This is a genomic window from Dickeya dadantii NCPPB 898, from assembly GCF_000406145.1.
Taxonomy (GTDB): Bacteria; Pseudomonadota; Gammaproteobacteria; order Enterobacterales; family Enterobacteriaceae; genus Dickeya; species Dickeya dadantii.
The window spans coordinates 3,389,263-3,446,933 of sequence record NZ_CM001976.1 but is presented as its reverse complement, the minus strand read 5'-3'; the positions used below and the strand labels follow the sequence as shown (position 1 = coordinate 3,446,933).

Genomic DNA, 57,671 nt, shown 5'->3' with positions numbered 1-57,671 from the left:
AGGTGCTGAGTTCGTCCAGCGACATGGTTTGCAGGGTGAACTGATACTGGGTGCGGCTGACCTGGGTATCAATGGTCAGATCCTGCACCGGTTGCAGATAAAGCTGCACGCCGGGCAGGGCGGACGTCCGTTGTTGCAGTCGTTCAATCACGCCCTGAATACGGTCGCTGCGCTCATCCAACGGTTTCAGGTTGATCTGCAATCTGCCGCTGTTGAGCGACGGGTTGGTGCCGTCGACGCCGATAAACGACGAGACGCTTTCCACCGCCGGGTCCTGCATGATAAGCGAAGTGACCTGCTGCTGTTTGTCCACCATGCCGGTGAAGGAGATGGTTTGCGACGCCTGCACGGTGCCCTGAATGATGCCGTTGTCCTGAATCGGGAAAAAGCCTTTGGGGATCACGATATACAGCAGGATGGTCAGCACCAGCGTGCTCAGCGCGACGCTGAGGGTAATCCACGGATGGCTGAGTACCCGCGTCAGACCACGGCCGTACCACGCGATGACCCAATCAAAGAATTTTTCGCTGGCGCGGGTAAAACGGTTCTGCTGGCTCAGCGAGTGATGGCTGAGCAGGCGTGCGCACATCATCGGCGTCAGCGTCAGCGACACTACGGCGGAGATCAGGATCGACACCGCCAGCGTCACGGCGAACTCGCGGAACAGGCGACCGATGATATCGCCCATGAACAGCAGCGGGATCAGCACCGCGATCAGCGAAAAGGTCAGCGAGATAATGGTAAAGCCGATTTCCCCCGCGCCTTTCAGTGCCGCCTGCAGCGGTTTTTCACCCTTCTCGATATAGCGGGCGATGTTTTCGATCACCACGATGGCGTCATCCACCACGAAGCCGGTGGCGATGGTCAGCGCCATCAGCGTCAGGTTGTTGATCGAAAAACCGAGAAAATACATGGCGGCGAAGGTGCCCACCAGCGACAACGGCACCGCGATGCTGGGGATCAGCGTCGCCACCGCGTTGCGCAGGAACAGGTAAATCACCATCACTACCAATGCGATAGCCAAAATCAGCTCAAACTGTACATCGTCCACCGACGCGCGGATGGTGGTGGTACGGTCGGTGAGCAGGGCGACGTCCACCGACTTGGGTAAACTGGCTTTCAGCGTCGGCAGCAAGCTGCGGATGTGGTCGGCGGTAGCAATCACGTTGGCTCCCGGCTGACGCTGAATGTTGAGGACAATCGCCTGATTCTGGTTAGCCCACGCTGCCAGATAGGTGTTTTCCGCCGCCTGCTCCACCGTGGCGACATCCTGCAGCCGCACCGGGGCGTTGTTTTTCCAGGTAATGATCAACTGGCGATAGTCATCGAGCGAACGCATCTGGTCGTTGGCGGAGAGCGTGACCGAACGCGCCGGGCCGTCAAAGCTGCCTTTGGGGGTGTTGACGTTGGCGGCGGTGATGGCGGTGCGCACCGTTTCGCTGCTCAGGCCGTAGGCAGCCAGCGCGCCCGGATTGAGCTTAACCCGCACCGATGGCCGTTGTCCGCCGGCCAGGGTAACCAGCCCGACGCCCTCCACCTGGGCGATTTTCTGCGCGATGCGCGTTTCGATCATATCCTGCACCTGCGTCAGCGGCAGGGCGGTGGAGGTGACCGCCAGCGTCATGATCGGCGGATCCGCCGGGTTTACCTTGCTGTAGGTGGGCGGAAACGGCAGATCGCTAGGCAGCAGATTGGTGGCGGCGTTAATGGCCGCCTGCACATCCTGTTCCGCCACATCCAGCGGCAGCGTAAGCTGGAACTGCAGCGTGATCACCGACGAGCCGCCGGAGCTTTGGCTCGACATCTGCTTGAGGCCGGACATACTGCCGAACTGGTGTTCCAGCGGCGCGGTGACCGCCGAGGTCATGACGTCCGGACTGGCGCCGGGGTACAGCGTAACAACCTGAATCGTCGGGTAGTCCACCTCCGGCAGCGCGGAGACCGGCAACGCGCGATAGCCTACGATCCCGGCCAGCAGGATGGCGATCATCAGCAGCGTGGTGGCAATCGGCCTGAGAATAAACAGGCGCGACGGCCCACCGCCGTCGAGCGGCGTGGCGTCCTGTAACGGCGTCGGCTCCTGCATCAGGATTTCTCCGCTTTATGCTGACGTTTTTCCGTGCCGGCGGTGGATTTGGTATCCGCCGTTGCGGGCGCCAGCACTTCAACGCGCGCGCCTTCGGTCAGGCGATCGATCCCGTCGGTAACCACCCGTTCGCCGGCGTTCAACCCGGTCGAGACTACGGTTTGCTGGCCGTACTGAATACCGGTGGTGACTATGTGTTTGCTGACCTGATCCTGGTCGTTCAATACCCAGACAAAGCGCCCTTCGTTACCCATCTGGATCGCGGCCGACGGCGCCACCACCACATTTTGCAGGGTATCCACTTTCATCTTGATATTGACGAACTGATTGGGGAACAGCGCATCGTCGGCGTTGTCGAAGCGGGCTTTCAGTTTGAGCGTACCGGTGGTGGCATCGATCTGGTTATCCATACTCAGCAGCCGGCCCTGGGAGAGAATGTGTTGATTGGCGCGATCCCAGGCTTCCACCAGTACCGGCTGACCGGATTTCTGCGCTTTCAGCACGGTGGCGATATCGCTTTCCGGCACGGTGAAAACGGCGTCGATAGGGTGGGTTTGCGTTAACACCAGCAGGTTGTCGGTGCTGGTGACGTAGTTGCCGATGTCAATCTGACGCAGGCCGACGCGGCCGCTAAACGGCGCGGTGATGCGGCTGTAATCCAGCTGCAACTGCGCGCTGGCGACCGAACCCTGATCCGATTTCACCGTCGCTTCATACTGGCGCACCAGCGATTGCTGGGTATCCAGTTGCTGGCCGGAAACCAGACTGGTTTTGGACAGTTGCTGATAGCGGGCCAGATCCTGACGGGCGTTGACCAGCAGCGCCTGATCTTTAGCCAGTTGCCCCTGTGCCTGCGTCAGCGCCACCACGAACGGCCGCGGATCGATTTCCGCCAGCAATTCGCCTTCTTTGACCTGTTGTCCTTCCTGGAAGTGGAGTGCCATCAACTGACCACTGACTCGGCTGTGCACCGTGACGGTGTTGGCGGCGGTAACCGTCCCCAGACCCGACAGGTAATAAGGCACCGAGGAGGAAGAAGAGAGCGCGGCCTGTACCGGCGGCGGCGCCGAAGAACCGCGGCGCCCGCCGCCGCTCCGGCCTTGTCCCTGACGGGTGGATTGCTGTGTGCTGGTTGCCCCGTTGGCGGGTTCTGGTTGTGATGGATGAAAATAACGCCAGGCGAAAAACGCCGCGGCAATAACGACAGCCAGTATCAGAAAACGAAATAAGCGTGCGGCGTTCATAGCTATGGAAGGAACCTCCAATCAGCACAGGCCAAGATAAGCCCATGAAACACTGAATATTATGATACTAGTTTAAACAGTGAACCGAGGACAAAAATGGAGGAAATATGGAAGATATGTCAGGGTTTGTAGAAAAAGAATCCCCGGCGCGGTGAACGCCGGGGATCGTATGCCGGGTGTGTCAGCGAGATGTCATTCTCAAGACGGCAGGGTTACAGCACCAGCCCGGCAACGGCAGCGGACAGCAGGCTGACCAGCGTAGAGCCGTACACCAGTTTCAGGCCGAAACGGGAAACGGTGTTGCCCTGCATTTCGTTTAGGCCTTTGATAGCGCCGGCCACGATGCCGATCGACGAGAAGTTGGCGAAAGACACCAGGAAGACCGACAGAATGCCGACGCTGCGCGGCGACAGCTGACCGGCCACTTTCTGCAGCTCCATCATGGCGACGAATTCGTTGGAAACCAGTTTGGTCGCCATAATACTGCCGACCTGCAGCGCTTCGGCTTTCGGAATGCCCATCACCCAGGCGAGCGGATAGAACGCGTAGCCCAACACTTCCTGGAAACTCAGACCGAACACGGCGCTGAACAGGGCGTTGATGCCGGCGATCAGCGCGATGAAACCGATCAGCATCGCGGCGACGATTACCGCGACCTTGAAACCCGCCAGAATGTATTCGCCCAGCATTTCGAAGAAGCTCTGACCTTCGTGCAGATTGCTCAGGTGCAGTTCTTTCTCTTCGTTGGTGTCGTAGGGGTTGATGAGCGACAGCACGATGAAGGTGCTGAACATGTTGAGTACCAGCGCCGCCACGACGTATTTGGCGTCCAGCATCGACATGTAGGCTCCGACGATCGACATCGATACCGTGGACATGGCGGTGGCGGCCATGGTGTACATCCGCTTCTCGGACATTTGCCCCAGAATGTCTTTATAAGCGATGAAGTTTTCAGACTGGCCCAGAATCAGCGAGCTGACGGCGTTGAAGGACTCCAGTTTGCCCATGCCGTTGACCTTGGACAGAATGGTACCGATCAGGCGGATGATGAACGGCAGGACTTTGATGTGCTGCAAAATACCGATCAGCGCGGAAATGAATACGATCGGGCACAGTACTTTCAGGAAGAACACGAAACTATTGTTACCGATGTTGCCGAAGACGAAGGTGGTGCCTTCGCCAGCGAAACTGAGCAGCTTGTCAAACAGACCCGCGAAGCCTTTAACGAAACCCAACCCTGCGCTGGAATAAAGGAAGAAGTAGGCAAGCAGAATTTCAATGACTAAAAGTTGAACAATATACCTGACGCGAATGCTTTTGCGATCGCGGCACACCAGCAGTGACAGGCCGGCGACAACGAGCAGCGCCAGAATAAATTGCAGAATGTTGGACATGTTTGCTCCAAATTATGATAGGGGCCGATTTTTGGTCGTCATTTTATGTAACGATTGCGCTTAAAATGAGACGTAAGGCGCAAAAGCGAGATTATATCGCGGAAAATAACCTAAACTAAAGCGTGGGTCTCATAGCATTCACTTCTGTCTGGGTGATGTCAGGGCGATTTCATCATGTCTGACTGGAAAATGCTGTGATGAAGATTCCCCGCCGGCAACCTCGTCGGGCTGGGAAACAACACAAGGAGATGACAATGCCTGCGTCTGACGCATTACGTGAACTAGGACATTCAGGAATTCGGGTGCCGTTGCTGACTTTCGGCGGCAACGTGTTTGGCTGGACCATTGACGAGTCAGCCTCGTTTCGGGTGCTGGACGCCCTGCTGGATCAGGGGCTGCACTTTATTGATACCGCCGATGTGTATTCGACCTGGGCGCCGGGCAATAAAGGCGGTGAGTCGGAAAGCATTATTGGCAACTGGCTGAAACAGCGTGGAAACCGCGATCGGGTGATTATCGCCACCAAAGTGGGCAAGGACATGGGCGGCGAACGGCACGGGTTGTCTGCCGCTTACATTCGTCGGGCGGTGGAAGATTCGCTGCGTCGCCTGCAGACCGACTATATCGACCTGTATCAATCCCATGATGATGATAAAAGTACCCCGCTGGAAGAGACGCTGTCGGCGTTCGACGCGCTGATTCGCGAAGGCAAGGTACGCGCCATCGGTGCATCCAATTACGAAGGCGAACGTCTGGCGCAGGCGTTGCAGGTCAGCAAGGATAACCACCTGGCGCGTTATGAAACCCTGCAACCGGAATACAATCTGTACGATCGTCAGCACTATGAAGCCACGCTGGAACCGGTGGTGAAGGCCAACGGGCTGGGAGTGATCGGGTATTATTCGCTGGCGAGCGGCTTTTTGTCCGGCAAATACCGCACGGCTGCCGATGCCGCCAAAAGTGCGCGCGGTCAGGGGGTGGTGGAGCGTTATCTCAACCCGCGCGGTCTGGCGATCCTAAACGCACTGGATCAGGTGGCCGAGGCACATCGCACGACGCCGGGTCAGGTCGCTCTGGCGTGGCTGATTGCCCGGCCCGGCGTGACGTCGCCGATAGTTAGCGCCACCTCGGTCGAACAGGTGGCGGAACTGGCCAGCGCGACCCGGCTGACGCTGACGTCTCAGGAGATTGAGCAACTGAATGCCGCCAGCGCCTGATAGAGGGGCGTAAGCCGTTGCGGCGGCGCGGCATAACAGGGCGGGGGCCGGCGTTGGATTCCCGCCCACATCTTATGTGCTCATGTGCGCGCCGATGCTATTTTTTTGAACAGCGTGGCGAGGTGTTATCAATCAGTAGCGGATACGGGTTGCCAGCAAGGTGAAGACGTACGGCTTATTTTCCCAACTGCATATTCTCCACGACATATTACCTATTCTCGACTACATAGTTTTCCAGTCAGCACCTTACCCAGAACACCTTAGGCGATCGAGTTCGCTGCGAACGCCGGCCTGCTTTTAAACAACGTATTATTCAAACAGGCATGAACTTTAGCTCGTATCTGTAATTCTTTATCCTGCCACGGTTTATTTCCAGCCAGACAACAGAACTTTGCTGGTTTGCTTCAATGGCATGATAAATCGGCCAGACCAGAACGGCCGGTCTGGTTGATATGAGAAATAAATATCAAAATAGTCGGTAATATTATGAACGCCCGTTCGCTTTTTCTCATAATTCATAGAAAATAGTATCCTTAACCAATCCGGTCAGGTGCCTGCGACAGACTATCTGGATTGCTAAAATAGCCCGGTATAGCCAGCTGCGGTGTCGTTTTCGTGAATGAATTCACTTGTACACTAATCATCACTACTATTTTGACTGTAATCACGTGTGATAGCGTCTGTGGATGCCGAATTGGCTTTACCTGAATGATAGTCCGTATGCTGCAGCGCGCTTTTAGTCTGCAAAAATTAACAGGAATTTCGTTTTTATGCTGGTTCTATGGCCTATTATGTACTCACCTCTAAACAGAGGGGAGTAATCATGTGATTTTTTATCTGCTGTATATTTTCTCTATTTTCTTATCTTTTAACCACTAATCTAATCATTATTTTACCGGGGCCATTTTAAAGTCGGTAATTCATGAAGCTATCCGATGTGTTTTTATATATCTGTGCTACCTCAAGTTGCAGGTGCGCTGGCTTTATTACCCGGAACATCCCTGTGCCTCGCCCCTTTGGGGCCGCAGCGCGTTGCGTTTAAATCTGCTTCCGGCAGATTTGTCGCATATCCCAGTCACTTACTTATGTAATCCCCTGGATATTCACTTGGTTGCTGCGTTACAAGGCTCAAAATGAGTCTTGCCCTAAAGGGACAACGTGTGGCGTTGCTTAATACATCAGCGTGTTGTCCTGTAACTCGAATTATTTAGGGTATAACGCTGATTTATTTTTCGGTAGGAAAGTACATCTGTACCACGTCGTTATTATGACTGACATGTCGGCGTTTCTATAACCGCGAGTTCTGTCGTGACATCGATTTATGTTATGAAGGTAAAGAGAAATTCCCAGGCAGGATGAGGTTATTGTTGGGAGATTTTCGGAAATAAAAAAAGCAGCTTCTGTAAAAACAGAGACTGCTTTTTGTGGAAGTAACCGCAACCTATTAGATTACCGTACCTCTTGTAAACGTAATTTCAGCGGCGATTAAGCCTGAGGCTGAGTAACTACGTCTTTGATGCCTTTCACTTCGATCTCTACACGACGATCCGGTGCCAGGCAATCGATCAGTGCAGCGCGAGCTTTCACGTTAGTGCAGGTAGAACCGCTAACCGGGTTAGCTTTACCCATACCGCGAGCAGAGATCTTGTTAGCCGGGATACCTTTGTGAACCAGGTAGTCAACAACAGTCTGTGCACGTTTGGTGGACAGAGTCTGGTTGTACTGGTCGGAACCCAGATGGTCGGTGAAGCCCAGAACGACTACGGAACCGTCTTTCGGATCCAGAGTGCTCAGCTGAGAGTACAGCTGGTCCAGAGAACGCTGACCTTCCGGTTTCAGAGTTGCTTTGTTGAAGTTGAACAGTACGTCAGACTTCAGGGTGAAACGTTTGGTCTGAACAACCGGAGCCGGAGCCGGAGTCGGGGCCGGAGCAGCAATAACCGGAGCCGGAGCAGCAGTTTCCTGACCGAAACGGTAAGAAACGCCCACGCTCAGCAGGCCATTGTCCGGACGACCGCCAACGGTGGACGCGTCGCCGATGTTGTTCACCCACTGGTAGTCCAGACGGGTTGCCCAGTTTTTGGTGATAGCGTATTCAACACCCACAGCTGCCAGCGGAGAAACGCCGGTGTCGTGGTCGTTCAGGCCGGAGTTGTCGTGGCTGTCTGCACGCCATACAAAACCACCCAGACGGGTGTAGATGTCCAGATCGTCAACGATCGGGTAGCTCAGCTTAGCTGCCAGCTGAACGCCCTGAGCTTTGAAGCTGCCCTGGTTGCCGCCGTTATACTTCATACGGCCCAGCCAGTCGTAGCCCATTTCAAAACCCAGATACGGGTTAGCCTGATAACCACCGAATGCGCCGGCACCCAGTTGGTTCTGCGCAGCGTTGGTCACGTTGTAACCATTGCCGGTCAGGCCGGTGTCGTGGTACTGGGACCAACCCAGTTTAGCACCCGCATACCAGGTGTTATCGTTCGGTGCGGCTTGTGCTACGGTAGCAAAGCCAGCCAGTGCCACTGCAATCGCGATAGCTGTTTTTTTCATTTTACGCCTCATTATCATCCAAATCGGCAATTAACTCTGAAAGCTAATCAGCCTTTGGTTAAAATCCTTTCTCGGAGACATTGCCCTTGGTCTAATTACTTGCTGCCAGTGAACTGACGTTATGGAAGGGCAACTCCAGCGAGCTAAAGTCTACAACGTGGTGAGAAAGTTACAAGTATGATGTGACAGACGCCATGAAAAAATCAGTCGTTCATACATAATTACTAACAAATAATGGACGATTTTGTCAGATTAACCCGATGTCTCTTGATATTAATACTTCGCAATAACATCCTGGGCACTGTATTTCCGGGGGCTGCGAGGGGCCTGCTACATCCCTGTAAGAAAAATCCTAATATTCATTTAGTGATACAATCTTGAGTGAATTTTTAGTGTGGAAAATGGTCTTATGATTGTTTTTTCCTCTGGACGCATAATAAATCCATAGGTATTTCCATGCTGTGCCGCTCTTTGCAACCGCATTTTTTGTTCATTATCCAGCTCATTTGGCAACCAGCACAACACGGCGCTGTAATTACCCGTCAGTAATGCTTTCTCCATTGCATCAACGGTCGATACCGGATTGATGCGGTGCAGTTCAATCATTTTCTCCAGTGGCAACCCTGCCTGCTGCAGCCACAGGCGGCTGAGTTTCTGCTGTGGGGAAAGCCAGAGCAACCAGCGCGACTGCGATCCCAGTTGTTGTAACAGGGGAAGCAACAACGGCGTCAGCATGGGATGATCATCACCATAGACGATTTCGCTGATGAACCCGCTGGAGGCGGTTTTCGGCATCGCGTTATGGCCCAGGTGTGACGAGTGGCAGACATGGCGGGAACGGATGGTTTGAGTACGCATGATTTCTTTACCTCACAGCATTACTGTATGGGTGTACAGTATCTTTTGTGTGAGCAAAGATCAACCGGAATTTCTGAAAGCGCTTCGCATAATCGTTATGTCGTTGCCTGCATAACATTTTTTGTATTTGAAGACGCAGTTTTGCTGTGTTTAATTAATTGTTCCAGTTACGGATGTCTCTGGTAAACAGGAAAAAACGTTCAATACAAGGAAAAAGTAATGAAAGGGCTATGTGAAAAAAGGATTTTGCAGGCAAAAATCGTGTTTGCCCCGCTGGGGAATATTCTCTCTCGATCTCAGTTCGGCGGCTACAGCATTGCCGCGGACGGGGTGATTTTTGCGCTGGTCTCCAGCGGAGAACTCTATTTGCGCGCGGCGCAGCATAACGAGGACTTTTTCCTTGACCAGCAGACGCCCAAACTGATTTATACCAAACGCGGCCTGCCGGTGCCGCTCAATTATTATCTGGTGGGTGAGGCGCTCTGGCGGGATGAGTCGGGACTGCTGGAACTGGCGTCACAATCTCTTCAGGGGGCCCGGCAGGATAAAGCCGCCAAAAAACGCTGCATCAGGCTGAAGGACCTGCCGAACATCAATCACGACCTGGAGCGACTGCTCTGGAAAGTGGGAATTAGAAATATCGATGAATTGCATCGGCTCGGGGCAAAAACCAGCTATCTTAAACTGCGTTCCGTCAGCCAGAATCTGAGCGTTAATGTGCTGCTGGCGCTGGCCGGCGCCATCTGCGGCGTCCATCAGGCGGCGCTGCCGCAAGGCATGCGCAGCGAGCTGATTGAATGGTTCGAGAACACCAGCCCGCGGGCTTTCAGGCCTCCCCGGCTCAATTAGCGCGCCGAGGTCTGCTGTCGATGGCGATGCATCGGTTCCTGTGGTCGATTCTCTTCGGCAATCATCTTGGTTTTTTAGCTGCGTCAGCTCCGGCAGCAGGCCAATGATGAGATTAACCTGTTGCAATACCAACTGCTCTTTACTGTCCTGCTCTGGCGACTGGGCATGGATGCGGTTTTTCAGCGCGTCCAGTTCTCTGTCCAGCGCGGCCTGGTCGCCATTGTCCTGATGCAGGGCGTCGTCGACATAGCAGACGGCATCATTCAGCAACTGTAGCGTTTCGGCCGAACGAATGTGTTCGCGGTGCGCGCCCAGGGTGGAGATATACCCCAGCAGGGTGTGATTGAGGCACATCAATCTGAAGGCATTTTCCATCGTGTTCGGTCGGGCATGCGGTTCGGCGGACATGTTGGACACCACCGAAGCCAGTTCCGCATCGCTGTTGTGGGCGTCGCGGCGGGCAATCCGATAAGGAAGTCCGTTGTCCTTGCCCTGATGATACTGAACCATGATAGCGTCGAGATAACGGCAATTATTGTTCATAGCCTTGTTGATCACCGCAGGCAAGCCGCGAAATTTCCAGTCCGGCCAGATAAAGCTGACCGCCGCCCAGGCGATGCCACAGCCCAGCAAGGTATCGACCACTCTGGGAATGGCTACCTCCAGTCCCTCGCCCAGCAGATTAAAACACATCAACACCAGCAGGGTGATAAACAGCGTGGCCTGTGCGTATTGCACGGTGCGGAACGCGAAAAACAGTACACCACTGATGACAATCAGCGCCAGTTGTCCTTCCAGCGACGGAACGATATACAGCAGCGGCACGCCGATAAGCACGCCGCCCAGCGTACCGACAATACGCAGTGCTAAACGTCGGCGGGTGGCGTTGTAGTTAGGCTGGCAGACAAACAGACTGGTCAGCAGAATCCAGTAGCCGTGTTGCAAACCGGTCAACTGGATAATGGCGTACCCGATGCACAGTACCAACGACATGCGCACCGCGTGGCGGAACAACGACGACTGCGGCGTAAGATGGCGGTTGAGGCGCAGCCTGATATCGCTCCAGCCGGCGATTTTATCGTCCGATAGTCGGTTTTCTGCCGGGAGATGGTGATTATGGCGTTCGAGCGTCTGCTCGGACTGGATATTGATTAACTGGGCGTCAATCGCGCGCAGATTGTTGAGCAAATGGCGTAACGCTTTGATGGATAACGTTTCCGCACCTTGAACCGCCAGTCTGTCGATTGCAGCGTCCAGATGAGAGAAGGCACGCTCGATACGGTAGTCGTGCTGGTATTTTTGCTGCAGTAAAATGGACTGCGAGACCTGCAGGCAGGCGCGGGACAGCATGAACAATAGGCGCTGGAACCGAAAAGGCACATCGCTGTAGCGCAGGGTATGGCGCAACTGCTCATACTGGATATGCGCCGAGCTGGCACGCTCGTGGATGTCCTGCGCGACAAAATAATAGTGCAGTGTGCGTCGGGTGCCGCGCTGACCGCGATCGCCTCGCAGCCTTGTCAGCAGCGATGCTTTGGCCTGATTGAGCGTATCCACCAGTTGACCGTTGGCCATCGCCACGTCGATCAGCGGTTGATCGGTGTCGTCGATATCGGGGTCGAACAGGTTGGATTTGGTTTCCAGATAGTGAGCCAGTTGCTGGTAGCAGCGCGCCAGATTGTCCTGCAGCGGCCGGATAGGAAACAGCAGGTGGCCGAGCAGGGTCAGCAAGTTGTACCACAACGCGCCCAGCAACAGCAGAAACGGTTGCTGATACCAGTCGCTGTAAAGCGAAATGCCCAGCATGGTGTAGATGGCGATCAGCAGCGCGCCGAAAGCGATGGTGGCGTAGCGTTGCCCCAGCGAGCCCAGCAGAATAAAGCTCCAGGTCGAGATCGCCAGGCCGACGACAAATAACCAGGGGTGCGGGTAGAGCAGTTCGATCGACACCGATGCGACCAGAAAGCAGGCGAGTGTAATCAGCAGATTAAACAGGCGGCCGGACAGCCGGTCATCAAGATCGGTCAGGGCGGCGGCCACCACGCCCAGCGCCAGGGGAATGGTGCTGGTGGGAACACCCAGCCACCAGGGCAGGAACGCCACGCCGCTGAGCGCGATCAGGATCCGCAGGTTATACAGCCAACCGCTGTTGTAGATGACTCGCCGCAGGCTGGTCGAAACGCTCAGTTGCACGATGATGGTCCGTTTCGGTTACTGATAACGCCGACGGGCGTTGGCTTCTCTGGCGGCTTGCGCCTCTTCCACCGACACCACGCGACGCCCCACCGGCCAGAGGGCGATGGCGGCAATTTTGAAGTTGGCGATCCCGACCGGAATGCCGATGATCGTCAGGCACTGGGCGATTCCGCTGACGATATGCGACAGGCACAGCCACCAGCCGAAAACAACCAGCCAGAAGACATTCAGCAACGTGCCGCCGGCGTTGAGCAGCGAACTTTTCTGCTCCGGACGCAGCTCATCGATATGGATGGCTTCATTGCCGTATGGCAGCAAAGACAGTTTGGTGATTTCCCAGCATGAGCGCGTCAGCGGCAGGGTAAATACCAGCACAATGCTGACGGCGGTGGCCAGCAGCCAGGCGAGCGTGGTGAAAAAACCGCCCAGCACGAAATTCAGGATATTAAGTACGGCTCGCATGATATGACTACCCTCGGTCAAACCCTATGACGGGAAACGAATTATCACATTATTAGCCGGGTTATTCTAACGTGTTTTTCTGGCTAGAGCGCGAAGTCGGATAGCGGTTACACTACAACTTTGAACATTTCTTCTGAAAATGGCACAGGGCTCATGGAACTGAAATCGACCTCGTTGGGTAAGCATCTGGCACAGCATCCCTACAACCGTGTGCAATTGCTGAATGCCGGCGTCAATGTTAGCGGTGAGCGACATGAATATCTCATTCCTTTTAATCAATTGCTGGCGATTCGCTGCAAGAAAGGGTTGATCTGGGGCGAGCTGGAGTTCGAGTTGCCGGAAAACAAGGTGGTGCGCCTGCACGGTACGGAGTGGCAGGAGACCCAGCAGTTTTTCCGCCATCTGTTCAAGTCCTGGCAGTGCTGGAGCCAGGAGATGAGCGATGTCTGCAAAGACGTATTGCAACAGCTGGTGGACACGATTGCGAATCAGGAAACGGCGGATGGCTGGTTCAGCCGTCAGGCGCTGGCGCGTGTGCAGCAGGATATTCGGGCGGGATTCGCCGCGTTACCGCTGCCGCTGACGCGTCTGGACGAGTTTGAGCATTGCCGGGACAACTATCAGCGTTGTCTGCGCTGGCTGGAACAGGGGGAGGCATTACGTCTGCAAGCCAACCAGCGCTGGATGGAAACGATTCTGATAGAGCAGAAAGCGTTTTTCGATTCGGTAGAAAGTTCGCCGTTGAATCCCAGCCAGTGTCAGGCTGTGGTGAATGGCGAAAACGCCGTGCTGGTGCTGGCCGGCGCCGGCAGCGGCAAAACGTCGGTGTTGGTGGCGCGTGCCGCCTGGTTGCTGCATCGGGCCGAAGCGTCGGCGCAACAGATCCTGTTGCTGGCGTTTGGCCGGCAGGCGGCGGATGAAATGAACGGCCGTATTCGTGAACGGCTGCACACCGACGATATTCAGGCCAAGACCTTTCATGCGCTGGCGCTGCACATCATTCAGCAGTGCAGCCGCAAGGCACCGGTGATCAGCCAACTGGAAACCGACGGCGCGCATCGGCGCGCATTTTTGATCCAGCACTGGCAGCAGCAGTGCGACGAAAAGAAAACCCAGGCGAAAGGATGGCGACAGTGGCTGACCGAAGAACTGGAGTGGACGCTGCCTGAGGGAAATTTCTGGCAGGATGCGGCTATCGCGTCGCGGCTGGCCGGCCGGCTGGAGCGGTGGCTGGGGCTGATGCGGATGCAGGGCGGCACCCAGAGCGAGATGCTGGCGCTGGCCGATGACGAAACGCGTCCGCTGTTTCAGCAACGGTTGCGGTTAATGGCGCCCTTGCTGAAAGCCTGGAAAAAAGCGTTGAAAGATGAAGGCGCGGTGGATTTTTCCGGCTTGATCCATCAGGCGATCAACTTCCTGGACAAAGGACGTTTTGTCAGTCCGTGGCGACATATTCTGGTGGACGAATTTCAGGATATTTCTCCCCAGCGCGCCCGCTTGCTGGATGCGCTGCGACGGCAGGATCCCGACAGCAGTTTGTTTGCGGTTGGCGATGACTGGCAGGCGATCTACCGTTTCAGCGGCGCTGAGCTGACGCTCACCACGGCATTTGAACAGCACTTTGGCGAAGGCGCGCAGTGCGTGCTGGATACCACTTATCGCTTTAATCACCGTATTGGCGATATCGCCGGCCGCTTCATTCAACAAAACCCAGCCCAGCTGAAAAAAACACTCAACAGCCTGCGAGACGGCAATAAAAAATCGGTGGTGTTGCTGCCGCAGGAGCAGCTTGAGGCCTTGCTGGACAAGATGAGTGGGTATGTGACTACGGAAGCGCGCATTCTGGTGCTGGCGCGTTATCACCATTTACGGCCTGATGCGCTGGAAAAGGCGCCGACCCGCTGGCCGCATTTGCAGCTTGATTTCATGACTATTCATGCCAGCAAGGGGCAGCAGGCGGACTATGTGATTGTGCTGGGGCTGCATGAAGGGCGTGACGGTTTTCCTGCGCCACCGCGTGAATCGGTGCTGGAAGCGGTATTGTTGCCACGACCGGAGCCTTTCCCGGATGCGGAAGAGCGCCGCTTGTTATATGTGGCGTTGACCAGGGCGAAACATCAGGTGTGGCTGCTGTACGATCGTGACGAACCCTCGGTGTTTGTGGACGACTTGCATCAACTGGGCGTGCCGATGCAGCGCAAGCCGGGCTAACGGTAACGCTATTGGTTTATTTTCTGAAGGGAAAACTGGCCGGGTAGCCGGCCAGCAGCTCTGGCGGAAAAACGGCGGTTACTTCAGGCGCCCCTGAAGGTAGCGCTGATAATCCGGGATCGTGATGGAAACCGGCTGACGGAACAGTGTGGAGTTAATCAGGAAGTCTGCTGTGGAACGGTTGGTGGCGACCGGGATATTCCACACCGTTGCCAGGCGCAACAGCGCTTTGACATCGGGGTCATGCGGCACGGCGTTCAACGGATCCCAGAAAAAAATCAGCATGTCGATTTTCTCCTCGGAGATCAGGGCGCCCACCTGCTGATCACCACCCATCGGCCCACTTAGCATGCTTCTGACCGGCAGGCCGGTGTGTAGCTGAATCAGGTTGCCTGTGGTGCCGGTCGCATACAAATGGTGTTCCGCCAGTTGGGTCTTGTTGGCGCTAACCCATTCCAGCAGCGATTCTTTACAGTGATCATGCGCAACCAGTGCAATGTGCTTGTGCACCTCGATTGTGCGGGTGGTGTACTCCATGGCGACATCCTTCGAACAGTATAGTTTTCACAGATTACGGAAACAGAGTTTCAGTGGAAAGCGGCAGACTGAAAAAATGCGAGCATCTTTCCAAAAACAGCGTTTTTTGTCTGTAAAATCAGCATACTTATTGGGCTTCCCTTTCTCTCGCCCATTCCAGAAATCGCTGGCGCGTGCCTTTGTCGGATTGCTGAAACCAGTATTGCATGATGCCGAGCGGATCCAGCGGATTGGCCGGCGTGCTGGTAGTGACGGTAGCCTTTGCGGGGGAGTGCTGCGCGAAGGTAATAACGGCCGCGGGTTGACTCGAACGATTGTAGTCGGCCATACGTTTTTCGATTTCACCGGACAGTTCTACTTCGCCAGCGCGCAACACATCGGTGCGGATCGGGATAGACTGGCTTTTGCTGTCTACCAGTTGATAATCGGGGGACTGGCTGAAATCCCGCTGCGCATTCGGGCTTTCCAGGTCCGAAAGGCGGATAGAAACTTCATTAAGGTTGTGTGCGTCGAAGACGGCAATCAAACCGGGTGAGCGATAAGTCTGTTTTGTCCCACCGGATGACCCAACCGTTCGCAGCGCCTGGAAAACGATTTGATGATAACCCTTTTCCAGTTCGAGGCTATCTGCGCCGTTGAGCAGCGAACCGGAAACCTTTTTCCCATCGACCATCATCAGTTCAATATCAGGCCTGAGTTTCAGCGTCGTCGCCATCGCCAGAGAGCTGAGCGTGAGCAACCACAGCGTGGCGGCGATAGCGGGAATCGTTTTCATACATGCCTCATTACGGATCTTATCGCCGTATTGTTCAGTAATGAACAGAATGTGTCAAAATTTTAAAAATGAAATATTTGGTTATTAATAAGTCCTCGGGCAGATAGGCCGTCAGGCAGCACGATGCGCTTGTAATGCGCCTGCCGATGGATTTTGCCGGCACGACGTATCGGCGCTGGTATTCTGCGTTACACTGATAGCAGGCAGTGCCCTGGCGCCTTCGGTTTTTCCGGCATCATGCCTGAGAGCGGGCGCTTATAGGGTCAACGGTCGCGGAGGCAACCATGCAAGACAACGCTATTAAAGCGATACTGAATCAGGTGAAAACCATTGCGCTGGTCGGGGCCAGCGAGAATCCTGCTCGCCCGAGTTACGGGGTGATGGCCTATCTGCTTGGGCAGGGATACCGGGTGATTCCGGTTAGCCCTCGTCTGGCGGGGCAAACCCTGCTGGGGCAAACCGCCTATGCGTCACTGGGCGATATTCCGGAACCGGTTGATATGGTCGATGTCTTTCGCCAGCCGGACGCGGCGTTTGAAGTCGCTCAGGAGGCGATAGCTATCGGTGCGCGGGTACTGTGGCTGCAAATTGGCGTCATCAACGAAGCCGCAGCGGTACTGGCGCATGACGCGGGGTTGACGGTGGTGATGGATCGTTGCCCGAAAATCGAAATTCCCCGGTTAGGGCTGGAAAAATAGGCCGGCATGCCACTTTTCCGCTAAAGAAAATACGGTTTTCCGGTAAAAAACAATATTGGCGTTAAACGCAGGGCTGACGGCAAACACACGCCGCAATCATGACATATTAGTGCAGCAGGCGCGGGGCGCGGCGCCGGATAGTGGCGGCCAGTTCATCCAGCGATGGATGTTCGGAAGGGTTGGGGTCTTCATTGACCAGTTGCTCTTCCGCCAGATAGGTGTGAATAGGGCGGCCCTGTTCATCTTCCATCACCACGTGATACCAGGGCGCCGTTCGCAGGGTGTCATTGACCGCTAGCTCCTCCCACTTCGGCTGCTCAAGGGAGTATTCAGGATCAATGTCGATGACGACGCCGGGGTATCCCAGTAGCTTATGACGAATCTGCTGTCCGATGGTGAATTTACAGTTAATCATACAACCTCCCGAGAAACGTATTACGTACCTTAAATGGGGGATGACGCGTGGTTTTCAAGTCATCAGGTGCGGTGGCGATCTTCATCAGGACGGCTTAGCCAGTCGATCTTTTTATTGTATTAATAATAGGCCGAACGCTGGCAAAAATGCGTTAACTCTGATGCATTTTTACACTGTATACGGTGGCGATTGAGGAGGGAAAGATGTCGACGGTATCCGTGATTGCCTGGGTTTACGGAATGGTGCAGGGAGTAGGATTTCGCTATCACACCCAAATGCAGGCTCGCCAGTTGGGTGTGCGCGGCTACGTCAGAAACTGCGATGACGGCAGTGTGGAAGTCGTCGCCAGTGGCGAAGCGGATGCCGTAGAGCAACTGGCGGCTTGGCTGAAGCAGGGTGGGCCGCGTCATGCCCGGGTGGACAAGGTGTTGATGGAGCCGCACCCCGCCACCGATGCGCGCGATTTTACCATTCGCTATTGAAGGCGCGCGCCTGAATATTCAAATGCATTTCACCGGCTTCGGCAGCCCGGCAATTTTGGTCGCCTGTTTGGCCGGGCCTTTGGGAAACAGACGGTAGAGATAACGGCTGTTGCCTTTCTCCTCGCCGTATTTCTGAGCCATCGCTTTAACCAGCATACGGATGGCGGGCGAGGTATTGAATTCGAGGTAAAACGCCCTGACAAAGCGCACGACTTCCCAGTGCGCATCCGTGAGCGTGATGCCTTCCTGTTCCGCCAGCATGGGGGCCATGCCTTCCTGCCAGTCGCTGCTGTCTTTCAGATATCCCTGGGCATCGGTATCGATGACCCGGTCTTCAAACACTAACATATTGCCTCGGTATGACGTGAAAACGCGCCTAGTCTAGCAAACTTTGTGGCGAACACAGAAGATGACGCATGACGCGCTTTGAAACGTGCCGTTTTAACATGCCGCGGAAAAACAACAAGGCGCCCGAAGGCGCCTTGTCTGGCTGCGTCTGTTACAGGCGCTCGGTTACTCGCTGCGTGACATTCCCAACAGGCTCAACAGGCTGACAAACAGGTTGTAGATGGAGACATACAGGCTGACTGTCGCACGAATGTAATTGGTTTCGCCGCCGTGGACGATGTTGCTGGTCTCCCACAGAATCGCACCGGCGGAGAACAGGATAAACATCGCACTGATCGCCAGATGCAGCCCCGGCAGATTCAGGAACAGGTTGGCAATCGTCGCCACCAGCAGCACCACGAAGCCAGCCATCAGCATGCCGGACAGGAAAGACATGTCCTTACGGGTGGTCAGCACGTAGGCGGAGCAGCAGAAGAACACCAGTGCCGTGCCGCCCAATGCCAGCATGATAATGTCGCTGGCGCCGGCGGCGATCAGCGAGCTCAGCAATGGGCCGAGGGTATAACCCATAAAGCCGGTCAGCGCGAACACAGCCAGAATACCGGCCGGGCGGTCCGCCAGACGATAGGTCAGGAACATCAGACCGTAAAAACCGACCAGCATCAGGATCAGACCCGGCGACGGCAGGTTCAGCACGGTACTAAGGGTGGCGGTGACGGCGGAGAAACCCAGCGTCAGCGACAGCAGGAAATAGGTATTACGAAGTACCTTGTGGGTACTGAGCAGCGATTGCTCGCGTGTGGAGGAAGCAATAATGCGGTCCATATAACGACTCTCTCTATTAAGGGGGCCATTGTTGTCTTTAAAGAGAGTAAGTAGTTGCATTATGTTATTAAAGCCGTTTTACCCTTCTTTACGCTGTTGACGATAAAAGTTTGAGCCTGATGGCGATTTTGTACGCTTTCAATTAGTTGTTGCCTGTTTTTCAGTCGATTGAGCGATGTGTCGCTTTACAATATTCGGCACACTGTTTATAGTTCGCGTCGTTGCGGAGGAGTGGCCGAGTGGTTGAAGGCACCGGTCTTGAAAACCGGCGACGCGAAAGCGTTCTAGAGTTCGAATCTCTACTCCTCCGCCAAAATTCTTAACGGGTCAGCATTATGCTGGCCCGTTTTCGTTTGCGCTGATTTCCCCGTTTTCAACCTCGCTTTTAATTTCCATTCATGTGGTTACACCGGCCATCCGGCGAAGCAGTATGCCCTGCAAAGCAGTATGATAGTGCTTTGAACCATCGGTTCTGGAGAAAAGCATGCGGGTGTTAATCGTTGTTGATATGCAGAACGGGGTGTTTGCCACGCCGCGTTATCAGCAGGATATCGTCGTTGAGCGCATCAATCGGTTGATTGACGCGGCGGATCAGACCATTTTTATTCAGCATGCGGACGCGGATATGCCGCCCGGCAGCGAGGCATGGCAGTTGTTGCCCTCGCTGCATCGTCCTGCGAACGCGATATCCGTTACTAAAACCGCCTGTGACGCGTTTTACCGCACCGAACTGGCAGACGTGCTGAATCGTCTTGATATCCGGCATTTCACCGTAGGTGGCTGTGCTACCGATTATTGTGTCGATGCCACCATCAAAAATGCCGCCAGCCGCGGTTATGCCCAGACGATAGCGGGCGATGCCCATACCACGGCGGACCGCCGGGCGGTGAGTGCGGCGCAGTTGATTGCCCAGCATAACGATGTCTGGCGCGATTTCATCATTCCCGGCAATACGCTGCGGGTGGAAGACACCGAGGTTATTCTGCGGGAGTGGCAGGCTCAGGTCTGATGCGTGCGCTGAACGCGTTTTAAGGTGATTTGAGCAGGTCGTTTTCGAGCCAGCGCAGAATCACCTCGACGATGTAACGCTGTTCGTCATCGCTCAGCAGGCGGTGCTGGCCGATGTGATGCCATTTCTCCAGACAGCCACGACAGCAAGTCGCGGTGGCGTGCTGAGCGATGAACACCGGATGACCGCGCATCGGGGTTTGTTTACCGTCGTTGGCGGGTTCCGCCGGCGCCAGCCGTTGGGAGATAAAATCGGCGGCGTGAGACGCAATCAGCATTTTGCCTTTGCTGAAACAATAGTCGCGCTCTTTGGCGCCCAGATGAAAACGCTGGCGGAAACGGGAGCGTGACAGCCGGAAAAACAGCTCATCAAGTGTTGTCATGCCCGGAATCCGTGGGTAATGGTCTGAGTGAGGCAAGACTACTCCCGACGCCGGAGGAGGGCAAGAACCGTCGGATAACCATTTGTATTGTATTGGTAATGTTATGGCGTAAATCCGGCGTCGCTTCACAAATAGCTTAAAAACGACATCGCACGGCGGCAAACGGGACTACGCTTTCAATACAACGGCGGCTAACTCAAGGGGGCAATGATGTATAAGACTATTTTAGTACCCGTGGATATTGATGAAGAAGCGTTGACCCAAAAGGCGTTGTCACATGCCGTGGCGCTGGCCAGGCAATCCGGCGCTACCATTCACCTGTTTCATGCGCTGCCTGACGCGTCGGCATTCATGTCGGCGTACTCGTTTGGCATCAAGGAGTTTGAGAATGAGGCGGTGATCAAAGCGGATGAGAAACTGCATACCTTGATGAAAACCATTGATTTGCCGGCGGACAAGCTGTCTCACAGTATCAGTTTCGGCATTCCGCGCGATGAAGTGCTGGAACTGGCTCAGGAAATTGAAGCCGATCTGATTGTGATTGGCTCGCGTCGCCCGAATGTGAAGACCTACTTGCTGGGGTCGAACGCAGCGGCGATTGTCCGCCATGCCCAGACATCGGTGCTGGTGGTGAGGTAACCCGGCGGGCGGGGCCCGGTGTCACGCTGACATTGTCGGCCTCGTCTTTCAACGTAACTGGCTGTCTTTGCTGCCGCGTCGGTTATAACCGCTATTGACGGCCTGCTTCTTATCCAGCTTTTCCTGACACTGTACGCAAAAGCGAACCCCCGGTAGCGCCAGACGGCGCGCCTGCGGGATGGTTTCGCCGCATTCTTCGCAATATTCTGCGCTATCGCCCTGATGCAGCAGGCTGCGGGCGCGGGCGATGGCATCGTCCACCGTCGCGTCGATTTGCTCTTGTACTGCACCGTCATTCGACCAGCCACTGGCCATGACGTACCTCTGTTTTCAATATGAAACCGAATTTTGAGTATGGCATGAAATGCGCGGATGGAACGTGCGGGGGCGTAAAAAGCATAACGTCACCCGGCTACGGCTCTGGGGCAATAGCTTTCGTTAATATGTCACGACATCAACAGCATCACCGAGGGCGGATGCTATTCGCGTTGGGGAGTCACACTCGTTGAGGCGACAGGTTGTTCGACACGTGGTTGCTGTGTGTTCTGGTGATGGAGAAAAGCGCCGATGGCGGAATAGGCAAAACGACCAAGCAGAATAATAAAACTAATCATCAGTACAGTACGGGCTATGCGCGTACCGGATCGTCGTCGCTGACGCAGGGCTATGCGCCGTTTATGAGTAATAGTGGCCATGATTCTTCGTTTTCCTGTTTATCGCGGACATTCGCTGTATTTTATTTAGGCACAAGCCTACGGGATGGTCAACGTGAGTGGGACAAAAAGCGCGGAGGAGGGTAGCCAGACGTGCTGTTGAGGATAATTCCGTGATGGATATCACGGAAAAAAGCAAAGACACCGTAATAACAGGCCGGACAGCAAACCCAAAGGCGCCGCCGGCCTGGAAAACAGTCAGACCAGCTCTTCTTCGATGTGCAATTTCCAGCCGCTAACGTCTTCCCAGTACTGCTGTTCCCGTTCCAGATCAAGCTGCACCAGCATGTTCTGGTTGAAGAACCCTTGCGGGAAGATCAGCGTCCACGCGGTTTCGCTGGCGATAAGGCGCAGCGTTTTCGGCGTGGTGGTGGCCTGGCGTTGGTTGTTCAGCAGGGTAGCGAGGCGCAACAGCTGCACCATCGGCAGGTACTGCTTCTTCTTGAACAGGTTAAAGCGCGGCAACTCCTCCAGCTTGACGGCTTTGCGATGCAGCCGCACCGTCAGGGCCAGCAACTGCTGCTGCTCCTGATTGAAACCCGGCAGGTTGGTGTTTTGCAGAATGTAGGCCGAATGACGATGCATACCGCTATGGTTAATGCCCAGCCCTACCTCATGCAGCATGGACGCCCATTTCAGCAGCGCTCCCAACTGCGGGTGCACCAGCGACGGATTCTGCTGCGCCCATTGGGCATAAAGCTGTTCAGCGGTTTCCCGCACGCGTTTCGCCTGTTCCCGGTCGATATTGTAGTGGCTGGCCAGACTTTGCGCGGTACGGATGCGGATATCCTGATGGCGGAAGCGGCCCTCCATTTCGTACAGCACCCCCTCGCGCAGGGCGCCGTCCGACAGGCGTAGCTCCTTGATTGCGAGCGCGTCGAACACGCCGCACAGGATGGCGAAGCCCGGCACCAGCACGCTCTGACGATCTTCGGTCAGACCGGGCAGGCTAACCGCGCGGAAGTTTTTGAATTGCAGGATGCGTTCGCGCAGCATTTCCAGCCGTTCCGGGGTGATCAGCCCGTCCTTTTCCCCCATCGCCACCAAAATTTCGCAGGTGGCCTTGATGGTGCCGGAGGCGCCCAAAGCATAGTCCCAGCCGTAGATACGGTATTCCCACGCCAGCGTTTCCAGCTTCTGAGCCGCCGCCAGCCGGGCGCGCCGGAAGTTGGCCTCGCTGATTTCGCCGTTGGGGAAAAACTGCTGGGCGAAGCTGACGCAACCCATGCGACGGCTTTCCACCAGTATCGGTTCGAAGTCCTCGCCGATCACCAGTTCAGTGGAACCGCCGCCGATGTCGATCACCAGCTTGCGGCCTTTTTCCGGCTGGGTGTGTTCCACCCCCATGAAGATCAGACGGGCTTCTTCATGACCGGAGATGATCTCGATCGGGTAAGGGATAATCCTGGCGGCGCGGCGCAGAAAATCCTGCGCGTTGACCGCCTGCCGCAGTGCATGAGTACCAACAATCGACACGTTAGTGGCGGGAAAGCCCTGCAATCGCTCGGCAAACAGCGCCAGACAGCTCAGCCCGCGCTGGATGGATTCCTCGCTCAGCCGGTTCTGGCTGTCCAGCCCGTCGGCCAGGTGCACGCGTTGTTTCAGGCGGCTCAGCACCTGCAGTGCGCCATTGACGACGCGGGCGACCACCATATGGAAACTGTTGGACCCCAGGTCGATAGCCGCGAATTCCTGGGGTTGTTCGGTATTGTGATTCGTTAAAGGCATTGGGTCAGGCCTGTTCTCCGGGTTGCTCAAGCGCCTTGATATAGTCATAGATGGCATTCTGGGCGCGTATCTTGCGCCTGTTGCCGCGGGTGACGTAGCGATTGCTCTGTTCCCTGTCTACCACACGGGTTTTTACCGTATCGCTGAACAAAATATCCAGAATGTCCAGCACCCGGCCCTTCAGCCTGTGATCAAGCACTTCCACCGCGACTTCGATACGGTAATCAATATTGCGTGTCATCCAGTCGGCGGACGACAGGAAGACCTTGTGGTCGCCGCCATTGTGGAACACATAGACGCGATCGTGCTCCAGATAGCGGTCCAGAATACTGATGACGCGGATATTATCGCTGATCCCGGGGAGTTCTGGAATCAGCGAGCACATGCCGCGAACCAGTAGGTTGATTTTCACCCCGGCGCTGGACGCGGCGTACAGGCGATCTACCAGTCCTTTATCCACCAAATTATTAATTTTAAGGGTGATTTTTGCTTCCTGACCCGCCTGGGCGTTAGCCATTTCCCGGTCGATCATCTGATAGAGACGATCGCGGGAATTTTGCGGCGACACCAACAGATGGTCGAAGCTGACCGGCCGGTACGGGTTTTCAATGAAGTTGAACACCCGGCGCACTTCGTTGGTGATGCGTTCGTCGGCGGTGAGCAGCGAGTAATCGGTATACAGACGCGCGGTTTTCTCGTTGAAGTTGCCGGTGCCGATATGAGCATAACGCACGATGTTGTCCCCTTCCTTGCGGGAAATCAGGAACAGCTTGGCGTGGATCTTCAACCCCGGCACCGAGAAGATAACGTGAACGCCCGCTTCCGTCAGCCGTTTGGCCCAGTGGATGTTGGCTTCTTCGTCAAAGCGCGCCTGCAGTTCCACCACCACGGTGACCTTTTTGCCGTTGTGGGCGGCGTGGATCATCGAGTTGATGATGCGGGAATCTTTCGCCACACGGTAGATATTGATTCTGATCGACAACACGCTCGGGTCGAAAGATGCCTGACGCAGCAGTTCCAACACATGCTCGAAAGTATGGTACGGGTAGTAGAGCAGCACGTCGCGGTGGCGAATCGCGTCAAAACCGTTGCGGAACTGGCTGAACCAGCTATGGCGCAGGCGCGGCAGCGGCTTGTTGACCAGATTGGCGCGGCCGATATTCGGGAAGCCGATGAAGTCTCTGAAGTTGTGATAGCGTCCGCCGGGGATCACCGAGTCGTAGGAGGAGATATCCAGCTTATTCAGCAGGCACTCCACCATCGCGTCCGGCATGTCGCGTTGGTAGACAAAGCGCACCGGCTTGGCGGTCAGACGCTGTTTCAGGCTGGAGGACATCAGTTCCAGCAGGCTCGATTCCATTTCGGTGACCAGATCGTATTCGGCGTCGCGGGTCATTTTCATCGAGTAGGCGTTGAGCGCGTCGAAATCGAAAAAGCCGCGGAAAATATCGTCCAGACAATAGCGCAAGATGTTATCGATCAGAATCATGGTCTTGCGGCGATGCGGCGCTTCCGGCGGCAGGTCGACGAAACGGGGCACCTTGTCGGACGGAATTTCCAGCAGTGCGTAATCGGTCTTCTCGCCCCGAATGATTTCCACCGCCAGGTAGGTGTAATCGTCTTTCAGAAACTCCACCAGATTGGTTTCCGGCAGAATCAGAATCGGCGTGATATGCGGGCGCAGGTTTTGCCGGAAGTATTCGCGCAGCCAGATTTGCTGGTTGGGGGAAACCTGACGCTCGTTCACCAGAAAGATCTGGTTACGGGCCATTTCCAGCAGCAGTTCGTTGTACAGGTTGTCGAACAGTTGGTCGGTTTTCAGCACTCGGGTCTGAATTTTGCCGAGTAGATGGCGCAGTTCGCCAGCGGAGCCTTGTTCTTCGTTGATCAGGATGCGGCGTTTCAGGTCGGCAAAGCGAACTTTGTAGAACTCGTCCAGGTTGCTGGAATAGATGCCGAGAAACCGCATCCGTTCGATCAATGGATTGGTTTTGTCCGCGGCTTCCTGCAACACACGTTCATTAAAGGATAACCAACTCAACTCTTTTTCTATGTAGAGTTTGTCCTGACTCATTGTCGCTCCGTTACACTATTTTGACTTAAGTGTAGCTAATATCCACGTTCATTATGGCGCGCAAATGACGATAAAAGCGAATGCGCGTATCGACTTACCATTGTCATATTACAGGCGTAAAGGCAACATATGTTACCCCGTCGGCGACGGGAAATTTCACTTCCCCTTGATTAACGCAAGAGGACGGACAGATTCACGAACGGCAGGAACAACGGCGACGCATGGCAGACACAGGCAATTTACCTTACCGGGACAGGCAGCGGGCGTTGATCGACCGGCTGACGCGCCGGATTGTGGTGGGGAGCGGGTGGCTGGTGTTGCTGGCGCTGCTGCTGATCTTTTTCTATCTGCTGTATGTGGTGATTCCGTTATTTTTCTCTGCGTCGATTCGGCCGCTGGCGCCGGTGGCGGTCGATACCCGCGAACCGGCGCTGGCGCTCGGCATCAGCGACAACGGGCGCTGGGCGTTCCGGGTGGATGCGACTGGTTACGGCGAATTCATCGCCCTTGAACGCGGGCAGTCGATAGCTCGCGTGCCGTTAACCCCGGCGGTAACGCGGGTGGCGATGAGCGTAGGTGAGCGCCCGCTACTGGTCCTGGGGCAGGCTGACGGCGCGCTGAGCGTGGTGCGCCCGGACATGCCGCTGTCCGGCGCTGGCGCGCCGCAATGGCGATACCCGCTGGGTGAGCGGCCGCTTCTGCCGGTCGGCGCGGTGCCGCCGCTACGGCAACTGGCGGTGGCTGAGTCAGTCGATGTGCTGCGGGTGGCGATGGTTGACGGCGATAACCGATTGCAACTCTATACGCTGACGTCCGCCGGTGCGCAGCCAGCCGGGCAGACCGCGTTGGCCGAACCGGCGGAGCAACTGCTGCTGACGCCGGACGGGCAGCAACTGTATACCCTGAACGGCAACCGCCTGACGGTGTGGCAACACGGTGAGCAAGCGCTTACCGCTCGCGAAACGGTGACGTTGCCGGGAACCGCACCGTTATCGTTAGCGCTGCTGGCTGGAGGTCATTCGTTGCTGGTGAAATCCGCCGATGGGCGCGTCAGCCAGTGGTTCGATACCCCGGCGGCGGAAGGGCCGCGTCTGAGCGAGATTCGAGCTTTCCCCACGGTCGGGCGTGAGCTGCAACTGGTAATTGAGCCGCGTCGTCGCGTGTTCGCCACCCTCGATCCTCAAGGACATTTCTCGCTGTTCGCCAGCAAACAATCCGGCGAGCTGATGAGCGCTTTACTGGCGCCACAGGCCCGGCTGGCGACGTTTTCTCCGCGCGGGCGGGCGCTGCTGGTGGAAACGGACGCCGGCTGGCAACCCTATCAGTTGGATAACGCTTACCCGGATATCGGCTGGCGCGGGTTATGGCAGAAACTCTGGTATGAAAACTATCCCGAGCCTGATTATGTCTGGCAGCCTACCGCCGCTGACGACAGTTATCAGGCTAAATTCAGTCTGGTCCCGTTGTTGACCGGCACCTTCAAAGCCGCGCTTTACGCCATGCTGTTCGCCGCGCCGCTGGCGCTGGCCGCCGCGATTTACACCGCCTGCTTTATGGCGCCGGCGCTGCGGCGCTGGGTCAAACCCACAATGGAAATCATGGGCGCGTTGCCGACGGTGGTGATCGGGTTGATTGCCGCGCTGTGGCTGGCGCCGCACATGGCCGCCTATCTGGCCGCTATTCTGCTGCTGCCGCCGATGTGGGCGGTGGCCGTGCTGGGATGCGGTTGGTTACTGGAACAACTGCCCGACCGCTGGCGGCGCGGCGTGTCGGCGGGCTGGGACGCATTACTGCTGATACCGGCGATGTTGCTGATGCTGGCGTTGGCCTGCTGGCTGGCGCCGTGGCTGGAAATGCATTTGCTGGGGCAGCCGCTCTGGCAGTGGATGGGCGATCATTTCAGCCAGCGTAATACGCTGGTGGCCGGGGTTGCGCTGGGGTTTGCATTGATCCCGCTGATTTTTTCGCTGGCGGAGGATGCGCTGTTCAGCGTGCCGGCGCGGCTGAGCCAGGGCTCGCTGGCGCTGGGCGCGACGGCGTGGCAAACGCTGTGGCGGGTGGTGCTGCCGTCGGCCAGCTCCGGTATTTTCGCCGCCCTGATGCTCAGTTTTGGCCGCGCGGTGGGCGAAACCATGATTGTGCTGATGGCGACCGGCAACACGCCGGTTACGAACAATAGCCTGTTTCAGGGGTTACGATCGCTGGCGGCCAATATCGCCATTGAAATGCCGGAAGCGGCGATGTCCAGCGGGCATTATCGGGTGTTGTTTTTGGCCGCGCTGGTGCTGTTTATCTTTACTTTTGTGGTCAATTCGCTGGCGGAGGTGATTCGCCAGCGTCTGCGTCGCCGCTACCGCGATGAAGGAGAATTGTCATGAGGCGCTGGTTCGGCACCGGAACGCCCTGGGTATGGCTGACGGCGTCCGCCATTACCTTCAGCCTGATCGCCATGATCGCGGTATTTGCGCTGCTGGTCGGGCAGAGCACGCGCTATCTGTGGCCGCAGCCGGTGTGGCTGTTTAGCCTGCAGGATTCGCAGGGCAGCGCGCGGCAACTGATCGGCGAGCGCTACGACGAGCAGCCTCTGACCCGGCAACAACTGACGGACGCCGGCATCGTGAGTGCGCCCGCCGACGGCGCTAGCCGTTATCTGCTTAAAACCGGGTGGCGGGAGTTTTACGGCCAAAGCTTTCAGACGCTGCTGTCCACGTCGGTGACGGAGGCTAGTCAGCCGGCGGATGTGCTGGCGGTGCGCCGCAACACCAACGGTATGGCCTATGGTTATCTTGACGGTATGACCGAGGACGGGCAGCCGCTGGTGTCCGACAACCTGTCGTCGACGCTGCAACAACGTATTTTGCTGGTGCGGCAGTTGATGGCGCGCGCCCAGACTCTGCGCCTGGGGGAGATGAACCGGGTTAACCAGCAGTTCGACGCGCTGCGGCTGCAGGAAGAGAAACTGCGCCGGGAAAACCGGTTGGACGATCGAGCGCAGGCGCGCCTCAAAGCCGAACGCACTGAGCTGGAGCGTCATTTCAACGAGCTTAACCAGCAACTGATGGCGCTCAATACCGACATCAACCGGAGCGCCGTTCTGCTGCGGGATGCGCAAGGGCAGCGGCATACCATTCCGGTCAGGATGATCGACCGGGCGTGGTACCCGAATGCGATGACGTTCGCCGAAAAAGCACGGCAGACGCTGCAGGTGCTGGGCACCATGCTGACCCGGTTCGAGCCGGACGACAGCAGCCCCGGCCAGCTGTTTCCGGCGATTTTCGGCACCGTGCTGCTGGTTATTTTGATGTCGATTATCGTGATGCCGTTGGGGGTGGTGGCGGCGGTCTATCTGCACGAGTACGCCGACAACAACAGCCTGACGCGCTGGGTGCGGATCGCCGTGGCGAATCTGGCCGGGGTGCCGTCGATCGTTTATGGCGTGTTCGGGCTGGGATTTTTTGTTTATCTGGTCGGTGGCACGCTGGATCAGTTGTTTTACGCCGAATCGTTGCCTAACCCGACCTTCGGCACGCCGGGGTTGCTATGGGCGTCGCTCACGCTGGCGCTGTTAACGCTACCGGTGGTGATAGTCTCCACCGAAGAGGGATTATCGCGTATTCCGGTATCGGTTCGTCATGGCTCGCTGGCGCTGGGGGCGACACGGGCGGAAACCCTGTGGCGCGTGGTGTTGCCGATGGCGGTGCCGGCGATGATGACCGGGCTGATTCTGGCGGTGGCGCGGGCGGCGGGGGAAACCGCGCCGCTGATGCTGGTGGGTGTGGTGAAGTCGGTGCCGGCGCTGCCGGTGGATGATATCTTTCCCTACCTGCATCTGGAGCGGAAATTCATGCACCTGGGATTCCAGATTTATGATCTGGCGTTTCAGAGTCCGGATGTGGAAGCTGCCCGTCCGCTGGTGTACACCACCGCGCTGTTGCTGGTGCTGATTGTGGTGGCGTTGAATCTGGCAGCGATTGGCATTCGCCATGTGCTGCGTGAAAAATACCGAGCGATGTCACTCTGAGTGGCGGGAGAATAGTGATGGGCATGGCTAAACAGCTGGAACGACTCCCCGTGATGGACGTCCACCGGTTGCCGGATGATCAAACCGCCTTGTCGGTAGACGGGCTGAATTTGTACTACGGCGATAAGCAGGCGCTGAGCGATATATCCCTGCGTATTCCGAAGCACCGCGTGACCGCGTTGATTGGGCCGTCCGGGTGCGGCAAATCCACCTTGCTGCGTTGTTTTAACCGCATGAACGACCTGATGGATACCTGTCGCATTGAAGGTGATATCCGTCTGCAAGGCATGTGCATCAACGATCCGTCGGTGGATGTGTCGACGCTGCGTCGCCGGGTCGGCATGGTGTTCCAGCGCCCTAATCCATTCCCCAAATCCATCTACGAAAACGTGATTTACGGCCTGCGCCTGCAGGGTGTGAAAGACCGGCGTACCCTGGATGAGGCGGTGGAAAACGCGCTGCGGGCCGCGGCCTTGTGGCATGAGGTAAAAGACCGGCTCGGCGACAACGCGCTGACGCTCTCCAGCGGCCAGCAGCAGCGGCTGGTGATTGCGCGCGCCATCGCCATCGAACCAGAGGTGCTGCTGCTGGATGAACCCACCTCGGCGCTCGACCCGATCTCGACGCTGGTGATCGAAGAGCTAATCGGCGCGCTGAAACGCCGCTTCACGCTGGTGCTGGTGACCCACAATATGCAGCAGGCGGCGCGGGTGTCCGATTATACGGCGTTTATCCATCACGGCCGACTGATCGAATATAACGAAACCGACGCACTGTTTACCGCTCCGGCCGAACGTCGTACCGAAGACTATATTACCGGCCGTTTCGGTTAACCCGGCGCCTCACGAGAACGGCAGTTTTCGTGAGGCGTTCTGTTTACTATTCTGTGCGGTGACAAGTTCATTTTCTCGCAACCGTATACTTCAATTAAATAAAGATAGCGCTGAAAAATAAAGATAAATAAAATTTTTCTTCTGCGGTGGCCATGTCGCCAATTTCACTGATTTCCTTTATTTGATCTGTGTCAGCTTTATTTTATTTATCACATAACCAAAATTAATTATGCCTACTTTTGACTAGATGGAATTGATTAGGTGAATTACTATTTCTTCCGCAGTATTGGCTGTATATTTAAATGGAATCGCCAGGGATAAAAACGTCTATAAATATGGGGCTGGCTTTGGAATTGCTTCTGGCTACAACGTCTTCCGCGTTCAGTGCGCCTGCTCTGAGTGGGTTACGTATTAAGGTGTTCTCCGGGTTATATGGCGGAAAGCTGGCAACATGCTGCCGTTAACGCCGTTACGATAGGCCCGGACTACGCGGGGTGCACACTGCAGATTGCTGTTGTGGAAACCGGGTAGGGCGGCAACCGTATTGGCTGGATCAACGGTGAACAAAAGAAACCTGATTCGGTGAAACTGGCGTGTCTGGTGAAGGGCGAGATGACGGATAATTGCCCCTGAGGTGCGACGAGCGCGGGATGGATTGCGTATTTTACTATTTTTCCGCAGGCAGTATTCGAAATCCCCATGTGTATCGTGTCCGCCGCACGTTATTATGCCATCGCCTCCTGAGATTAGAGAGAGTAAATTCAAGAAATGAACCGACGGTAATATTTTCTGGTCAATAGATCTGGATCTTTATTTTTCGTCTGGTATTTATTTTTTCTTTTATTTTTATTTGTTTCTTAAATGGTGTTCTTTATCTGAATTTTTTACTGGAGGCAATTTTTTATGCTGATTAGTATTTCATTGCAGCAATGGGCTGCATATTTTAATGGAACCACTCAGGATGAGAATGTCTATAAAAATAGGTTTTACGCTGGGTATGGTCGTGGCGGCAATATCGCCAGTTTATGCTCAAACCTCTGATGAGCCGGTACAAACCGTGATTACCGCGCTCGATTCTCCGTTTGTCGATTATCCGCTGTCGGCCGGTTCAGAACAGGATGTGTCCTCTTCTGAACATAAAGCGCTGCGTGCGCCGGCTCCGGCGTTGAGTTCAGTGCAGGTGTACGCGGTGTATTCCTCACTGAAAGGCGGCTGGCAGGCTGTTCCGACAAATACCCTCTCGTTGTCAGGTTATGCCGGTGGAACACTGCGCATTGCCGTGCTGGAAGTGGGGTATGGCGGTAACCGCATTGGCTGGCTGAACGGCGGGCAAACCAGCCCGTATCAGGTTAACCCCGTTTGTGTTGTCAGTGGCCGTTATACCGAAAGCTGCCCGGCTGGCTCCATCGTTTCGGGCTGGATGGCGTATTTCAATGCAGACAATATGTCGTCGGTGACATTCCGTTATCAATCCACGTCGACCAATTTCCCGAATCGTACTTTGAGCACGTCGCTCAATATTCAGTAAGTGCCATATAACAGGCAGCGCATGCGCTGCCTGTTGTTTTAAGCTGCGTGATTCATCAGGCGGAAATAACGTACCTGAGTCCGATAAATGGGCGTATTGAGTGGTATTTTATGTGTTGGATCAAAATAATTGATACGCGTCATTAATTATCCGTGTGATTGATCCCGGCGGTGATAAAATAACGTCGGTTTTCATTCACGCGTATTAACGGTAGGCATTATGAGATTCAGCACCATGAGCGAAGGTGAAATCATCACCGAGCTTTGTCGGCGGATAAAAGACGCGCGTATCCAGCAGCGGTTATCGCAGGTGGATCTGGCCGAGCGGGCTGGGCTGGGCATCGCCACCATCAAGCGGGCGGAAATGGGCGAGTCGATTACCCTGAGCAGCCTGCTGGCGATTTTGCGCGGGTTGAATCGTCTGCATCAGCTGGAAGGCGTGCTGTTTGATACCGAAGTCGAAAATTTCAATGCGCGGCTGAATGGCGGGCAAGCGCGTACGCCGTTGCGCATACGCAAGAAAAACACCGGCGCGTCCACGCCGGTCGTTGCATCGGAGTCGATGCCCAAACCGGTCGCCAGCGCGCTTGACTGGTATGTTTCCGCCGCGGAAAACAACCTGATCTGGTCCTGGCCGGACAACGAGAAAAAACCTTCCTGAAAAAAACGCCGGGCATTAGCCCGGCGCGTGAGTCTGTTTTCACTGCCTGCGACTGTCGATTTACTCGCACTGCACCACTTTGATCGCCAGCCCGCCGCGGGAGGTTTCGCGGTATTTGGCGTTCATGTCCTTGCCGGTTTCGTACATGGTTTCAATCACTTTATCCAGCGAGACACGAGGTTCGCTGGCGCGGCGAATCGCCATGCGGGCGGCGTTGATCGACTTGACGGAAGCAATAGCGTTGCGTTCGATGCACGGCACCTGAACCTGACCGGCCACCGGGTCGCAGGTCAACCCAAGATTGTGTTCCATACCGATCTCCGCGGCGATGCACACCTGTTCCGGGTTGGCGCCCAGCAGTTCCGCCAGACCGGCCGCCGCCATTGAGCAGGCTACGCCCACTTCGCCCTGACAGCCCACTTCCGCCCCGGAAATGGAGGCGTTCATCTTGAACAGGATGCCGATGGCGCCGGCCGCCAGAAAATAACGCAGACAGGTGTCCGGCGTCACCGGTTGAATAAACCGGTCGTAATACGCCAGGACGGCGGGAATGATGCCGCAGGCACCGTTGGTCGGCGCCGTCACCACCCGGCCGCCGGCGGCATTTTCTTCCGATACCGCCATGGCGAACATGTTGACCCAATCCATCGCGTCCATCGGGTCGTTGGAAAAACGGCCGTTGGTGAACAGCAGGCGGTGCAGCGCCGAGGCGCGACGCGGAACCCGCAGCGGGCCGGGCAACACGCCTTCGGTGTTCATGCCGCGATGAATGGCGTTTTGCATGGTCTGCCAGACGCTGGCGAAATAGGCTTCCAGCGCGTCACGGCCGTGCATGGCGATCTCGTTTTTCATCACCACCGCCGACAGCGACAGGCAGTTGTCGTGGCAGTGCTGCAGTAATTGCCGGGCGGAATAGAACGGCCAGGGCGCACGCTCTTCCTGCGCCATCGGCTGGCCGAAGTGTTCCTGATCGACCACGAAACCGCCGCCGATGGAGTAATAGGTTTTGCTGTACAGCACCTTCTGGCTGGCGTCGAGCGCGCGGATCGTCATGCCGTTTTCATGCAGTGGCAGGTTCTCCGGCTGAAAACGCAGCGCGCTGTCCAGCGGGAAGCTGACGTCGTACCGTCCGTTAAGCAGCGGCAGGCGACGGGTATGCTGTACCTGCTGAATAAATGCCGGGATGGCGTCGATATCCACGCTGTCCGGCAGGTTACCCGCCAGCCCCATAATGATGGCGATGTCGGTGTGGTGGCCCTTGCCGGTCAGGGCCAGCGAACCATAAACATCGACGATAATGGCGTCAACCGATGAAATTAGAGACAGGTTGACCAGATCGTCGGTGAACATGTTGCCAGCTTTCATCGGGCCAACGGTATGCGAACTGGAAGGGCCGATACCAATTTTGAAAATATCAAATACGCTGACCATAGGGGGTTCCTTTCAGCTGACGCAGGCAGCCGGGCCGCCTGCGTCGGGAGGGGACGGAGGAATTACTCGAACAGGGTGTAGACGATGGCGGTGATGGCGATCAGACCCAGCAGGGTGACGAACACATTGCTCAGCGCGCCGCTGTACTGGCGCATAGCCGGCACTTTACGGATGGCGTACATCGGCATCAGGAACAGCAGACAGGCGATCACCGGGCCGCCCAGGGTTTCAATCATGCCCAGAATGCTGGGGTTGAGAGTGGCGACCAGCCAGGTGGTGACCAGCATGAACAGCGCGGTGATGCGGTTCAGTTTAGCGGTCGAGACGGTTTTGCCGCGGCTGCGCAGCATTTTCACCATCATACCGTTAAGGCCTTCGCCGGCGCCCAGATAGTGGCCGAGGAACGACTTGGAAATAGCGATGGTGGCGATGACCGGCGCCAGATAGCCCATTACCGGGTTGTTAAAGTGGTTAGCCAGATAGGACAAAATCGAGATGTTCTGCGTTTTGGCTTCCATCAGGTCCGACGGCGAGAGCGCCAGTACGCAACTGAATACGAAGAACATCACGGTCAGCACCATCATGATGTGGCTGCAGGCCAGAATGCGGGAGCATTTTTTCTCGGCGTTGTCGCCATATTCACGGCGTTTGGCCACCGCGAAAGACGAAATAATCGGCGAATGGTTGAAGGAGAACACCATCACCGGAATCGCCAGCCACAGCGTCGCCAGCAGTCCGTTGCCGGTGGTGCTGTTGGTCAGGGAAATATTGTGGAAAACCGTGGTGTTCCAGTGAGGAATTAAATACAGCGCCAACATCATTAATACCGCCACGAACGGATAAACCAGCACGCTCATGGCTTTCACAATCATGGTTTCGCCGAAACGGACAATAAACATCAGCCCCAGAATCAATATCAGCGACAGAATCGCCCGCGGCGGCGACGGTAAATGCAACTGGTGAGTAATAAAGCTGTCAACGGTATTGGTAATGGCGACGCTGTAAACCAGAAGAATCGGATAAATAGCGAAAAAATAGAGCAGGGTGATTAATTTTCCTGCGCCAACGCCAAATGCTTCTTCCACCACTTCGGTAATATCTTCACCGCCTTTTTTGCCGGATAAGACAAAACGACATAATGCGCGGTGAGAAAAGTAAGTCATCGGGAAAGCAATAATTGCCATGATAATCAACGGAATCAGACCGCCAATGCCGGCATTGATGGGCAAAAACAGCACGCCCGCCCCAATTGCCGTGCCATACAGGCCCAGCATCCAGACGGTATCGCTTTTACGCCAGCCTGAAGCTTGCTCCAGTACCTGACTGCTGTCTTGAATTGTGCTCATGCGTGTTTCTCCTTGGTGAACACAGAGTATAAAAAATACCGTACCGGCTGCAGGCCAATACAGAGATAATTCGCAGGTGTCACACGAGACATCATGTGAATCGGGGTAATCTTTTTTGTGGCTGCATTCTATATCCTGACCGTTGGAGAATAATAGTGAGGCGATCACACAAATGAATTAAGGTCAATTATTTTAACCCCAATCAATTAAAAATAAAATATCAGGATTGATGCGTTAAATAATTTATTTCCGGCGGTATCTTTTTTGATGCGTTAATGCGGTTAATTGAGGGGGTAATAAATCGAGTAATAAAGCGGAAATATATTTCATGGTGAATAACAACAGGTAGAATAAATAACCAATGAAACATATTTATTTTGGAAACTGCGAAAATAATAAACCCAATCATCATAATGTCACGTAAAAATCTTGTTCCAGATACCGGCGAGCCGACGTTGGCCCGCCAGTGTCATTAAATGACTCAGCAACTCAGTTGCTGCTGGGCCCATGCCAGCCCGGACTGATAGGCGTCCGGCAGCAACGGCGTCAGCGCGCGCAGCGTCTGGCTCAGTTGCACGGTGTCCGGGTGACTGAGGTTCAGGTGACCGACCTTGCGGCCTGGGCGTACCTCTTTCTCATACCAGTGCAGATGCACCAGCGGCAACGTCAGCCAGTCGATATTCACATCGGTGCCGATCAGGTTGACCATCACCGACGGGCTGGCGACCACCGGGGCCGGCAACGGCAGGTCGAGAATCGCGCGCAGGTGCAGTTCGAACTGACTGATGGAAGCACCGTTTTGTGTCCAGTGGCCGCTATTGTGCACGCGCGGCGCCAGCTCGTTGATCAGCAGGCGATCGCCCACCACGAAGCATTCCATCGCCATCACGCCGACGTAGCCGAGGCGATGCATGATTGCCGACAGCATCTGTTCCGCCTGCTGTTGCAGGTGCGGCTGCGGTTTCGGCAATGCCACGCTGGTGCGCAGGATGCCGTCTTCATGCAGGTTGTGTGTCAACGGGTAGAATACGCAGTCGCCTTTTGCGCTGCGTGCGCCGACCAGCGACACTTCGCCGGAAAAGGCGATGCCCTGTTCGACGATGCACTCGCCGTAGCAGTCGGCCGGCAGGCTGTGTTCCTCGCCGGGACGGATACGCCACTGACCGCGGCCGTCATAACCGCCGACGCGGCGTTTAACGATCGCCAGTTCGCCCAGCGAGGCGAATACTGCCGGCCATTCCTGTGCCGAGGCCAGTAGCTGCCAGGGCGCGGTAGCCAGATTCAGTTCGTCCAGCAGCTGTTTTTGGGTGTAGCGATCGGCCAGGCGCGGAAAAATATCACGGTTGACGAACGCGGGGTGCTGCGCCAACTGGCGAGTCAGCGCCGTTTCCGGCCAGCGTTCGATTTCAGCGGTGATGACGCTGTGTTGCACCGGCACCGATTCCGGCTCCGCATCCAGCCCGACCGGATAAACGGCGATACCCAGCGGCTCGCCGGCCTGGCGCAACATACGGCCCAGTTGGCCGTTACCCAGTACGCAAACCGGCTTCATGCATCCTCCCGCGGATCCGGATGGTTCAGCACCTCGTCGGTCTGCGCCTGACGCCAGGCGGCCAGACGAACAGCCAGCTCGCTGTCGTGACGCGCCAGAATCTGCGCGGCCAGCAGGGCGGCGTTAGCGGCGCCGGCTTTGCCGATGGCCAGCGTGCCGACCGGAATGCCGCGCGGCATCTGCACAATTGAATAGAGACTGTCGACACCGCTTAACGCGGCGCTCTGCACCGGAACGCCCAGCACCGGCACCAGGGTTTTGGCCGCCAGCATACCCGGCAGATGAGCGGCGCCGCCCGCGCCGGCGATAATGACGTCAAAGCCATTCTGGTCCGCTTGTTCGGCGAAGCTGAACAGTTTGTCCGGCGTGCGGTGTGCGGAGACGACTTCAACGTGATAGGGCAGATTCAGCGCGGTGAGGATCTCTGCAGCAAACTGCATGGTGGCCCAGTCACTCTTTGAACCCATGACAATAGCGATTTTCGCCGGGGCAGCGTTGGATGACATGCCTGTAATGCTCCTGTGGTTTGCATGACGATGGTGATTCATGTCGATAATCGTGCATGACAGTAATCGTGCATGATGCGGTCATTGCGCGGTACAACGGCGACCTGAAACCGGAGAGCCACAGGTCGCGAGGGCGTAGAGCATACCATGAGCCAGAAGGGAGGAAAACGGTTGCGTGGCGATGAAATGGGCTGTTAATGGGGAAAATCAGTGTAAACGTCGCGTTACAACGGAAATGAAATCAGACGGACATCGTCCGCGGTCACCCGCAGCAGAGAACCTTGCTGATGCCAGGCGCCCAACACCGCGCGCTCGGCGCGCACGCCGGCCTGATCGATCGGATGAATCGCCGGGCGGTGGGTGTGGCCGTGGATCATCAACGTGGCCTGATGGTGCTGCAGACGAGCCATCACTTCATCGGCGTTGACGTCCATAATGGTCATGGACTTATGCTGGTTAGCCTGCTGGCTGGCGGCGCGCATGCGGGCGGCGATGCGTAGACGCAGCGACAGCGGCAGCCACAGAAAAAGCCGCTGGATGAGCGGGTTATGCACCTTGCGGCGGAAGTTCTGGTAGGCGCGATCGTCGGTGCACAGGGTATCGCCGTGCAGCAGCAGCGTGCGACGACCATACAGATCAAGCACCGTTTCCGTGGCGAGCAGCCGCAGGCCGCTCTGGCGGGCGAAACGTGCGCCGAGCAGAAAGTCGCGGTTGCCGTGGGCGAAATAGCAGGGCACGCCGCTGTCTGTCAGCGTCTTTAACGCCTGCGCCACCGTGGCGTGCAGCGGGGCCGGGTCGTCGTCGCCAATCCAGGCGTCGAACAGATCGCCGAGGATATAGAGCGCGTCGGCGCCGGGCGCGTCTTCACGCAGAAAACGCAGGAAACCGGCGGTGATCGCCGGTTCCTGTTCGCTCAGATGCAGATCGCTAATAAACAGCGTGGTCATGCAGCCGGCGTTACTCGCTGACGGTTACGCTGGTGACGATCACGTCTTCTTTCGGTACATCCTGGTGCATACCGCTGCGGCCGGTGGACACGGCTTTGATCTTGTCGACCACGTCCATGCCTTCCGCCACTTCGGCGAACACGCAGTAGCCCCAGCCGTTTACGCTTTCAGATTTGAAGTTCAGGAAATCGTTATCCACCACGTTGATGAAGAACTGGGCGGTCGCTGAATGCGGATCGTTGGTGCGGGCCATGGCCAGCGTGCCACGGTTGTTGCCCAAACCGTTGTTGGCTTCGTTTTTGATCGGCGCGTTGGTGCCTTTCTGGTTCATGCCGGGTTCAAAGCCGCCGCCCTGGATCATGAAGCCATTGATCACACGGTGAAAGATGGTGTTATCGTAAAAACCGCTGCGGCAGTAGTTCAGGAAGTTTTCCACGGTAACCGGTGCTTTTTCCGGGAAAGTATTGATGACGATATCGCCGTGGTTGGTATGAAACGTAATCATAGATGAACCTTACTTAGCCATAGTACACAGAATGATGAGAGATATTCACCGAGGCGCCAAGTCGCCAAGAGCGCTCTTATAACATAAGTGAATGGCTGAGTCAGCACAGGGCGAAGACGGCGGAGAAATGAGGAAACGAGCCTGGAATCTGATTCAAATAAACTCATTAAGTTTATATACTTAATTGAATTTATTTGAAATATATTTTTATTGCGCTAAATCAATAACTAGTTTCATTTCGATATGTTTTTTTACTTTCTAAACTTATCCTTGTTGTAGTTGATAGTCACTCTCGTTAACACGTTGCTCACTCAATAATCATACAGGTAGGTAAATTATGTTGGACCGGATTAATCAGCTGTTAGACAAACCGGATTGCGGCAAGCTGGTTTTGCGACTGTCATTCAGTATCTTGATGTTGTTCCACGGTGTTCATAAGCTGATCGCTGGCGTCGGCGGTATTCAGGGAATGCTGGCGGAGCACGGCCTGCCTGGGTTTATCGCCTATGGCGTGTTTGTCGGTGAGGTGATTACACCTGTCATGATGATTCTGGGCATCCTGACTCGTCCTGCCGCGCTGGCCTTCTCCTTCACCATGATCGCGGCGTTCTCGCTGGCGCATCCAGAAGCGATTTTCACCCTTGATAAAACAGGGGCATGGGGAATCGAAGGCGTTGCGGTCTACTTCTTTGCCGGTATCGTGATTGCGTTACTGGGCAGCGGCAAATATTCCGTGATGAGCAACCCACGCTGGCGCTAAGCGCTGTATCGGTAGCAAAATTCGGCTGCGGTTGGCAGCGATACAAACCCGGCGATATCGCCGGGTTTGTGCGTTTTAGGTCTGCCATGACGCTAAACCGTAGGGGATGGCTAATATTCGGCGCCCCCGCTTGCAATAGGTCAGGGTTCAGGTTTCAATACGCAGCTAAGAGCCTATCCCAATTGGGCTATTTTACTTGCCATTTTGGACTTGGGCAGTGCTCGAAATCCTCACGTACTACGTGTACGCTCTGGTTTTTGCGTGCTGTCCGCGTCCAAACTGGCTGCGCCAATTACGCCTATTGGGATAGGCTCTAAGTCCGAAAACCGGATAAAAAAACCGACTTTATTACGCGTACCGCAGACAACGATGCATATCTCCTGCGAACACTCTGTGTTGTGAACACCTTGGAATGCCCTGATGCTAAAGATCTTTAATACCCTGAGTCGTCAAAAAGAGGAATTCAAACCCATCCACGCTGGCAAGATTGGCATGTATGTGTGCGGGATAACCGTTTACGACCTGTGTCATATCGGTCATGGGCGGACATTCGTGGCGTTCGACGTGGTGGCGCGCTACCTGCGCTATCTGGGGTATGACGTAAAATATGTGCGCAATATCACTGATATTGACGACAAGATCATCAAACGTGCGACGGAAAACGGCGAAACCATCACTCAACTGACCGATCGTATGATCGGCGAAATGCACACTGACTTTGATGCGCTGAATATCCAGCGCCCGGATGAAGAGCCTCGTGCGACGCACTACATCGCGGAAATCATTGAGCTGGTGGAACAATTGATCGCCCGTCGTCACGCCTATGTGGCGAATAATGGCGACGTGATGTTTTCGGTGGATACCGCGCCGGGTTACGGCGCTCTGTCCCGTCAGGATCTGGAACAACTGAAGGCCGGGGCGCGGGTGGAAATCACCGAGGTGAAACGCAACCCGATGGACTTCGTGCTGTGGAAAATGTCCAAAGCGGGCGAGCCGAGCTGGCCGTCGCCGTGGGGCAATGGCCGTCCGGGCTGGCACATTGAGTGCTCGGCGATGAACTGCAAGCAATTGGGCGAGCATTTCGACATTCACGGCGGCGGTTCCGACCTGATGTTTCCGCACCACGAAAACGAGATTGCCCAGTCTACCTGCGCGCACGGCGGCGAGTATGTGAATTACTGGATGCATACCGGCATGGTGATGGTGGATCGGGAGAAGATGTCCAAGTCGCTGAACAATTTCTTCACCATGCGCGATGTGCTGATGCACTACGATGCCGAAACCATCCGCTATTTCCTGATCTCCGGCCACTACCGCAGCCAGTTGAATTACACGGAAGAAAACCTCAAGCAGGCGCGCGCCTCGCTGGAGCGCCTGTACACCGCGCTGCGCGGTACCGATGCCGCAACGCCGGCGGCGGGGGGGGATGCATTCGAAAGCCGTTTCCGCGATGCGATGGACGATGACTTTAATACGCCGGAAGCTTACTCGGTGCTGTTCGATATGGCCCGCGAGGTTAACCGCCTGAAAGCGGAAGATGCGGTGGCGGTCAACGGCCTGGCGGCGGCGTTACGTCGACTGGCTGGTGTTCTGGGGCTGCTGGAACAGGATCCGGAATTGTTTCTGCAAAGCGGCGCGCAGGCCGATGACGGCGAAGTGCAGGAGATCGAAGCGCTGATCAAACAGCGCAACGATGCCCGTCAGTCCAAGGACTGGGCGCTGGCCGATGCGGCGCGCAACCGTCTGACGGAAATGGGCATCGTGCTGGAAGACGGACCGCAGGGCACTATCTGGCGTCGTAAGTAATCGTCGCTCGCCAGATGGCATCCTCCAAATAGAAAAGGCCCGGTTTCCGGGCCTTTTTCGTTGGTGTGCCGTTATGGAATTCGGCGTTAAGCCTGAACGGTAACCGATTCGCCGCCAAAGCGCACAACCTGACCGGCGACGATTTTGCAGCGCTTGCGGGTTTCGGTATGACCGTCGACGGTCACTTCACCGGCGGCAATCGCCTGTTTGGCGGCGGCGCCGCTTTCGCTCCAGCCTTGCAGTTTCAGCAGGTCGCACAGTTCCACGTGCGGGTGTTTGTCCAGATGGAATACGTTCATGGGAGATTATGCCTGTGCCGTTGTATCGTGGTATTCCTCGCAGGCCTGCAAGGTGTTCTGAATGAGCGTCGCGACCGTCATCGGCCCTACGCCGCCCGGCACCGGCGTAATATACGCGGCGCGCTCTGCGGCTTCGTCAAACTTCACGTCGCCCACTACTTTGCCGTTTTCCAGCCGGTTGATGCCGACGTCAATCACGATAGCGCCCGGTTTGATCCACTCGCCCGGAATGAACCCCGGTTTGCCTACGGCTACCACCAGCAGGTCGGCGTGTTCGACGTGGTGACGCAGATCTTTGGTGAAACGGTGGGTGACGGTAGTGGTGCAGCCCGCCAGCAGCAGTTCCATGCTCATCGGGCGGCCAACGATGTTGGATGCGCCCACTACCACGGCGTTCAGGCCGAACATGTTGATGTCATAGCGCTCCAGCAGCGTAACGATGCCGCGCGGGGTGCAGGGGCGCAGCAGCGGCGCGCGCTGGCACAGCCGGCCGACGTTATACGGATGGAAACCGTCCACGTCCTTGTCCGGCGCGATGCGCTCGATGACCTTGGTATTGTCGATTCCCGCCGGTAACGGCAACTGCACCAGAATGCCGTCGATGGCGGCATCGGCGTTCAGCTCGTCGATCAATGCCAGCAGTTCCGGCTCGGTGGTAGTGGCCGGCAGGTCGTAGGAGCGGGAAATGAAACCGACTTCCTCGCACACTTTGCGTTTGCTGGCGACATAAATCTGCGAGGCGGGGTTGTCGCCCACCAGCACGACCGCCAACCCCGGCGCGCGTTTACCTTCGGCCAGTCGTTGTTTCACGCGCACGGCCACTTCATCTTTCACCTGCTGCGCAATCGTTTTACCATCAATAATTTTTGCAACCATGTACAGAAAATCCATCATTTTCAATGCGGGGGAATGTGCCTATTTTGGCAGAAGCGGCGCGGGCTGTCAGGCGTTGTATGGTGATTAATTGTGATGCTAGGCTTGCTAATGAGGTTATCGTTTCAGGAATGAGCGCGGTTTAACGGTTTTCTGGCATAAAGCAGCGCTATATCAATCTATAAGAACAAATTATTGCGGTGTGTTTCTCTCTGGCCGATGTACTTCTTTAGGAGGAGTAAAGTTTCCGTGTCGACGGACGATGAAAACTGAATCATTAATTCTCATGTTGACTATTTCTGGCGTTATGAAATCAACGCATTCTCTGGGATCAAACAAGGGGCGGTACATGCTTCGATTATCCTCTCTTTCTATTCGTTATAAGTTTGCGCTGGCATTGATGCCGTTATTGATTGCGCTGCTGTGGTTTGCCGGCAATGGTTTACTGGAGCGCCGTCAGGCGGAGCAGGACATGGCGCAGTTTTCCCAGTTGCTGGCGCTGGCGCAGCGGGCCGGTAATGCCGCCCACGCCTTGCAGCGCGAGCGCGGCATGAGTTCCGGCTTCATCGGCAGCAAGGGGCAGAAGTTCGCCGACCCGCTGCGGACCCAGCGCGTTGAAACCGACAAAGCGCTATCTGCCCTGTGGGAAAGCAAAGCGGCGCTTGCCCTGTCCGGGACGGCGGCGGATGCGATCGTGCAGCGTCTGAACCGCCAGCAGGAACGTTTGCAAACACTTTCCTCGCTGCGTGCTCAGGTTGACGGCTTTTCGCTGCCTGCGACGCAAGCGGTGGGGTGGTACACCGTCAGCGTCAGCGATCTTATCGCGCTGGTGGGCGACATGAGCCATCTGGTAACGGATGGTGGGTTGGTAACCCGTGTGGCGGCCTATTACAACGTGCTGAATATCAAGGAACAGGCCGGCATCATGCGCGCGTTGCTGTCCGAAGTGTTCACCGTGGATCGTTTTGCGCCGGGTCAGTACGAGCGCTTCAGTCAACTGGTCGGCATGGAAAACGCATACACCAATGTTTTCAATCAGTTCGCCCAGCCCGCGCTCAGCCAGCGGATGCAGGACTCACTGAACAGTGCGGCGGCGCAACCAGCGCTGAAAATGCGCGATACCGCATTTGCCAAAGCCGCGACCGGAGGGTTTGGGGTTGACGCCAACGAGTGGTTCACACAGCAGACACAGCGTATCGATCAGCTTAAAACTATCGAGGATGCAGCATCGGCCGATTTGTTGAGCTGGGCGGACACACTGGAAAGACAGGCCCGGTTGAGCGGGTACGGTTATCTGGGCGGTGCCGTGGCGGCGTTGTCGCTGGCGCTGCTGCTGGCGGTGCTGGTGGCGCGCAATGTCTATCAGCAATTAACCTCGACGCTGAAAACCATTGATGAAATGGGCAATGACCTGACTTGCCGACTGGATGTTCCGGGTAAGGATGAACTGTCGCAGTTGAATCAGGCTTATAACCGGTCGCTAGAAAATATCGAGCATGTGGTGTGCACCATTAAGCAAAGCGCGGGGTTAGTGGAGCGCGCCAGCAATGACATCGCACAAGGTAATCAGGATCTGGCGCAGCGGACCGACGAACAGGCGGCATCGCTGGTGCAAACCGCCAGCAGCATGGAACAGATTACCGTGGCGGTAAAACAGACCGCTGACTACGCCGCTCAGGCATCGGAACTGATGAACACCATGGAAGCGCAGATTGGCGCGGCCGATCAGGTCACGTTGCAGGCTAGCGAAGCGATGGCGCAGATTCGTCAGTCCAGCGAGCAGATGTCGCAAATCACCGCGGCGATTGACGCCATCGCGTTTCAGACCAACCTGCTGGCGCTCAATGCGTCGGTGGAGGCGGCCCGGGCGGGCGAGCAAGGTCGCGGGTTTGCCGTGGTGGCGACCGAGGTACGCAACCTGGCGCAGCGCAGCGCCGGCGAGTCGCAGCGCATCAGGGAGCTGATTTCCACCAGCATTGACCAGGTGCATGCCGGCGTTACGCTGGTTTCGCGCAGCAGCGAAACCATGAAGCAGATCATGACCAGCACGTCGCAGGTACGGGATTTTGTCAGCGATATCGCCACCGCGGCGCGGGAGCAGTCGCTTGGCGTGGATCAGGTGCACCTGGCGCTAAATCAGCTGGAACAGGTGACGCAGCAGAATGCGGCGTTGGTGTCAGAGGCGGCCACCGCCAGTCAGTTGCTCGACAGGCAGGCCGGCGACATGAAAGGCACCGTCGATCGCTTTGTGGTGGCCGATGGCGGCGATGTCCGGGTCGGCCTGCCTCTCTGATAAACCGGCGGTCAACGCTGATACAGCCTGGCCGCTGCGTCCATAAAGGTGTGCACGATGCGCTCCAGCATCGGTTGCAGTTCCCGTGCCTTGGCCGGTTGCCAGGCGAACGGCGCCTGTTCGCTCATGTAGTTGCACTGCGCCAGCTCCAACTGCAGCGCGTGCTGATGCTGCTCCGGCTGACCGTAGGCGCGGGTGATATGGCCGCCGCGGAAGCGGCCGTTTATTACCCAGCTCCAGCGGTATTGCGACTGGCAGGCTTCCAGCAGCGCCGATTCAATGGCGGGCGCGCAACTGAGACCGCCGTTGGTGCCGAGGTTCAAGTCCGGCAACTGGCCGTCAAATAAACGTGGAATACGCGAAGCGATGGAGTGGGCGTCGAACAGCAGCGCATAACCGTAACGCTGTTTGATGCGCGCCAGCTGCTGTTGCAGCGTCTGGTGATAAGGTTGCCAGATATCGCGCAGATAACCGGCGCGCACCGCTTCCGACGGCGCGTGGCCGGGAATGAACGCCGGGGTGCCGTCGAACAGCACGTCCGGGAACAGGCCGGTGGTGGCGGTGGTGTACAGCGGCTGATCGTCGGCCGGGCGGTTCAGGTCGATGACAAAACGCGAATAGTTAGCTGCCAGCACACTGGCGCCCAGCTCGCGGGCAAAGTCGTACAACTGCGGGATATGCCAGTCGGTATCCGACAGTGGACGCGCGGCGGGGCTGAGCCCGCCAGCTACCTCCGGCGTCAGGTCGGTGCCGGCGTGGGGAATGCTGAGCAGCAGCGGGCTGTCGCCCTCGATAAACGTAAACGGGGTCATGGACGTTGTTCTCCGCGAAAAATCGTGGTGCAGGGTAGTTGACCGCCCAGCCAGTAAACCAGTTCCGCCGGGCGCGCCAGCGGCCAGTGCACGAAATCCGCCACCTTGCCGGTTTCCAGCGAGCCGTGGCTCTGTTCCAGCCCCAGCGCGCGGGCCGCGTGCAACGTGACGCCGGCCAGCGCTTCTTCCGGCGTCAGCCGGAACAGGGTGCAGGCCATGTTCAGCATCAACCGCAGCGACAGCGCGGGCGAGGTGCCGGGGTTGCAATCGCTGGCGATCGCCATCGGTACGCCGTAGCGGCGGAACAGGTCGACCGGTGGGCATTGGGTTTCCCGCAGCAGGTAATAGGCGCCGGGCAGCAGCACCGCCACCGTTCCCGCCGCGGCCATCGCCGCCACGTCCTGTTCGGTAGCGTATTCCAGATGATCGGCGGACAGCGCCTGAAAGCGCGCGGCCAGCGCACTGCCGTGCAGCGATGAGAGTTGTTCGGCATGCAGTTTGACCGGCAACTGATGCGTTTGCGCCGCCTGAAACAGCCGTTCTACCTGCGCCGGACTGAACGCCAGGTGTTCGCAGAAGGCGTCAACGGCGTCAGCCAGCCCTTCGTTGACCACCGCGGGCAACAGTTCGTGGCAGACGAGATCGATCCACGCTTCCGGCTGCTGCCTGAATTCCGGCGGGATGGCGTGGGCGGCCAGACAGGTGGAGATGATGTGCACCGGCTGTTGCCGCCCCAGTTCGCGGATCACCCGCAGCATTTTCAGCTCGCTGTCCACATCCAGCCCGTAGCCGGACTTGATCTCCAGCGTGGTGACGCCTTCGGCCAGCAACGGCCGCAAACGCGCGAGCGCCGAGGCGAGCAGGCTGTCGTGATCCGCCTGCCGGGTGGCGTTGACGGTGGACAGAATGCCACCGCCCGCCGCGGCGATATCGGCATAGCTGACGCCGTTGAGGCGTTGTTCGAATTCGCCGCTGCGATCGCCGCCGAACACCAGATGGGTATGGCAGTCGATAAAACCGGGCGTAATGATGCCGCCGCCAAAATCGGTGACGCGCGACGGCGCGATAGCGGGCAAGGCGTGCCGCGCGCCCAGCCAGACGATGCGCCCGGCGGTAACGGCCAGCGCGCCATCCTCAATCACCTGATAGCGGCCGCCGCGCAGGGTGACCAGATCGGCGCCCAGCCACAAACTGTCACAGGCTATCGTCATGCTGTATTTCCTTGTTATATAACCAAGATAATTCGATTTGCCGGACGGCACGCTGGCGTGTTGAATAACGCCACGCACCTGTAACTCGAATTATGATGGGTATAGTCTTGTATAGACAAGTTATACGCCCCACCGCAGGATTTCAGCAAGCTGTGACGGAATAGGAATTTCTTATTCACTTTCTCCGTCACAGTACCGGCAGTTAACCGGTTTCTCTCATGCACAATAAAAAATGCGCAATAAAAAAGCCTTATGTCATGCGTAGCTCACTTTGGTGTATAGATATGTCTATACAATATTGCCAACGATGATCACCAACAGGATGTCGCTATGTCCGTTTATTTTGCCACGCGCGCGTTGCTGCCGCAGGGAATGGCGCGCAATGTGCGTCTGGAAGTGGATGAACTGGGGTATTTGCAATCCGTCACGCCGAATGCCGCGCCGGAAGGCGCACAGCGGCTAACCGGTATTGTGCTGCCGACGGTGGTCAACCTGCATTCGCACGCTTTTCAGCGCGCGATGGCCGGGCTGGCGGAGGTGGCTGGTCACCCGCAGGACAGTTTCTGGACCTGGCGTGACCTGATGTACCGCATGGTCGCGAATCTGACGCCGGAGCAGGTGGGGGCGATCGCCACCCGGCTGTATATCGATATGCTCAAGGGCGGTTACAGCCAGGTGGCGGAATTTCATTATCTGCACCACGACCCGCACGGCAAACCGTACCGTCAGCATGACATGTTGCGCCATGTGCTGGCGGCGGCGCAGCGGGTCGGCATCGGCCAGACCCTGCTGCCGGTGCTTTACAGCTACAGCGGATTCGGCGCGCAGCCGCCGCAGCCGGGGCAGGCGCGGTTTATTCAGGATGTGGATCACTACCTGCGCCAGCAGGAAACGCTGGCGGCGCTGATTCAGACCTATCCGTTGCTCAATCACGGGCTGTGTTTCCATTCGTTGCGCGCGGTCAGCCAGAACCAGATGGAAGATGTGCTGGAAGCGACCGACAGCAGCCTGCCGGTGCATATCCATATCGCCGAACAGCAAAAAGAGGTGGACGATTGCCTGGCCTGGAGCGGCGAACGCCCGGTGCAGTGGCTGTTCAACCGGTTTGCGGTGGATGCCCGCTGGTGTCTGGTGCATGCCACGCATTTGGATGAACAGGAACTGAGTCGGCTGGCCGGTAGCCTGGCGGTGGCCGGACTATGCCCGACTACCGAAGCCAATCTGGGCGACGGTATTTTCCCGCTCGACCGTTACGTGGCGCAGGGCGGGCGCTGGGGCATCGGTTCCGACAGTCATGTGTCGCTGAATGTGGTGGAGGAACTGCGCTGGCTGGAATACGGTCAGCGCCTGCGCGATCGCCGTCGTAACCGGGTGGCGACGGCGCAGCAACCGGCGGTCGGCAGCCTGCTGTATCGTCAGGCGTTACAGGGCGGCGCACAGGCCTGCCGGGTGCCGGTCGGCGAACTGAGCGCCGGCTGGCGCGCCGACTGGCTGGTGCTGCGCGAAGACGCTCTGCTAAGCGCGCTCCCTGACGACAGCCTGCTCAACCGCTGGCTGTTTGCCGGCGATCGTCAACAGATCCGCGATGTGTGGGTGGCGGGCAAACCGGTGATCGAAGACGGGCGGCACGCGCTGGACGAGGAGGTCGACGCCCGGTTTATCGACGTCATGAAAACATTGCAGGCGGTGATGTGATGCAAATCTTCAGCCTGAATACCTTGCCGGTCAGTCGCTGGAAAAACGGCGGCGGTGAAACCCGTGAAATCTGCCGGATACCGTCGGATGAACCCGACGGCGATTTTGCCTGGCGTGCCAGTATCGCTACGATCGAACGCGATGGCGATTTTTCCTGTTTTCCCGGCGTGGACCGGGTGATCACCCTGCTGTCCGGCGATGGCGTGGATCTGTGCGGCGAAGGCTGGCGACACCGGCTGACGCTGCATCAGCCGTTCACCTTCGCCGGCGAGCTGGCGATCGCGGCGCAGCTATGCGGCGACGTCAGTCTGGACTTCAATATCATGGTCGATCGCCGTCGTTATCGGGCAGAGGTAGCGGTAGTCAATGGCACGACGGTGCAGACGCCGGATACGGACGGCGTGGCGTACGTATTGGCGGGGCACTGGCGCTCTGGCGCATACCGACTGGCTGCCGGGGAGGGCGGCTGGTGGCGATCTTCGGACGTGCGTTGGACGCCTGATGATGACCATGCCGCGCTGCTGCTGACGACGATTCACGCACGATAATCTGCTTTGTGCATCATCCTGTTGCACGATCATTGTGCACCGCGGTTGTGCGGTGCACCCCCGAATATCCTTTTCTGATGCTTTGCTATGCCCTGATAACCGCTACCGGGCCTGATTTGGCAGGTGATTGAAATCATGGCCTGAATTTTGCTGCTTATTTGATGTTGTATATACATGTAATTACTTTGACGGTGAAACATCAGGGGGAAGGCATGAAGAAGAACACACTTTTTCGATCGATGATGGCGGTATGTGTTGTGAGCGCGGCGGCGGCGTTCTGCGCAGGGGCGCAGGCTAAAGAGTGGAAGTCGGTGACTATCGCGACGGAAGGCAGCTACGAACCCTGGAACCTGACCTTGCCGGGCGGCAAGCTGGGCGGGTTTGAACCGGAACTGATGACGATCCTGTGCCAGCGGATGAACATCCAGTGCAAGCTGGTGGTGCAAAACTGGGACGGCATGATCGCCGGTCTGCAGGCCGGCAAGTTCGACGTGATGATGGATGCCATCGTGATTACCCCGGAGCGCAAACAGGTAGTGGATTTCTCCCTGCCCTACGCATCGACGCCAGCCAGTTTTATTACCGTCAAGGGTAAGCTGGCGCTGCCGGTCGAAGCCGACAAGGCGATGATCAAACTGGCGAATGATCCCGCCCAGATTAAACCGGCGGTAGCCGGCCTGCGCGGCGCGTTGCAAGGCAAAACCATCGGCATTGCCTCCGGCACCGTTTATACGCCTTTCATCGACAGCTACTTCCGGGATGTCGCCACCGTGCGTGAATACACCGCGTCCGCCGATGCCATTCTGGATTTGCAGGCGGGGCGCATCGATGCGGTGTTTGACGATGTTACCTTTGCCAATTCCATCCTCAGCAAACCGGAAAACAACAACCTGACGTTAGGCGGTCCGCAACTGACCGGGCCTATCTGGGGTGAAGGGGAAGCGCTGGGCTTTCGTAAAAGCGATCCGGAGCTGAAGGCAAAATTTGATGCGGCGATTAAAACCGCGCTGGCGGACGGAACGGTGAAAACGCTCAGTGAGAAATGGTTCAAAACGGACGTCACTCCCTGAGATTGAGGAAACGGTATGCTGACCCTGTTAGGTTTCAGTGATCAGGGGTGGGGAAGCCTGCTGGCGATGGCCGCGCTGACCACGTTGTGTCTGACGACGGTAGCGCTGCTCATTGGCGCATGGGTCGGCGCGGCGGTTGCCGCGGCCAAACTGTCCACGCGCCGGGTCTGGCGCGTGGCCGGGGAAACCTATTCCATCGTATTTCGCGGCATCCCGGAACTGCTGATCATTTATCTGTTTTATTTTGGCGGCTCCGGCGTGCTCACGCAGGTCGGGCGCTGGTTTGGGGCCGACGGGTTTCTCGAACTGCCGCCTTTCCTGATCGGCGCGCTGGCGATTGGCCTGATTTCGGCCTCGTATCAGGGCGAAGTGTACCGCGCGGCGCGTCTGGCCGTGAATAGCGGCGAACTGGAAGCCGCCCGCGCCATCGGCATGTCGCGCTGGCGCATCGGGGTACGAATCTTGTTGCCGCAGGTGATGCGCTTTGCCCTGCCGGGGCTGTCCAACGTCTGGCAGATGAGCCTGAAGGATTCGGCGCTGGTGTCGGTCACCGGCATTGTCGAACTGATGCGCGCCAGCCAGATGGCGGCCGGTTCGACCCGCGACTATTTCCTGTTTTACCTCGCCGGCGCGGCGATCTATCTGATCCTGACCGTGTTTTCCAATACCGCGTTTGCCCGGCTGGAGCAAACCTTGTCCCAGCCTTATCACCGCAAGACGATGCAGGAGCCGTCATGATCGATATCGCCTTTCTGACTCAGACGTTCCTGCGGTTACTGTCGGCGCTGCCGGTAACGCTGGGGCTGTTTTTTTCCTCGTTCGCCCTGGGCGCGACGCTCTCGGTGCTGCTGGTGGCGATGCGGGTCAGCGGTGTCTGGCCGCTGAGCGGGTTTGCCCGTCTTTATATGCTGATCTTTCGCGGCACGCCGCTGCTGATTCAGCTATTTCTGATCTATTACGGACTGGGGCAGTTCAGCGTGGTGCGCGACAGCCTGTTCTGGCCGGTGCTGCGCGATCCATTCAGTTGCGCGGTGGTGGCGCTGGCGTTGTGCACCGCCGGTTATACGGCGGAAATTCTGCGCGGCGCGCTGTTATCGATTCCAGCCGGGCAGATTGAAGCGGGTCTGGCGTGCGGCATGTCGCGCTGGCTGCTGCTGCGCCGCATCATTGCGCCGGTCGCCCTGCGCCATGCGCTGCCTGCCTGGTCGACCGAGGCGATTTTGCTGATCAAATCCACCGCGCTGGCCAGTTTGGTCACGGTATGGGATGTCACCGGCGTGGCGCAACAGATCATTCAGCGCACTTACCGCACGCTGGAAGTGTTTGCCTGCGCCGCGCTGATCTACCTGTTGCTGAATTTCATTATTGTCAGGGTATTTGCCTGGCTGGAACGCACCTTATCGCCAAATCTGGCCGCTGTGCCGGCGTCTTCCGGGAGAGAGCATGAATAAAACCGCCCCCATAACCTTATCGATGATCGATATCCGTAAATCATTCGGTGCGCTTGAAGTGCTTAAGGGGATCTCGCTGGATGCGCGCAAAGGCGAGGTGATTTCGCTGCTGGGCGCCAGTGGGTCGGGTAAGAGCACTTTTTTGCGTTGCATCAATCTGCTGGAGACGCCGGATGCCGGCACGGTCGCCGTCAGCGGCGAAATGATCCTGATGAAGCGCCACAAGCAGGGCCATCAGGTCGCGGCCGACCGCCGTCAGGTTGAGCGGCTGCGCGCCCGGCTGGGCATGGTGTTCCAGAATTTCAACCTGTGGAGCCATATGACTGTCATGCAGAACGTCATCGAAGGGCCGCAGCATATCCTCGGGCGCTCACGTGCCGAATGTGTCGGGCAGGCCGAAGCCCTGCTGGCGAAAGTCGGGTTGTATGAGCGGCGGCATTTTTATCCGGCGCAGCTCTCCGGCGGCCAGCAGCAGCGGGTGGCGATTGCCCGGGCGCTGTCGATGGAACCTGAAGTCATGCTGTTCGATGAGCCGACCTCGGCGCTGGACCCGGAACTGGTCGGCGACGTGCTGAAGGTGATGCGCGGGCTGGCCGAAGAAGGGCGCACGATGCTGGTGGTCACCCATGAAATGGGGTTTGCCCGCCACGTGTCCAGCCGGGTGGTGTTCATGCATCAGGGGCGGATTGACTGCGAGGGGACGCCCGACGCCATGTTTGGCGGCGAAAGCTCGCCGCGTTTTCAACAATTCATCGCCAGTCACCAGACGGTATAGGAAGGCAAGGGTATGAACACTGAAGTGTGCTGGGGCGACGGGCCGCTGGCATGGCGCGAACTGGTGCAGGTGGCTCGTTACGGCGCGCGCCTGAGTCTGAGCGACGCGGCCTGGCGCCGTATGGATCAGTCGCGGCGCATTGTGGAGCAGATCGTGGCCAGTGAAACGCTGGCCTATGGGGTGAATACCGGGCTGGGCGCGTTATGCAATGTCACTCTGCCGACGGCGGATCTGGCGCGGCTGTCGCGCAATACCTTGCTGAGTCACGCTTGCGGCGTGGGGCCGCGGCTGTCCGTTGAACAGACCCGCGCCATCCTGTGCGCGGCGATCGCCAATTACAGCCACGGCAAGTCCGGGATTCAGCCGGCGATCGTGCAGGCGCTGCTGACGCTGCTGAATCAGGGCGCTACGCCGTGCGTGCCGTCGCAAGGCTCGGTCGGGTATCTCACCCATATGGCGCACGTCGGGCTGGCGCTGATCGGCATCGGCGAGATGGAACTGCACGGGCAAGTGCTGCCGGCGCAGGAGGCGTTGCAACACATTGGCCTCACGCCGGTGACGCTGGGGGCGAAAGACGGCTTATCGCTGGTCAACGGTACGCCGTGCATGACCGGGCTGGCTTGTCTGGCGTTGGATGACGCCGCGCGGCAGTTGGACTGGGCCGATGTGACCGGCGCGATGAGTTTTGAGGCGCTGCGCGGGCAGGTGGTGGCGTTTGACGCCGAGGTGCTGGCGCTGAAACCGAGCGCGGGCATTCAGCAGGTCGGGCAGCGTTTGCGCGCCTTGTTGGCCGGGAGCCGGATCATCGCCGAGAGTGAAGGCATCCGCACGCAGGATGCGCTGAGCCTGCGTTCCATCCCGCAAATTCACGGCGCCTGCCGCGATCAGTTTGCGTCGTCGGCGCAGCGCATCGAGATGGAACTGAATGCCGCCACCGACAATCCGCTGGTGCTGGGTACGCCGGAACTGTGGCGAGTGGTGTCGCAGGCGAATCCGCATGGCGAAGCGGTGGCGCTGGCGGCGGACAGTCTGGCGCTGGCGTTATGCGAGCTGGCCGGGGTGGCGGAACGGCGGCTTGATCGGTTGATCAATCCGCTGGTGAGCGGCTTGCCGCCGTTTCTGGTTGCCCAGCCGGGGGTGAATTCCGGCATGATGATCGCCCAGTATGTGGCGGCGTCGCTGTGCGGAGAGAACCGCCAACTGGCGCAGCCCGCCGTGGTGGATAATTTTGTCACCTCCGGCTTGCAGGAAGATCACCTCAGCATGGGCACCCCGGCGGCGCTCAAATTGCTGAAGCTGACCGAAAACGTCTGGCACGTGCTGGCTATCGAATATCTGCTGGCGGCGCAGGCGCTGGAGTTTCTCGGCCCGGAGAACGCCGGAACCGGAACGCACCGGGCCTGGCAAGCGTTGCGTCGGCACGTTGCTGCCTGGCAGGAGGATCGCTGGCTGGCGCCGGATATCGCCTGTGCGGTGCAGGTGCTGCGGGGCCAGGATTTCTCCTGGCAAGACTAGGTGAGGAAACCGCGCCCCCTTGTCCGAACGGGCAAAGGGGAATGCATCCATCAGAAACGCCCGAATAGCTGATAGCGGGAGCCGGGATAAAACAGACGCGCGGCGGTGACGACCCGTGAGCCGTGCCAGGTGCGGCGGCGGATCAGCAGGCAGGGTTCCTGTTCGCCCAGCGCCAGCAGGTCGCGCTGACGCGCTTCGGCGGCGACCGCTTCCACCCGATGCTCGCCGGCGGTCAGCGGTGCTACCCGGCTCAGGTAGCTGTGCGGCGTATCAAAGGTAAAATCCTGTTGCAGGTAGTCCGGCGCCACCTGTGGGTTGACGTAACGGATTTCCAGTTGTACCGGCACGTCGTTTTCATAATGTACGATTTGCGAGTGAAACAGCGGCTGGCCGGGAGCGATATCCAACTGGGCGGCCTGATCGCCATCGGCGCTGAGGGTTTCCAGCACCAGCACCCGGCTGCTGTGACGGTGGCCGCGGGCGGCGATTTCATCGGCGATGTTGTGCACTTCCAGCATCGCGGTGTGCGCCTTCTGTTCCGCCACAAAGGTGCCTACGCCCTGCATCCGCACCAGAAACCCTTCGCTGGTCAGCTCCCGTAACGCCCGGTTGATGGTCATCCGGCTGACGCCCAGTTCATTCACCAGTTCGCTTTCCGACGGCACCCGCTGATGCGACTGCCAGGCGCCGCTGCGAATCTGGCTGATAATCGCCTGTTTTACCCGCTGGTAGATCGGCGCGGGGGTATCGCTCATGGCGGCGGCAAGTTGGGAGGCGGTTTGCAGGTCGGTCAAGGCGTCATCCTCAAAGGCAACAGATGAGCGCAGTGTAGCGAACAACGACCAGTCCTGTATAGACAACTGTGATGCCGACACGCGTGGCTCATGGCCGGACTTCCTCATGACCATACGGATTCATCCGGTTGATCAGCGACCCACGACAGTCTGGTAGACGGTGGTTTGTAAATTTATCAAAATATCGTTCATTGACGTTATATTGACGTTATCTTTACGAAATCCTGAACATTAATACGGAATTCAGGCAACGCTTTCAGTTCTGCCGGTTTTATTCCTGATTTGCGCGTGTCGTTTAAATAAGAGTCGATCATCAATGGATACAACGTTTTCCTGTGTGGGGTGCGGCAAATGCTGCATGGGGCACCATGTACCCCTGACACTGTCTGAAGCCCGTGAAAATGGGCGTCGGACGGTGGGCAAATCATCATTCTGGCTGAAGGGTTTTTGCAAAATGGCATCGGCGTACCACCGGAACAGCGCCAGCATGCCCAGTCGCGTTCCTGTGATGTGATCAGCGGCGAAACCCGAGCGTTTATCGCGATCACTTTCGCGGCGTACAACCCTGACTCCTGCCGGCATCTGGATGAGGATCTGCGCTGTCGGATCTATGATCGGCGCCCGCTGGTGTGCCGCATTTACCCGATGGAGATCAACCCGCATATTTCGTTGCGGCAGGCTAACAAAGACTGCCCGCCGGAAGCCTGGCAGCAAGGGGACACGCTGATTGTCTCGGACCGGCTGGTGGATAGTGAAACGCAGGCGTTGATCGAACGCTCCCGGCAGGCGGACCGCGAGGATATCTACTTTAAAGCGTCGATTTGCAACTGGCTGGGGATCGCGACTAGCGCGCTGAAAGGTGATGGTTTCACCGCCTATCTGCCGGACATGACGGCCTTTACGTCGGCGCTGGAACTGGCCGGGCAATTCAGCGCTGAAGAGCATGCCGAAGCGGGGCTCAGCCGGGCATGGCAGTTCCACGTTTCCGGCGAGGACGTGCTGGAAACCTTGAAACAGGCCGGTGCCGAGGCGGTAACCGGGCCGTCTCAGTATTATGGTTTTATCGGTTTGAATGCCGCCTGACGGATATATACGCAGGCTGTAAATGGTGTAATGTCGGTTGGGGCTGTTAACAAACAGCCGTGTTGTTTTATAAGCGGTGAAGTTTGCCAGGTCAGTGGGTAAAGTTTCGTGCGTGATAAACGTTCGTTGTTTCTTTGCCATTTCATCGCACGCACGACAAGGAGAGGCTTGTATCTTGCTCATGTCGTGATTAGCTATCACGACATGAAACAGAGTGAGCTTCGAAGGAGAGCCAGGGCTATAAACCTTGCGGTTGAGTTTAAACCCTCTGTTTCACCTTTCACGCCAGCATTAACATTGAACGGTTACCCAGAGCACTGACTCTGAATGTACAAGCGGAACGGGCGTGATGGCTTCAGTGAAAGGGGGACATCATTATGTATTACGTTGGTATTGATATCAGTAAGCGTGTCGTCGATGTGTGTTTGTTAGCTGATGGCATTAAAGGTAAACGGAAGACGAAAACGTTACCCAATGGCCCCAACGCCGTTCAGGCGTTGGCTGAATGGTTGACGCGACAAAAATGTGAGCCGAGTCAGGCCCATATCATCATGGAAGCCACGGGGGTTTATCACGAACACCTCGCTTATGGTCTTCATCAGTCAGGTATTGCCGTATCCGTGATAAACCCTCATCGGTTGCGTGAGTTTGCCAGGGGGATGGGGATTCTCACGAAGACGGATAAAGTGGATGCCTGTGTGCTGGCCTGTTATGGCTGTCTGAGACAGCCGGAGGGCTGGACTCCTCCTTCGCCGGAAATAAGGAAACTCAGGGCATTACTGCAGCACAGGGATAGTCTGCTGGGTGATAAACAGCGCCTGGAAAACCGGCTGAGCACGTTAAACGCCACACTGACGACGGAAGAAGTGGTGACATCGCTGGAGTCGATGGTGCAGCACGTAAAGGGTGAACTGGAGCGCATTGAACGACTGATAGAAGACCACATCGACAAACATCCCGGACTGAAAAATGACCTGAAACTCCTGAAATCGATAGATGGTGTTGGAGACCAAATCGGATGGAATATGTTGGCCACCATCAGGGGCAGTAACTTCAGGAGCGCGGAACAGGTGGCGGCGTAGTCTGGGGGTTATCCCGGTAGAGCGTCGCTCGGGAACCTCGGTACGTGGCAGAGCGAGGTTGTCGAAAATAGGGCCGCCTGCTATCAGGGCAAAACTGTATATGGGAGCAATAGCGGCCATCAGTCACAATCGTCATGTGAAGGCGCAATACGAGCGACTGTTGCTAAAAGGCAAGGCAAAGATGCTGGCGGATAGGGGCGGCGATGAGGAAACTGGTCCATCTGTGTTATGGCGTGCTGCATACGCAGCAACGATATGACAGGGATTATGGGGCGGTAGCCAGTTGAAATACTTGACTGGCAACACGGTTACTCAAACGCCGCCTCTCCTTGACCACTGGCTGGGTGCTAAATTATGAACCCTGACGGGTTCACCCTTGCGGGCCAGCGCAAGCGCTGTTCCATTTTGCGTTGCAAAATGGTGTGCCGCTGCGCGGTTCCTTCGGCGTTCGACTTCGCTGTTCGGGCCGCCCATGACGTGCTCCCGGCACGGCACGGGCTTTCGCGGCATCCATGCCGCTCACCCGGCGAAGTCGCTCGCCTCAGCACAGTTTTTGACGCCGGAAAATCCTTCATCTCGCACTGAT

49 protein-coding genes, 1 tRNA gene and 2 pseudogenes (1 of these 52 running past the window's edge) are annotated in these 57,671 nt (G+C 57.0%); 25 read left to right on the top strand and 27 right to left on the bottom strand.

Annotated elements, in window-relative coordinates:
- The 3 genes from DDA898_RS15465 to DDA898_RS15455 form a co-directional block, all read right to left on the bottom strand.
- Positions 1–2,086 carry the 5' portion of an MdtB/MuxB family multidrug efflux RND transporter permease subunit gene (locus DDA898_RS15465; RefSeq protein WP_038911662.1) on the bottom strand. Its footprint begins 1,055 nt before the window's first position, so 2,086 of the gene's 3,141 nt are visible here — the first part of the coding sequence; it begins with the start codon at positions 2,084–2,086; its stop codon lies off the left edge, out of view.
- Positions 2,086–3,330: an MdtA/MuxA family multidrug efflux RND transporter periplasmic adaptor subunit gene (locus tag DDA898_RS15460; protein WP_038911661.1), complete on the bottom strand. Its 1,245-nt coding sequence runs from the start codon at positions 3,328–3,330 to the stop codon at positions 2,086–2,088. The genes DDA898_RS15465 and DDA898_RS15460 overlap by 1 nt, the downstream gene beginning before the upstream one ends.
- Before the next feature lie 212 nt (positions 3,331–3,542).
- Entirely contained in the window at positions 3,543–4,724 is a 1,182-nt protein-coding gene (locus tag DDA898_RS15455; protein ID WP_038911659.1) for a NupC/NupG family nucleoside CNT transporter, read from the bottom strand.
- A gap of 254 nt (positions 4,725–4,978) precedes the next feature.
- On the opposite strand from DDA898_RS15455, the gene DDA898_RS15450 reads away from it, so the two are divergent.
- Complete coding sequence (locus DDA898_RS15450) at positions 4,979–5,941, top strand: aldo/keto reductase (protein WP_038911658.1); 963 nt, start codon at positions 4,979–4,981, stop codon at positions 5,939–5,941.
- A gap of 1,485 nt (positions 5,942–7,426) precedes the next feature.
- On the opposite strand, the gene ompA is transcribed toward DDA898_RS15450, so the two are convergent.
- Both ompA and sulA read right to left on the bottom strand, forming a co-directional pair.
- A complete protein-coding gene (gene ompA / locus DDA898_RS15445) occupies positions 7,427–8,488 on the bottom strand; it encodes a porin OmpA (RefSeq protein WP_038911657.1) in 1,062 nt (353 codons plus the stop codon).
- Positions 8,489–8,851: 363 nt separating this feature from the next.
- On the bottom strand, positions 8,852–9,346 hold the full coding sequence (gene sulA / locus DDA898_RS15440) for an SOS-induced cell division inhibitor SulA (protein ID WP_013318905.1): 495 nt from the start codon (positions 9,344–9,346) through the stop codon (positions 8,852–8,854).
- 219 nt (positions 9,347–9,565) lie between these two features.
- Between sulA and DDA898_RS21805 the strand changes: the two genes are divergently transcribed.
- Positions 9,566–10,195: a TfoX/Sxy family DNA transformation protein gene (locus DDA898_RS21805; protein ID WP_013318903.1), complete on the top strand. Its 630-nt coding sequence runs from the start codon at positions 9,566–9,568 to the stop codon at positions 10,193–10,195.
- On the opposite strand, the pseudogene yccS reads toward DDA898_RS21805, so the two are convergent.
- Positions 10,192–12,388, bottom strand: a pseudogene (gene yccS / locus DDA898_RS15435) (YccS family putative transporter). The gene DDA898_RS21805 and the pseudogene yccS overlap by 4 nt on opposite strands.
- Before the next feature lie 18 nt (positions 12,389–12,406).
- The gene (locus DDA898_RS15430) at positions 12,407–12,853 is read right to left on the bottom strand and encodes a YccF domain-containing protein (protein WP_013318901.1); all 447 of its coding nucleotides are present in this window, start codon (positions 12,851–12,853) and stop codon (positions 12,407–12,409) included.
- Between the two features lie 153 nt (positions 12,854–13,006).
- Here DDA898_RS15430 and helD point away from each other — a divergent pair, with 153 nt between their 5' ends.
- On the top strand, positions 13,007–15,064 hold the full coding sequence (gene helD, locus DDA898_RS15425; protein ID WP_038911656.1) for a DNA helicase IV: 2,058 nt from the start codon (positions 13,007–13,009) through the stop codon (positions 15,062–15,064).
- Between the two features lie 78 nt (positions 15,065–15,142).
- Here helD and DDA898_RS15420 read toward each other — a convergent pair whose 3' ends face one another.
- Together DDA898_RS15420 and DDA898_RS15415 are read right to left on the bottom strand one after the other, a co-directional pair.
- The gene (locus tag DDA898_RS15420) at positions 15,143–15,601 is read right to left on the bottom strand and encodes a methylglyoxal synthase (protein ID WP_038911655.1); all 459 of its coding nucleotides are present in this window, start codon (positions 15,599–15,601) and stop codon (positions 15,143–15,145) included.
- Between the two features lie 127 nt (positions 15,602–15,728).
- Positions 15,729–16,376: a DUF2057 family protein gene (locus DDA898_RS15415; protein ID WP_038911654.1), complete on the bottom strand. Its 648-nt coding sequence runs from the start codon at positions 16,374–16,376 to the stop codon at positions 15,729–15,731.
- 284 nt (positions 16,377–16,660) lie between these two features.
- Here DDA898_RS15415 and DDA898_RS15410 point away from each other — a divergent pair, with 284 nt between their 5' ends.
- The gene (locus DDA898_RS15410; RefSeq protein WP_038911653.1) at positions 16,661–17,074 is read left to right on the top strand and encodes a CoA-binding protein; all 414 of its coding nucleotides are present in this window, start codon (positions 16,661–16,663) and stop codon (positions 17,072–17,074) included.
- A gap of 106 nt (positions 17,075–17,180) precedes the next feature.
- Here DDA898_RS15410 and hspQ read toward each other — a convergent pair whose 3' ends face one another.
- Positions 17,181–17,489, bottom strand: a complete 309-nt coding sequence (hspQ, locus tag DDA898_RS15405) for a heat shock protein HspQ (RefSeq protein WP_013318896.1) — start codon at positions 17,487–17,489, stop codon at positions 17,181–17,183.
- 203 nt (positions 17,490–17,692) lie between these two features.
- On the opposite strand from hspQ, the gene yccX reads away from it, so the two are divergent.
- A complete protein-coding gene (gene yccX, locus DDA898_RS15400; protein WP_038901737.1) occupies positions 17,693–17,971 on the top strand; it encodes an acylphosphatase in 279 nt (92 codons plus the stop codon).
- 18 nt (positions 17,972–17,989) lie between these two features.
- Here yccX and tusE read toward each other — a convergent pair whose 3' ends face one another.
- Positions 17,990–18,319: a sulfurtransferase TusE gene (gene tusE, locus DDA898_RS15395; RefSeq protein ID WP_013318894.1), complete on the bottom strand. Its 330-nt coding sequence runs from the start codon at positions 18,317–18,319 to the stop codon at positions 17,990–17,992.
- 165 nt (positions 18,320–18,484) lie between these two features.
- The gene (yccA, locus tag DDA898_RS15390; protein ID WP_022634365.1) at positions 18,485–19,144 is read right to left on the bottom strand and encodes an FtsH protease modulator YccA; all 660 of its coding nucleotides are present in this window, start codon (positions 19,142–19,144) and stop codon (positions 18,485–18,487) included.
- A 225-nt stretch (positions 19,145–19,369) separates the two neighbouring features.
- On the opposite strand from yccA, the gene DDA898_RS15385 reads away from it, so the two are divergent.
- Both DDA898_RS15385 and DDA898_RS15380 read left to right on the top strand, forming a co-directional pair.
- Positions 19,370–19,457: transfer RNA gene (locus DDA898_RS15385), tRNA-Ser, on the top strand.
- Between the two features lie 171 nt (positions 19,458–19,628).
- The gene (locus DDA898_RS15380; RefSeq protein WP_038911652.1) at positions 19,629–20,153 is read left to right on the top strand and encodes an isochorismatase family protein; all 525 of its coding nucleotides are present in this window, start codon (positions 19,629–19,631) and stop codon (positions 20,151–20,153) included.
- Positions 20,154–20,172: 19 nt separating this feature from the next.
- On the opposite strand, the gene DDA898_RS15375 is transcribed toward DDA898_RS15380, so the two are convergent.
- Positions 20,173–20,535 (bottom strand): DUF4186 domain-containing protein, encoded by a 363-nt coding sequence (locus tag DDA898_RS15375; RefSeq protein WP_038911651.1) that lies wholly within the window; start codon positions 20,533–20,535, stop codon positions 20,173–20,175.
- 210 nt (positions 20,536–20,745) lie between these two features.
- Here DDA898_RS15375 and DDA898_RS15370 point away from each other — a divergent pair, with 210 nt between their 5' ends.
- Positions 20,746–21,174 carry a universal stress protein gene (locus DDA898_RS15370; RefSeq protein ID WP_013318890.1) on the top strand — a complete coding sequence of 143 codons (429 nt, stop codon included), beginning with the start codon at positions 20,746–20,748 and terminating at the stop codon, positions 21,172–21,174.
- A gap of 48 nt (positions 21,175–21,222) precedes the next feature.
- Here the strand turns inward: DDA898_RS15370 and DDA898_RS15365 are convergent, their stop codons facing one another.
- The 3 genes from DDA898_RS15365 to ppk1 all read right to left on the bottom strand — a co-directional run bounded on the left by DDA898_RS15365 (position 21,223) and on the right by ppk1 (position 25,689).
- Positions 21,223–21,489, bottom strand: a complete 267-nt coding sequence (locus tag DDA898_RS15365; protein WP_038911650.1) for a DksA/TraR family C4-type zinc finger protein — start codon at positions 21,487–21,489, stop codon at positions 21,223–21,225.
- Positions 21,490–22,085: 596 nt separating this feature from the next.
- The gene (gene ppx, locus DDA898_RS15360) at positions 22,086–23,615 is read right to left on the bottom strand and encodes an exopolyphosphatase (RefSeq protein WP_013318887.1); all 1,530 of its coding nucleotides are present in this window, start codon (positions 23,613–23,615) and stop codon (positions 22,086–22,088) included.
- Between the two features lie 4 nt (positions 23,616–23,619).
- A complete protein-coding gene (ppk1, locus tag DDA898_RS15355) occupies positions 23,620–25,689 on the bottom strand; it encodes a polyphosphate kinase 1 (protein WP_038911649.1) in 2,070 nt (689 codons plus the stop codon).
- Positions 25,690–25,910: 221 nt separating this feature from the next.
- On the opposite strand from ppk1, the gene DDA898_RS15350 reads away from it, so the two are divergent.
- The 5 genes from DDA898_RS15350 (at position 25,911) to DDA898_RS15330 (ending at position 32,731) form a co-directional block, all read left to right on the top strand.
- Positions 25,911–28,067: an ABC transporter permease subunit gene (locus DDA898_RS15350; RefSeq protein ID WP_038911647.1), complete on the top strand. Its 2,157-nt coding sequence runs from the start codon at positions 25,911–25,913 to the stop codon at positions 28,065–28,067.
- The gene (pstA, locus tag DDA898_RS15345) at positions 28,064–29,710 is read left to right on the top strand and encodes a phosphate ABC transporter permease PstA (RefSeq protein WP_038911646.1); all 1,647 of its coding nucleotides are present in this window, start codon (positions 28,064–28,066) and stop codon (positions 29,708–29,710) included. Before DDA898_RS15350 ends, pstA begins: the two co-directional genes overlap by 4 nt.
- A gap of 17 nt (positions 29,711–29,727) precedes the next feature.
- Positions 29,728–30,543: a phosphate ABC transporter ATP-binding protein PstB gene (gene pstB, locus DDA898_RS15340; RefSeq protein WP_033111984.1), complete on the top strand. Its 816-nt coding sequence runs from the start codon at positions 29,728–29,730 to the stop codon at positions 30,541–30,543.
- 967 nt (positions 30,544–31,510) lie between these two features.
- The gene (locus DDA898_RS15335; protein ID WP_171851672.1) at positions 31,511–32,071 is read left to right on the top strand and encodes a DUF4879 domain-containing protein; all 561 of its coding nucleotides are present in this window, start codon (positions 31,511–31,513) and stop codon (positions 32,069–32,071) included.
- 219 nt (positions 32,072–32,290) lie between these two features.
- Entirely contained in the window at positions 32,291–32,731 is a 441-nt protein-coding gene (locus DDA898_RS15330) for a helix-turn-helix domain-containing protein (RefSeq protein ID WP_038911645.1), read from the top strand.
- A 60-nt stretch (positions 32,732–32,791) separates the two neighbouring features.
- Here the strand turns inward: DDA898_RS15330 and DDA898_RS15325 are convergent, their stop codons facing one another.
- The 6 genes from DDA898_RS15325 to ppiB form a co-directional block, all read right to left on the bottom strand.
- A complete protein-coding gene (locus DDA898_RS15325) occupies positions 32,792–34,162 on the bottom strand; it encodes an L-serine ammonia-lyase (RefSeq protein ID WP_038901729.1) in 1,371 nt (456 codons plus the stop codon).
- A gap of 62 nt (positions 34,163–34,224) precedes the next feature.
- Positions 34,225–35,508 carry an HAAAP family serine/threonine permease gene (locus DDA898_RS15320; RefSeq protein ID WP_038901728.1) on the bottom strand — a complete coding sequence of 428 codons (1,284 nt, stop codon included), beginning with the start codon at positions 35,506–35,508 and terminating at the stop codon, positions 34,225–34,227.
- A 481-nt stretch (positions 35,509–35,989) separates the two neighbouring features.
- A complete protein-coding gene (purK, locus tag DDA898_RS15315) occupies positions 35,990–37,060 on the bottom strand; it encodes a 5-(carboxyamino)imidazole ribonucleotide synthase (protein ID WP_038911644.1) in 1,071 nt (356 codons plus the stop codon).
- Positions 37,057–37,566: a 5-(carboxyamino)imidazole ribonucleotide mutase gene (gene purE / locus DDA898_RS15310; RefSeq protein WP_013318875.1), complete on the bottom strand. Its 510-nt coding sequence runs from the start codon at positions 37,564–37,566 to the stop codon at positions 37,057–37,059. The genes purK and purE overlap by 4 nt, the downstream gene beginning before the upstream one ends.
- A 224-nt stretch (positions 37,567–37,790) precedes the next feature.
- Positions 37,791–38,513, bottom strand: a complete 723-nt coding sequence (gene lpxH, locus DDA898_RS15305; RefSeq protein ID WP_038901726.1) for a UDP-2,3-diacylglucosamine diphosphatase — start codon at positions 38,511–38,513, stop codon at positions 37,791–37,793.
- Positions 38,514–38,523: 10 nt separating this feature from the next.
- Positions 38,524–39,018 carry a peptidylprolyl isomerase B gene (gene ppiB, locus DDA898_RS15300; protein ID WP_013318873.1) on the bottom strand — a complete coding sequence of 165 codons (495 nt, stop codon included), beginning with the start codon at positions 39,016–39,018 and terminating at the stop codon, positions 38,524–38,526.
- Between the two features lie 337 nt (positions 39,019–39,355).
- Here ppiB and DDA898_RS15295 point away from each other — a divergent pair, with 337 nt between their 5' ends.
- Both DDA898_RS15295 and cysS read left to right on the top strand, forming a co-directional pair.
- Positions 39,356–39,778 carry a DoxX family protein gene (locus tag DDA898_RS15295; protein ID WP_013318872.1) on the top strand — a complete coding sequence of 141 codons (423 nt, stop codon included), beginning with the start codon at positions 39,356–39,358 and terminating at the stop codon, positions 39,776–39,778.
- Between the two features lie 420 nt (positions 39,779–40,198).
- Positions 40,199–41,584 (top strand): cysteine--tRNA ligase, encoded by a 1,386-nt coding sequence (cysS, locus tag DDA898_RS15290; protein ID WP_038911642.1) that lies wholly within the window; start codon positions 40,199–40,201, stop codon positions 41,582–41,584.
- Positions 41,585–41,670: 86 nt separating this feature from the next.
- On the opposite strand, the gene ybcJ is transcribed toward cysS, so the two are convergent.
- Positions 41,671–41,883 (bottom strand): ribosome-associated protein YbcJ, encoded by a 213-nt coding sequence (gene ybcJ / locus DDA898_RS15285; protein WP_013318870.1) that lies wholly within the window; start codon positions 41,881–41,883, stop codon positions 41,671–41,673.
- 6 nt (positions 41,884–41,889) lie between these two features.
- Positions 41,890–42,759 carry a bifunctional methylenetetrahydrofolate dehydrogenase/methenyltetrahydrofolate cyclohydrolase FolD gene (gene folD, locus DDA898_RS15280; protein WP_013318869.1) on the bottom strand — a complete coding sequence of 290 codons (870 nt, stop codon included), beginning with the start codon at positions 42,757–42,759 and terminating at the stop codon, positions 41,890–41,892.
- Between the two features lie 346 nt (positions 42,760–43,105).
- On the opposite strand from folD, the gene DDA898_RS15275 reads away from it, so the two are divergent.
- Positions 43,106–45,049 carry a methyl-accepting chemotaxis protein gene (locus tag DDA898_RS15275; protein WP_038911641.1) on the top strand — a complete coding sequence of 648 codons (1,944 nt, stop codon included), beginning with the start codon at positions 43,106–43,108 and terminating at the stop codon, positions 45,047–45,049.
- A gap of 11 nt (positions 45,050–45,060) precedes the next feature.
- Here DDA898_RS15275 and hutG read toward each other — a convergent pair whose 3' ends face one another.
- Complete coding sequence (hutG, locus tag DDA898_RS15270) at positions 45,061–45,861, bottom strand: N-formylglutamate deformylase (protein WP_038911640.1); 801 nt, start codon at positions 45,859–45,861, stop codon at positions 45,061–45,063.
- Positions 45,858–47,072 carry an imidazolonepropionase gene (hutI, locus tag DDA898_RS15265; RefSeq protein WP_050570276.1) on the bottom strand — a complete coding sequence of 405 codons (1,215 nt, stop codon included), beginning with the start codon at positions 47,070–47,072 and terminating at the stop codon, positions 45,858–45,860. Before hutI ends, hutG begins: the two co-directional genes overlap by 4 nt.
- A 330-nt stretch (positions 47,073–47,402) precedes the next feature.
- Here hutI and DDA898_RS15260 point away from each other — a divergent pair, with 330 nt between their 5' ends.
- From DDA898_RS15260 to DDA898_RS15230, 7 genes are all read left to right on the top strand, one after another.
- Positions 47,403–48,767: a formimidoylglutamate deiminase gene (locus DDA898_RS15260; RefSeq protein ID WP_038911639.1), complete on the top strand. Its 1,365-nt coding sequence runs from the start codon at positions 47,403–47,405 to the stop codon at positions 48,765–48,767.
- Positions 48,767–49,315, top strand: a complete 549-nt coding sequence (locus tag DDA898_RS15255; RefSeq protein ID WP_038911638.1) for a HutD/Ves family protein — start codon at positions 48,767–48,769, stop codon at positions 49,313–49,315. Before DDA898_RS15260 ends, DDA898_RS15255 begins: the two co-directional genes overlap by 1 nt.
- Before the next feature lie 212 nt (positions 49,316–49,527).
- Positions 49,528–50,385 (top strand): transporter substrate-binding domain-containing protein, encoded by an 858-nt coding sequence (locus DDA898_RS15250; RefSeq protein WP_033111980.1) that lies wholly within the window; start codon positions 49,528–49,530, stop codon positions 50,383–50,385.
- Positions 50,386–50,400: 15 nt separating this feature from the next.
- Positions 50,401–51,123: an ABC transporter permease gene (locus DDA898_RS15245; protein ID WP_038911637.1), complete on the top strand. Its 723-nt coding sequence runs from the start codon at positions 50,401–50,403 to the stop codon at positions 51,121–51,123.
- The gene (locus DDA898_RS15240) at positions 51,120–51,836 is read left to right on the top strand and encodes an ABC transporter permease (protein ID WP_013318861.1); all 717 of its coding nucleotides are present in this window, start codon (positions 51,120–51,122) and stop codon (positions 51,834–51,836) included. Before DDA898_RS15245 ends, DDA898_RS15240 begins: the two co-directional genes overlap by 4 nt.
- Complete coding sequence (locus DDA898_RS15235; protein ID WP_038901717.1) at positions 51,829–52,611, top strand: ABC transporter ATP-binding protein; 783 nt, start codon at positions 51,829–51,831, stop codon at positions 52,609–52,611. The genes DDA898_RS15240 and DDA898_RS15235 overlap by 8 nt, the downstream gene beginning before the upstream one ends.
- A 12-nt stretch (positions 52,612–52,623) precedes the next feature.
- Entirely contained in the window at positions 52,624–54,126 is a 1,503-nt protein-coding gene (locus DDA898_RS15230; RefSeq protein ID WP_038911636.1) for an HAL/PAL/TAL family ammonia-lyase, read from the top strand.
- 50 nt (positions 54,127–54,176) lie between these two features.
- Here DDA898_RS15230 and hutC read toward each other — a convergent pair whose 3' ends face one another.
- On the bottom strand, positions 54,177–54,920 hold the full coding sequence (gene hutC / locus DDA898_RS15225; protein ID WP_033111979.1) for a histidine utilization transcriptional repressor HutC: 744 nt from the start codon (positions 54,918–54,920) through the stop codon (positions 54,177–54,179).
- Positions 54,921–55,367: 447 nt separating this feature from the next.
- Between hutC and DDA898_RS15220 the strand changes: the two genes are divergently transcribed.
- Together DDA898_RS15220 and DDA898_RS15215 are read left to right on the top strand one after the other, a co-directional pair.
- Positions 55,368–56,003 (top strand): YkgJ family cysteine cluster protein, encoded by a 636-nt coding sequence (locus DDA898_RS15220; RefSeq protein ID WP_236616676.1) that lies wholly within the window; start codon positions 55,368–55,370, stop codon positions 56,001–56,003.
- Positions 56,004–56,380: 377 nt separating this feature from the next.
- Positions 56,381–57,372: pseudogene (locus tag DDA898_RS15215) on the top strand (IS110 family RNA-guided transposase).
- The last annotated feature ends 299 nt before the right edge of the window (positions 57,373–57,671 follow it).

Bases quoted from the DNA above. Each gene is read 5' to 3' on its own strand.
- ppk1 (WP_038911649.1), bottom strand. From the start codon at position 25,689: ATGAGTCAGGACAAACTCTACATAGAAAAAGAGTTGAGTTGGTTATCC.
- hspQ (WP_013318896.1), bottom strand. From the start codon at position 17,489: ATGATTAACTGTAAATTCACCATCGGACAGCAGATTCGTCATAAGCTA.
- DDA898_RS15460 (WP_038911661.1), bottom strand. From the start codon at position 3,330: ATGAACGCCGCACGCTTATTTCGTTTTCTGATACTGGCTGTCGTTATT.
- hutI (WP_050570276.1), bottom strand. From the start codon at position 47,072: ATGACGATAGCCTGTGACAGTTTGTGGCTGGGCGCCGATCTGGTCACC.
- DDA898_RS15230 (WP_038911636.1), top strand. From the start codon at position 52,624: ATGAACACTGAAGTGTGCTGGGGCGACGGGCCGCTGGCATGGCGCGAA.
- ppx (WP_013318887.1), bottom strand. From the start codon at position 23,615: ATGCCTTTAACGAATCACAATACCGAACAACCCCAGGAATTCGCGGCT.
- helD (WP_038911656.1), top strand. From the start codon at position 13,007: ATGGAACTGAAATCGACCTCGTTGGGTAAGCATCTGGCACAGCATCCC.
- DDA898_RS15275 (WP_038911641.1), top strand. From the start codon at position 43,106: ATGCTTCGATTATCCTCTCTTTCTATTCGTTATAAGTTTGCGCTGGCA.
- ompA (WP_038911657.1), bottom strand. From the start codon at position 8,488: ATGAAAAAAACAGCTATCGCGATTGCAGTGGCACTGGCTGGCTTTGCT.
- purK (WP_038911644.1), bottom strand. From the start codon at position 37,060: ATGAAGCCGGTTTGCGTACTGGGTAACGGCCAACTGGGCCGTATGTTG.
- DDA898_RS15255 (WP_038911638.1), top strand. From the start codon at position 48,767: ATGCAAATCTTCAGCCTGAATACCTTGCCGGTCAGTCGCTGGAAAAAC.
- DDA898_RS15410 (WP_038911653.1), top strand. From the start codon at position 16,661: ATGCAAGACAACGCTATTAAAGCGATACTGAATCAGGTGAAAACCATT.
- DDA898_RS15370 (WP_013318890.1), top strand. From the start codon at position 20,746: ATGTATAAGACTATTTTAGTACCCGTGGATATTGATGAAGAAGCGTTG.
- DDA898_RS15350 (WP_038911647.1), top strand. From the start codon at position 25,911: ATGGCAGACACAGGCAATTTACCTTACCGGGACAGGCAGCGGGCGTTG.
- lpxH (WP_038901726.1), bottom strand. From the start codon at position 38,513: ATGACCACGCTGTTTATTAGCGATCTGCATCTGAGCGAACAGGAACCG.
- DDA898_RS15450 (WP_038911658.1), top strand. From the start codon at position 4,979: ATGCCTGCGTCTGACGCATTACGTGAACTAGGACATTCAGGAATTCGG.
- DDA898_RS15240 (WP_013318861.1), top strand. From the start codon at position 51,120: ATGATCGATATCGCCTTTCTGACTCAGACGTTCCTGCGGTTACTGTCG.
- pstA (WP_038911646.1), top strand. From the start codon at position 28,064: ATGAGGCGCTGGTTCGGCACCGGAACGCCCTGGGTATGGCTGACGGCG.
- DDA898_RS15430 (WP_013318901.1), bottom strand. From the start codon at position 12,853: ATGCGAGCCGTACTTAATATCCTGAATTTCGTGCTGGGCGGTTTTTTC.
- DDA898_RS15295 (WP_013318872.1), top strand. From the start codon at position 39,356: ATGTTGGACCGGATTAATCAGCTGTTAGACAAACCGGATTGCGGCAAG.
- purE (WP_013318875.1), bottom strand. From the start codon at position 37,566: ATGTCATCCAACGCTGCCCCGGCGAAAATCGCTATTGTCATGGGTTCA.
- DDA898_RS15320 (WP_038901728.1), bottom strand. From the start codon at position 35,508: ATGAGCACAATTCAAGACAGCAGTCAGGTACTGGAGCAAGCTTCAGGC.
- pstB (WP_033111984.1), top strand. From the start codon at position 29,728: ATGGGCATGGCTAAACAGCTGGAACGACTCCCCGTGATGGACGTCCAC.
- DDA898_RS15420 (WP_038911655.1), bottom strand. From the start codon at position 15,601: ATGGAGTACACCACCCGCACAATCGAGGTGCACAAGCACATTGCACTG.
- ybcJ (WP_013318870.1), bottom strand. From the start codon at position 41,883: ATGAACGTATTCCATCTGGACAAACACCCGCACGTGGAACTGTGCGAC.
- tusE (WP_013318894.1), bottom strand. From the start codon at position 18,319: ATGTTAGTGTTTGAAGACCGGGTCATCGATACCGATGCCCAGGGATAT.
- DDA898_RS21805 (WP_013318903.1), top strand. From the start codon at position 9,566: ATGAAAGGGCTATGTGAAAAAAGGATTTTGCAGGCAAAAATCGTGTTT.
- DDA898_RS15325 (WP_038901729.1), bottom strand. From the start codon at position 34,162: ATGGTCAGCGTATTTGATATTTTCAAAATTGGTATCGGCCCTTCCAGT.
- DDA898_RS15335 (WP_171851672.1), top strand. From the start codon at position 31,511: ATGTCTATAAAAATAGGTTTTACGCTGGGTATGGTCGTGGCGGCAATA.
- hutG (WP_038911640.1), bottom strand. From the start codon at position 45,861: ATGACCCCGTTTACGTTTATCGAGGGCGACAGCCCGCTGCTGCTCAGC.
- yccX (WP_038901737.1), top strand. From the start codon at position 17,693: ATGTCGACGGTATCCGTGATTGCCTGGGTTTACGGAATGGTGCAGGGA.
- DDA898_RS15380 (WP_038911652.1), top strand. From the start codon at position 19,629: ATGCGGGTGTTAATCGTTGTTGATATGCAGAACGGGGTGTTTGCCACG.
- DDA898_RS15260 (WP_038911639.1), top strand. From the start codon at position 47,403: ATGTCCGTTTATTTTGCCACGCGCGCGTTGCTGCCGCAGGGAATGGCG.
- DDA898_RS15245 (WP_038911637.1), top strand. From the start codon at position 50,401: ATGCTGACCCTGTTAGGTTTCAGTGATCAGGGGTGGGGAAGCCTGCTG.
- sulA (WP_013318905.1), bottom strand. From the start codon at position 9,346: ATGCGTACTCAAACCATCCGTTCCCGCCATGTCTGCCACTCGTCACAC.
- ppiB (WP_013318873.1), bottom strand. From the start codon at position 39,018: ATGATTACGTTTCATACCAACCACGGCGATATCGTCATCAATACTTTC.
- folD (WP_013318869.1), bottom strand. From the start codon at position 42,759: ATGGTTGCAAAAATTATTGATGGTAAAACGATTGCGCAGCAGGTGAAA.
- DDA898_RS15330 (WP_038911645.1), top strand. From the start codon at position 32,291: ATGAGATTCAGCACCATGAGCGAAGGTGAAATCATCACCGAGCTTTGT.
- DDA898_RS15235 (WP_038901717.1), top strand. From the start codon at position 51,829: ATGAATAAAACCGCCCCCATAACCTTATCGATGATCGATATCCGTAAA.
- yccA (WP_022634365.1), bottom strand. From the start codon at position 19,144: ATGGACCGCATTATTGCTTCCTCCACACGCGAGCAATCGCTGCTCAGT.
- DDA898_RS15455 (WP_038911659.1), bottom strand. From the start codon at position 4,724: ATGTCCAACATTCTGCAATTTATTCTGGCGCTGCTCGTTGTCGCCGGC.
- cysS (WP_038911642.1), top strand. From the start codon at position 40,199: ATGCTAAAGATCTTTAATACCCTGAGTCGTCAAAAAGAGGAATTCAAA.
- DDA898_RS15375 (WP_038911651.1), bottom strand. From the start codon at position 20,535: ATGACAACACTTGATGAGCTGTTTTTCCGGCTGTCACGCTCCCGTTTC.
- DDA898_RS15415 (WP_038911654.1), bottom strand. From the start codon at position 16,376: ATGAAAACGATTCCCGCTATCGCCGCCACGCTGTGGTTGCTCACGCTC.
- DDA898_RS15250 (WP_033111980.1), top strand. From the start codon at position 49,528: ATGAAGAAGAACACACTTTTTCGATCGATGATGGCGGTATGTGTTGTG.
- DDA898_RS15365 (WP_038911650.1), bottom strand. From the start codon at position 21,489: ATGGCCAGTGGCTGGTCGAATGACGGTGCAGTACAAGAGCAAATCGAC.